This window comes from Flavobacterium sp. (assembly GCF_043760115.1).
GTDB lineage: Bacteria > Bacteroidota > Bacteroidia > Flavobacteriales > Flavobacteriaceae > Flavobacterium.
The window spans coordinates 1-57,671 of sequence record NZ_JAYUPK010000086.1; the positions used below are offsets into that span (position 1 = coordinate 1).

A 57,671-nucleotide genomic window follows, 5' to 3' on the forward strand; every position below is an offset into this window, starting at 1 on the left:
AAAAACCATTACGATATTAAGTTTCATTAAGAATTACAACTCTTAATTTTCTTGATACTTTAATGGTTTAAAAAATTGAAATGGTTACTTTTTTAAAAACTATTACGATATTAAGTTTCATTAAGAATTACAACTCTTAATTTTCTTAATAGTTTAAAAATTATTTTAACTATTTACAACAACGATTTCCCAGTCATAACAAGAGGTTTTTCAATTCCCATAAGTTCAAGAATTGTTGGTGCAATATCGCCAAGAACGCCATTGTGAATAATAATTGGTTCGTTATCAACCAAAATTATTGGAACTGGATTTGTTGTATGAGCAGTATTTGGACTTCCATCAGGATTTATCATTGTTTCACAATTTCCATGATCGGCAATTATAATTGTGGTATAATTATTTGCCAAAGCAGTTTCTACAACTTGTTTTACACATGCATCAACTGCTTCGCAAGCTTTTATTGCGGCTTCCATAATTCCAGTATGACCAACCATATCGCCATTGGCAAAATTTAAACATACAAAATCAACTTCTGCTTTTTGTAATTCTGGAATTAAAGCATCTGTAAGATCAAACGCACTCATTTCTGGTTGTAAATCGTAAGTTGCAATTTTGGGAGAATTTCTTAAAATTCTAGTTTCACCTGTAAACGGAATTTCTCTTCCGCCAGAAAAGAAGAATGTTACATGTGGATATTTTTCTGTTTCAGCTATTCTTATTTGTTTTTTATGGTGTTTTTCTAATACTTCGCCAAGTGTTTCTGTAAGATTGTCTTTATCATAAATTACGTGAACATTTTTATAAGTATCATCATAATTGGTCATTGTAACGTAATACAAATTAAGTTTGTGCATATTAAATTCGTGAAAATCTTTTTGAGATAATGCCTCTGTTAATTCTCTTCCTCTATCGGTTCTAAAATTAAAAAACACTACAACATCATCTTCTTCAATTGTTGCAATTGGTAGCTTATTTTCATCAACCATCAATACAGGATTTATAAATTCGTCAGTTACAATAGTATCATAACTCAACTGAATTTCTTCTGCTATATTTGAACAATGTTTACCATTTCCGTTTACCAATAAATCGTAAGCAAGTTTTACTCTTTCCCAACGTTTGTCTCTGTCCATTGCATAATATCGTCCAATAACAGAAGCTAATTTTGCTTTAGATTTTGATAAATGATTCTGTAATTCTTGAAGGTAATTTATTCCAGATTTTGGATCAACATCGCGTCCATCAGTAAATGCATGAACATATACTTTTTCTAATCCATATTCTGATGCGGCATCAAGTAAAGAATATAAATGCGAAGTATGAGAATGAACACCACCATTGGACAAAAGTCCTAAAAAATGTACCTTTTTATTATTTGCTTTAGCATATTGAAAAGCATTTATTAAAGGTTGTTCGGTTTTTAAAGTGTCAAATTGTACGGCTAGATTTATTCTTGCTAAATCTTGATACACAATTCTTCCTGCTCCAAGATTCATGTGTCCAACTTCACTGTTTCCCATTTGACCTTCTGGTAAACCTACGTTTAAACCATCAGTGCGAAGTTGAGCGTTAGAATATTTAGTATATAAACTGTTAATAAATGGAATGTTGGCATTGTCTATTGCAGAAACTTTTGGATCTGGCGATTTTCCCCAACCATCAAGAATCATTAAAATTACTTTCTTTTTCATCTTAAAATTTATTTAAAACAAATATACTTTATTTAAAAGTGAAATATATTTTAATGTGTGATTTATGTATAAAAAAAATCCGATTAGTTACAATCGGACAGTTTTAAAATTTCAATTATTTTTTACTTTTTAATGAATTATAATCTATAAAATAGCGAACGCTTATAGAAAAAATATGATCTAAGTTATCGTGATTTAATGAATTTTTAAAATTTGTAGAAATATCTCTTTCAAATTCTCTTTCAAAAATTGCTGAATTATTTCTATATAAAACAGAAATTTGACTTCCTGGAGCAAACCACCAAGAATAAGACAAATCCATATTCCAAGTATTAAAATTAGAATTTCTATTAGTAGTATAAGAAGTGTTATTAATTACAGAACCATCATCTTGCAAGGTTAAAAATTGATTATTTATGGCGTAACTCCAATAGTGACGAATTGTAAAATTAAAATTCATATTATTATTAACCGTATACTTTCCTGTAAATTGGTTAGTGTATGTAATTCTGTTTCGTCTTGCAAAAATAATTTCGTCAGTATTTGTTGTAGTTATATAACCTACATTATTATTTTGTCTGTTAAATCTAAAATCATAGTTTATTGCAACTTTATCAGATATTCTATATCTTGGACCAACATAAAATCCATAATTTACTCTGTTTTTTTCATTTATAAAGCCGAAAGAAGGATTAATATCAATTGCAAATCGTCTTGCATAATTAGAAGAAAAATATATAAATGAATTTATACTTTTAGGAATAGTAAAAAATTTTGTTTCTCCATCTGTTCTTGGTTCATAAAAATCGTAAGTGTCAACAGGTCTACTATTAATTCCAAAATTAAAAAAATCAAATTTCTTAGTAGAAAAGTTGCATTGTGCGTTTAAATTTGCTCCTTGAATTCTTCCTGTTAAATTATCAAATTCAGAATAAGTATTTATAAATACTCCAAAAGAGTTAAAATTTTTAGTTGGATTTAAAATTCTATAACTTGCATTGGCATAGAAACTATGATAGTGCGTTTGAAACAAAATACCTAAATCGTTTTTATCAAAATTCCTAGAAAAATATTCTCCACCAACTCCATATCTAATTTTTCCACTTCTTTCAGAAAAATTTAATGTTGCATTGTAACCAGTTTTATTTTTATCAATACCTAAATCATTAACAACGCTATATTTATAATCTCCAGAAAGATTAAATGTATTTTTTTTAGTGTTCAAGTCAAATAAAGCTGCGGTAACATTTCCGTCTCTATATTCTCCATTTCTAGTAACATTTGTATTAATAAATGATACAGAAGAGTTTTTTCTAAAACGTTGGTCTAGCACGAATACATTATAATTGGCCAATGGTTCAATTAATTCTTTTCTAGCTTCACCTGTAATTGTATTTTGAATTTGTGCATAGGTATTGTCAGTAATTGCATTTAAAACACCAACACCCAATCCGTTTTTAGTTCTTCCAGAAATTTTTAAGGCATTTAATAAGTTAACTTTAGATGGATTTTCTATATAAGTTTCATCGTCAGTTATCGCTGCAAATGTAGATGGACTTCCGCCAATTCTTCTAGAATAAAATAGATCGCCTTTACTAAAAAGTTCTGTTCCTTCTGTAAAAAATGGTCTGTTTTCATTAAATTGTTGTTCAAATGGACCAAGATTAAGTTCTACATTATCAAATGCAGTTTGACCAAAATCTGGAACTAGAATAGCATCAAGTGTAAAGGCATCATTTATACCATATTTAATATCCAATCCACCTTTTAGTTCGCCTTTGGTTTTTACACCTTCCTTAGCATTTAAATAAAATGACGAATACGGAATTAAAAACAATCTTGTTGGAGTTTCTATGTTTTCAATTCCTTCTAGAACACCAGCTTGTATAGCTTCGTTACTAATTTTATTATCAATTAAACTCCAAGAATATTTTTGTCTGTCTCGTTGAAACTCTCTATAAAAATTTAAACCCCAAGTTTGCGTTTTTTCAGATGAAAATCGTAATGCTGCATAAGGAATTTTCATTTCTACAGTCCAACCTTTATCTGTTATTTTAACATTACTGTCCCAAATTGCATTATAAGAAAAATCTTCACCAGTTGCTTCTGTATATAAAATATCTATTTGAACTCCAGCAGAACTTACAAAAAATCTAAATTCTTGTTGTCCATCATTATATCCATTTAATTGAACTCCAAAATGTTCTGCTGTAACAAAATTATCTCTTTGTGTAAGTTCTTTTCGTTGCTTTGTTGGATCTTCGTCATACATAGTTGCAGCAACATAAATTGCCGAATTATCATATACAACTTTTACTTCTGTTTGTCTTTCTTTACTTGCTGGTTTACCATTATCTGGTTCTAGCATAAAGAAATCAGTGGCAATATTGGTTATTTTCCAAATTTCTTCGTCAAATTTTCCATCAATTATAATTTTCTCTTTTGTGAATTGTGTTGTTAAGGTTTTCTTTTGAGAAAATGATAAACTAATCACAAATAGAAAACTGAAAAATAGTAAAAAGCGTAACTTATTCATAAGGTTTTTGATTGATTGAGCAAAGATATTTATTTTATCATATAAAAGTAATCATTTGTATTAGTTTTCTTAATTATGATAAGTTTATCATAAAATTAATTGATTTTAAGTAAGAAAAATAATATATTATTTCTTAAAAGATGTACAATAACGTTAAAATTTACATTTAAACGATAAATTTATCAAAAATTTACATTTTAAATAAATTATCTTCCCTACATTTGTCATCCCAAATTTACCATTAATTAACCTATTTTATATGAAATATAATAAATTAGTCTATGTTTTATTGTTTGCATTAATGTCTTTTGCCCCAAATCTAAAAGATTCTAATCCAAAGAATTTTGTTTTTGAAAGCACTACAAAAAGTGTTGAAATTGTATATAATTCTTTGGATGCAAACAATTTTGTTTTGCCCAAGTTAGAAAGTTTTTCTCAAGCTCTTGAAGGATTTTATCGTTTAAAAGATTCTGGAAAAATTAATAGTGATTTAATGACAATTGTAGATTTTAGTTTAAGTTCTAACTCTAAACGATTGTGGGTTATAGATTTAGAAGAAAATAAAATTTTGTATCATTCTCTTGTTGCCCACGGAAAAAATTCTGGTGAAGAATATGCTACTAGTTTTTCTAACGAAGAAGAATCGTATAAAAGTTCTTTAGGATTTTTTGCTACTGCAGAAGTTTATAACGGTTCGCACGGAACTTCATTAAAACTTGATGGTTTAGAAAGTGGAATTAATGATAAGGCACGAAAAAGAGCAATAGTAATTCACGGTGCAAATTATGTTTCTACAGATTTTATAAAAAACCACAGTAGGTTAGGTAGAAGTCAAGGTTGTCCTGCATTGCCAGTAGAATTAAGTGCTAAAATTATAAACAAAATTAAAAATAAATCGTGTTTATTTATTTATCATCCTTCTAAAAATTATACTAGTAAATCTAAGTTAATTTCTTAGCATTGCATATAATTGATGATCTGAACAATAAATATCTTCTCTAAATTGAAGTTTTCCATTGGTCATCCAAGCTGTCCAATACAATTGATGAATTAAAATTTCTTCATTAATAGGTATAACAATTGTTTTTAATTCTGGTCTTGCAAATACTTTTTTGGCAATTACTAATTCTGGATTCTTTGCTAGCAATTTTGCGTTTTTTTGCGCTAATTTTAATTCTTTATCTTTTTTTAATTTGATATAATAATTAATATCAGTTGTGTCTTTTATGGTTTGTAAATCCCATTTTTCTTCGTCATTTATTAAATAGGAAGCCATTTCTAAAGGTTTCTCTAATCTAACACAACCAGAACTTAACGATCTAAACGTAAAATTAAAATAATCTCTGTGATTGGTATCGTGTAAATAAACAGAATGTTTGTTAGGAAAATTTATTTTCATTGATCCTAATGAATTGTTTCTACTAGGTTTTTGTACGTATTTGTATTTTTTTGCATCTGCTATTTTCCAAGAATACGGATTAATTTCTTGGTTTTTATAATTCATAATCACCAAACCTTTTTTTCTAAAAGCACCTTTGTTTTTAATAGCATCTGGAAAAATATCTTCTTTTAATATTGTTGGAGGAACAGTCCAATTTGGGTTTAAATTAATATTAGAAATTTTAGATTCTAAAATTGGAGTTCTTCTAGATTCTTTACCAACTACAATTCTTTGAGCTTGCATTGTATCAGTATCTTTTACAGCAACAATAGAATAATCTGGAATATTTATTAATAAATAATTTTTTCCAAAATCGTGTTTAAACCAACGCCAACGTTCTAAATTGGCAATTACTTGTTCAATTCTATGGTTTTTTGTGTAATTTAAAGCTTCAATTGTTGCTTTTCCTATAATTGCATCTGGATTTAATCCATGTCTTGCTTGAAAAACTTTCATTGCTTGCTGGGTTTCAGCATCGTAAATTCCAGTTAATGTATCTTGATGTTTTAAATCGTTCCAATACATTAATCGTCTTTTAATGGTGTACACAATTTTGTATTTTTTATTGGGTAAAATTTTATCTTTTCCAAGAACAATATAGTCAATAGAATCTTTTGGATAAAGCACAAGTTGTTGCAATGCCAGTTTCAATTTTTTATAAATTATATGATTTGGCTTCGTTTTTTCTATTGTAATTTTTAAATTATCATGTTCAATTGCGTCAAATAATAATGAATTTACATCTACAATGTTTTCTTTTAAATCCCAATCATTGTATACATCACTTGCTTTTAACTTTCCTTTTCCGACATGATTAGTGTAAAGTTGAAGGTTTTTTGTTAGCAATAAATCATAATTTACCAAGCTAGAATCGGCAAGTTTAGAATAATCATTTTCGTAAGATTGTAATATAGAATATTGATAATCTTTACTTTCTAAACCTTCTTTGTCTGCATTTAGTAATTCTTCTAAAACATATTTTCTTTTAGTTTCAGACGTCCAAACGGTTTCATTATTAAAATGTTTGTAAAATAATTTTAAATCTTCATTATTGAAATTATTAATTAATGTAGAATCAATTTTAATAATAGCAGAAGGAAACAGTTCAAAACCGTCAATAAAAGAGGCACTTGCAGAAGATTCATCGTTAGATTTTCTTGAGCAACTTGTTATTGAAATAAGTATTAAAATAAAGTAAAGTTTATTCATAGGCGTTTAACCAATTTCTTTTTTCATTAAATAATGCAAACCAACTTCTGGTATTGTAAATGAATTTCCAACTATTCTGTAACCTAATTTTTTATAAAATTCAACTGCATTTTCTCTTGCATTAAACCAAATAAAATTTACTTTTTTATTTAAAATAAATGCTTCAGAATGTTTTACAAGTAAAGCTCCAAAACCTTGTTTTTGAAATTCTTGTACTACTGCCATTCCTCTAATTTGATATTGAATAACAACATTAAAATTACTATTATTATTTAGAAATAAAGAAATAATAGCAACTATTTTTTCATTAATTATTACCCCAAAATGAGTTGTAGTTTGCAAATCATCGCCAACAAAAGTACAACTTTCTACAGGTTTTCCTTGTCTTAAAACTGCGTGTCTAACAGAAATTACGTCGTTAAAACCTATTTCTTTAATTGTTTCCATATTATTTTCTGATACAAAGAAAGTGATAACAATTTAATAATAAAACAATTAGGTCATTATGTTTTTGTAAAATATTATCTACGTAAAATTTTTTAAAAAAAGTTTGCAAATTTTGAAAGTAATGTTATCTTTGCACTCACCAATAATTAATGATTATTTTATAATTATTAGATTATGCGAAAGTAGCTCAGCTGGTAGAGCTCCAGCCTTCCAAGCTGGTTGTCGCGAGTTCGAGCCTCGTCTTTCGCTCTTAAAACCTCAAATGAAAATTTGAGGTTTTTTATTTTAAATAACTGTATTTAAATCAGTTCCACTTTCAATTTCTATTGGAATTTCTTTTTGCTTAAATAATCTTGCCGTTAAAGTTCCTTTTAAAATTATTTTTTCACCTTTTACTTCTAGCCAACTTCCTTCACGTAATCCTAAAACTGGTTCATTATTAAAGGCATGAAATTCTTTAATTCTAGTTTCACGAGTTTCTCCCATATGTTTGCTTTGCAAATCGGCATCCAAATAATGTGGATTTAAATTAAACGGAATTGCTGCCAAAGTTTTAAAACTTTCAGGATAAATAATTGGCATATCATTAGTGTTTTGCATAGAAATTCCTGTAATATTACTTCCAGCACTACAACCTAAATATGGAGTTCCATTTTCTATAACTTGTTGTAAAACGTGCATCACTTTATTTTTATACAATTGATGTACCAACAAAAATGTATTTCCGCCACCAGTAAAAATTGCTTCTGCATTTTTTAAAGCTTCAATTGGATTTTCAAACTCGTGCAAACCAATCACTTTTTTATTAATTTTTGCAAAAGCAAGATTAACTTTAAATGTATAATCAGTATGCGAAATTCCGCCTGGACTTGCATAAGGAATAAATAAAATTGTTTTACAACCTTTAAAATGAAGTTGCAATTGGGGTAATAAATAATCTAAATATTCGCCACCAAAAATTGTTGAAGTGCTTGCTATGAATAGGTTTTTCATAAATATAAATTTTATGTTACAAACTTACAAATTAATAATTAACACAAATTTACAATTACATTGGCTAATTTTTTGGAATACAATAAAATACTTTTACGCAAGCAATTATTTACAACCCAATTACTTTGAACAATTTTAGAATAATTTTATTTTTCTTGTTACTAACTAATTTTTTGAATGCTCAAGAAACTAAAACCGCAGTATTAAATGGTAAAATTGTTGCAAATTATTCAGATTTGGAAGGCATTTATATTGTAAATTTAAAAACAGATAATTCTACAGCTAGCTTAAAAAACGGTTTTTTCTCAATTAATGCAAGCGTTGGCGATACGTTACTTTTTTCGGCAGTACAATTTAAAGGAATTAAAATTGCATTAAGCAAAGACGATTTTGAAAAAACATTATTTCTAGTAAAAATGGAATCTTTAATTCGTGAACTTGATGAAGTTAGAATCAATGAATACAAAAATATAAATGCAATTTCTCTCGGAATAATTTCTAAAAATGTTAAAAGATATACTCCAGCAGAAAGAAAACTAAGAGCAGCAGGCGATTTTAAAGCAATTGATTTAATAAAAATTGTTGGTGGTGGATTAGATGTTGACGCAATTATAAATAAAATTTCGGGCAGAACTGCACTGCTTAAAAAAGAACTAATTATAGAAAGAAAAGAGCTATTTCTGGATAAGTTAGACAATTTATTTGAAGATAATTATTATACAGAAACATTAAAAATTCCATCAGAATATGTAAAAGGATTCAAGTATTATATTGTTGAAGACGAAAAATTTGTTGCAACTATAAAAGATAAAAATAAAACTATGGCAACTTTTATTTTAGTTGATTTGGCAGTAAAATATAATGAAATAATTAGTAAAAAATAACTTATGAAATTACTTTTACTATTGCTTTTTCCGTGTTTTTTATTTTCTCAATTTGTTCCAAGACAAATTTTTAGAGGAAAAATAGTTTCAGATACTTTGGCGGTAGAACGAGTTACAATTACCAATATTAGTTCTAATATTGTTGCAATTACTGACGATTTTGGTAAGTTTTCTATTTATGCAAAAGCCAAAGATACTTTAGTTATTTCTAGTGTTGCTTTTGATACTGTAAGATTAATTGTAGAAGAAAGCGATTTTGGATTTGAAGTTTTAAAAATAAAATTAGATGTTTCAGTAAATGTTTTAGATGAAGTAATAATTAAACCAATAAAATTAACTGGAGATTTAGCATCTGATAGTAAAAAAATAAAAACCATAGATGTGCCACTTTTAAAAGGAGAAAAATTAGAACCAAGAGATTATGAAATTTCATCTACTACAAAACCTGTAAATAGTGTAAACGGAAACGTTGATAAATCATTAGATGGAATAAATTTTGTAACCATTGGCAAAATATTATTTAATGCTATTTTTAAACCAAAACCTAAAAAAGATAAATCGTATAATAAAAGAACATTTTTAATCTTTGCAGATGTTGTAAAGGAAAAGTTTACCTATCATTTTTTTTCACAAACGTTGAAATTAAAAAATGAAGAAATACCTTTGTTTTTAAATTTTGCAGATACAAATGAAGTTTCTGAAAATAAATTATTAAAATATGAAAACGAAGTGTTGTTAATTGAGTATTTAATAAAAAAGAGTGAAGAATTTCGTAAAATATAAATCAGATATAATAGAATTAGTACATTTGAAAAATGAAGAAAACACTTAACATTACTTTAATTTTTATTTTGTTTATTGCTTTAACCTCTAGTAGTTTCCATAAATTTTATGTTTCTATTTATCAAATAAATTATGTTCCTAAAAAGAAAATGTTAGAAATAACTTCTAGAATTTTTATTGATGATTTAAATACAGCATTAGAAAAAAAATTTAATAAACAAACATTTATAGGAACAGACAAAGAAACTCCAGAAGATGTTGTATTGATGAAAAAATATTTATCTGAAAAATTTAAAATAAAGGTAAATGGTGTTTCTAAACCAATAAATTATTTGAGTAAAGAAGTAGAAACAACAATATTAGTATGCTATTTTAATTCTAAAGAAATTTCTAAAATTGATAATCTTAGTATTGAAAATAATGCATTGTTAGAAATAAATGACGAACAACAAAATGTAATTCAAGCCAATATTAAAGGTGAAAAGCAAAGTTTACTTTTAACATCTGAAAATTATAAAGGAATGTTAAAATAAAATCAAACCTATTTCTTTGATAAAATAAACTATACTTTTATAGCTTAAACAATTTATAGGTTATGAAGTTATCTTTTTCTTTTTTAAAGTTCGGTTATTTATTATTTTCTGTTGGAATTTTTGCTCAAGAAACTCCCAAAGTTATTCAGTCAAGCGAAAAAAACTCTGATAAATTTAAACAAATGTACGATTTGTTGGCAACACCAAATATGTATAGAACTGCATCTGGCGCACCTGGACCAGAATATTATCAGCAACAAGCCGACTATAAAATAGACATTGAGCTGGACGATAAAAACACAAAACTTTACGGAAACGAAACGGTAACTTATACTAATAACGCCAAAGAATCATTAGATTATATTTGGATGCAATTAGATCAAAATCAGCAATCTAGAAAATCACTTTCGCCATTAATAGAAAGTAATAAAACCGATCCGGCAAGCGGAGTACAAGGTTTTTCTAGAAAATATCTTGAAGAAGATTTTGATGGAGGATTTAATTTAGAATATGTAAAAGATGCATTGGGAAAGGCCATTCCGTATACGGTAAATCAAACAATGATGCGAATTGAGTTGCCAAAACCACTTAAAAAAGGAGAAAAATTTATTTTCTCAATAAAATGGTGGTACAACATCAATAATTATCTGCTTGATGGTGGTCGTTCTGGATACGAACATTTTGACAAAGATGGAAATAATCTTTATGTTTTGGCTCAATTTTATCCAAGAATGGCAGTTTATAATGATGTTGAAGGTTGGCAGAATATGCAGTTTTGGGGTTCAGGAGAATTTGCTTTACCCTTTGGAAATTATGAAGTAAACATTACCGTTCCTGCAGATCATATTTTAGAAGCAACAGGAACTTTGTTAAACAGAAGCGAAGTTTTCACGCCTGCACAATTGGCACGTTATGCGCTTGCAGAAAAAACATTTGACAAACCAGTAATAATTGTAACTCAAGCCGAAGCCGAAGCAGCAGAAAAAATGTTTTCTGACAAGAAAAAAACTTGGAAATTTAAAGCAGAAAATGTTAGAGATTTTGGAATTTCAACTTCTAGAAAATTCATTTATGATGCAATGGCAGTAAAAGTTGGAAGTAAAACGGCAATGGCAATTTCGTTATATCCAAAAGAAGGAAATCCGTTGTGGGAAGAATATTCTACAAGAATTGTTGCCCACACATTAAAAAGTTATTCTCAATATACATTTGATTATCCTTATCCAAAAGCAATTTCTATAAATGCTAAAGATCAAGGAATGGAATATCCAATGATTTGCTGGAATTATGGAAGACCAGACGAAACAGGAAAGTATACAGATCAAACTAAATACGGAATGCTTGGCGTAATTTGTCACGAAGTTGGACACAATTTCTTTCCTATGATAATAAATTCTGACGAACGTCAATGGACTTGGATGGACGAAGGATTAAATTCTTTTTTAGAATATTTAGCAGAACAATCATTTGATCCTAATTTTCCAACACGTCGTGGTCCAGCTAAAAATATTATTCCTTACATGAGTGGCGATCAAAAAGGATTAGAACCTATTATGTCTAATTCTGAAAGTATTCGTCAGTTTGGAAACAATGCATACGGTAAACCTGCAACAGCATTAAATATTCTTCGTGAAACTGTAATGGGACACGAATTATTTGATTATGCTTTTAAAACCTATGCCAATCGTTGGAAATTTAAACATCCAACACCAGAAGACTTTTTTAGAACTATGGAAGATGCATCTGCGGTAGATTTAGACTGGTTTTGGAGAGGTTGGTTTTACTCTACAGACTATAATGATATTGGAATTAAAGAGGTAAAAAAATATTTCGTTAGCAACGAACCATCTAAAGAAGTTACCGAATTTTTAAAAACTAGACGAAGAAGAGATTCTGGAAACGCGCCAATGGTTTACATGATTGCCGATGGAAGTGAAGATTTTAAATCAGAGTTGAACAAACCATTTAAAATATCAGATTATAAAGCGCTTGACGATTATATAAATGAAAAATTTACAGCAGAAGAAAGAGCAAAATTAAAAGAACCTAAATATTTTTATCAAGTAACTTTTGATAAACCTGGAGGATTAGTAATGCCAATTCTTGTAGATTTAACATTTGAAGATGGAACTAAAGAATCGCATAAATTTCCAGCTCAAATATGGAGAATGAACGATAAAGAAGTAAGCAGAACATTTGCAACAGATAAAGTAGTAACTAAAATTGAATTGGATTCTAAACAAGAAACTGCCGATATTGATGTTACAAATAATACTTGGCCAAAAGCGGAAGTAAAATCTAAATTTGAATAAAAAATAAATTATTTAAACATACTTATCTTTGTTGCAAAGAAATTAATAAAAAAATAAAAGTAAAATGTTTGGAATTGGTGGCGGTGAATTAGTATTCATAATTATTGTTGCATTAATGCTTTTTGGAACAGATAAAATTCCTGAAGCTGCAAGAACATTTGCCAAAGTTATGGCTCAAATTAAAAATGCATCAAACGATATTAAAGGCGAAATTCAAAAAAGTGCCTTCGATAATGGAATTGATACTTCATTTAAACAAATTACTAGTAATTTTACTAATGAAGTAGAAAGTATTAAAAGTAGTGTTTTACAAAATTCTGAAGACGTTACAAAAAATCCTATTGAAGAAATAAAACAAGATTTTGAAGATTTAACAGGACCAATTAAAAGACAAAAATAATGCTTGAAAAAATTATTGATTTAGATAAACAATTATTTATATTTCTTAATAATTTGGGTTCACCAACATTTGATGGATTTTGGTTAATTATAACAAAACAAATAAATTGGACACCATTATTTTTGTTGGTTTTCTTTTTATTGTACAAAAAAATTGGTTGGAAAAATTTAACTATTTATATATTTTTAATTGCATTGCTAATTTTAATTTGTGATCAAAGCGCTAATTTTTTTAAAAACACAATACAACGATTACGACCTTGTAATGATTTACAAATTAAAAATTTAATACGAGTTGTAATTCAAAGTGATTCTTTTAGTTTTTTCTCTGGACATGCAACAAGTTCAATGGCTACAACAGTATTTGTATTTTTAACTTTTAGAAAATATTACAAATATGCTTTTATATTATTTTCATTTCCGTTGATATTTGCTTACAGCAGAATTTACTTAGGATTACATTTTCCAATAGATATTATTATAGGTTATCTTTATGGAGGAACTTTTGGATTTTTATTTTATAAGTTTTATGGATATTTAATTGATCGGTTTTCACTAAATCAAACAAGTATTTAAGTTCTACAAAACCCTAGAAACCGATAACCCATCTCGAATTGGTAATAAAACTGTTTCTACTCTTTTATCTTCATTTACAATTTTATTGTATTCTAAGAGAATTTTTGTACTAGTATCTTTTGGGTTTAATTCTTCAAGAACTTTGCCACTCCAAAGCACATTATCAGATAAAATAATACCACCTTTATTCATTATTGGCACAATTAAATTAAAATAATTAATGTAATTTTCTTTATCAGCATCAATAAAAACTAAGTCGTATTTTTTATTTAATGTCGGAATAATTTCTAAAGCGCCACCAAGATGAGCCGTAATTTGGTTTTTCCAAGGTGATAAATCAAAATATTTTTGTTGAATTGAAACCAATTCTTCTTTAACATCAATAGTATCTAACGTTCCATCTTTTTGCAAACCTTCTGCCAAGCATAAAGCTGCGTAACCAGTGTAAGTTCCAATTTCTAAAATACTTTTCGGATTTATAATTTTAGATAACATGCTTAAAACTCTTCCTTGAAAATGACCACTTAACATTCTAGGTTGCAGAATTTTTTGATGCGTTTCTTTAAACAATTGAACCAACAATTCTGGTTCTTCTTGCGAATGATTTTCTACGTAAAGTTCTAATTCTTGAGATATGAAGTGCATTTTATTATTTGCTATTTACTGGATTGTGTTTAGAATTAAATATTCTGATAATATCAATTCTATTATTTTTAGTCTGATATAAAATTTTATAATTTTCAACAAATATTCTTCTGCAATCATTTCTGTATTCATCGATTTGATATTGTTCTGCAAAAATTATTTTCTTAGGAGAATTGACTATTTGTGTTAATCTATTTATGGAAATATTATTTTTAATATTTTTTAAATCTTGAATTGCACTTGAAGACCATACAATTTTATAATTAGACATTATACCAACTTTGAATTTCTTTCTCTAAATCTTCTTGAGAAATAAAATTACCGTTTTTAATATCTTCTATTCCTTTGTCAATTAGATTATTATATTGCTCTAGATTTAATGCATTGCCATGCAAATCATAAGATATAATTGCATTTGTTTCCAATAATTTAGCAATCTGAATCAATATCTTTTCATCAGAATTCTCAATTTGTTGATGTATCTTATTTTTTAATTCAGAAATTCCCATAATTCAGTTTTATTTATTGTAATTTAAAATTTTCTAGATCTTGATAATTATTCCAAAAGCGTAGTAAATATAATACATCAGAATCTATATAGTAAAACAGTCAAACTTGTTTTATAATTACAAATTTATAAACATCTTTATAATCACTTTTAACAAATGTTACATTATTATGAGACAATAAGTTTATAGTTTCGTCTACTTTAAAAATAAAATTTTCTACGACTTTTTCATTCCATTCACGCTCTAAATATTCAATATTTTGCCAATAATCTTTCTTTGCAAGAAGTGTCCATTCTATTTTCATTTTTGAAAATAATTAGGATATCTTTTTTTAGTTTCTTCCATTACTAAATCATGTGAAATAGTTTCTTTATTTTCAACTTGAAACAATGCTTTATCAATTGCTTTTTTTTGACTCACAGTTAATATTTCTTTCGCTTCAGTATTTTCAGTATTTTTAAATTTAGTTAAAGAATCAATAATTTTTTTATCATTTATTGAAACTAACCATTCTATTAATTCTAATTTTTGAATTTGAATATCCATAATAATAAATATTAGTAAACAAAATTACAAAATTACAAATAACCAAATCAACAAATTAAACTAAATTTGCACAATGATTGAGAAAAAAGACATCAGAGCCATTTCTAAAACGCAACTTCGAGAATTTTTTGTTTCCAATGGCGACAAATCCTTTCGTGGAAATCAAGTTTACGAATGGTTGTGGAGTAAAGGCGCACATTCTTTTGAAGATATGACCAATGTATCCAAAGAAACACGCACAATGCTAGAAGCCAATTTTGTAATCAATCACATCAATGTCGACACAATGCAACGAAGCGAAGATGGAACAGTAAAAAACGCAGTTCGTTTGCACGATGGTTTGGTAGTAGAAAGTGTTTTAATTCCAACAAATACAAGAACTACAGCTTGCGTTTCAAGCCAAGTTGGTTGCAGTTTAGATTGTAATTTTTGCGCAACAGCACGGCTAAAAAGAATGCGAAATCTAGAGCCAGGCGAAATCTACGACCAAGTTCTAGCCATAGACAACGAAAGTAAATTGTATCACAATCGTCCACTTTCAAACATTGTTTTTATGGGAATGGGCGAACCGTTAATGAACTACAATAACGTAATCAAAGCCATCGATATGATTACATCCAACGAAGGATTGGGAATGTCACCAAAAAGAATTATGGTGTCCACATCTGGAATACCAAAAATGATTAAAAAAATGGCAGACGACGATGTAAAATTCAAATTAGCAGTATCACTTCACTCAGCAATAGACGAAGTTCGAGCCAAAATCATGCCTTTTTCGTCCAATTTTCCACTTAAAGATTTGCGCGAATCGTTAGAATATTGGTACAGCAAAACCAAAAGCAAGGTTTCCTACGAATATGTTGTCTGGAAAGGCATCAATGACAATAAAGAAGCCGTCGCAGCATTGGTAAAATTCTGTAAATACGTTCCGTGCAAAGTCAATTTAATAGAATACAATCCAATTGACGACGGCGAATTTCAACAAGCATCACCAGAAGCAGTAAATCTATACATTTCCGAATTGCAAAAAGTTGGAATCGTAGTCAAAGTAAGAAGAAGTCGAGGCAAAGACATTGATGCAGCTTGCGGTCAACTTGCCAATAAAGAAGCATAAAATTCTTCATAAGTAGCAAATGGCTTGGGCATTTTCAATAAACCATTTTCCTGCTGTCATTCCAATCTTTCTTGTCTTGAACTTGTTTCAAGATCTTGAAACAAGTTCAAGACAAGAAAGGATTTCCATTCCCATCAGGGCTAAAAAACATACCATTTCAACTAAAGTTAAGTTTATAATAACAACATCATTTCTATCTACAAAATCCCTATTTTTGTAGCAACAATGAACATCACTGCACAAATAAAACAGCCAATTAACAAAGAAATGGAACTTTTCGAGAAAAAGTTCTACGAATCGATGACTTCCAAAGTGGCTTTGCTAAATCGAATAACCTATTATATTGTAAACAGAAAAGGAAAACAAATGCGACCAATGTTTGTTTTTCTAACTGCCAAAATGATTTCCAACGGTATAGTTAATGAAAGAACCTATCGTGGCGCAAGTGTTATTGAACTTATTCACACCGCAACTTTGGTTCACGACGACGTTGTAGATGACAGTAATCGTAGAAGAGGTTTCTTCTCAATAAATGCACTTTGGAAAAATAAAATTGCAGTTCTTGTTGGCGATTTTCTACTTTCGAAAGGATTGTTACTTTCTATAGACAATGGCGATTTTGATTTACTAAGAATAATTTCAGTTGCCGTTCGCGAAATGAGCGAAGGCGAATTACTTCAAATAGAAAAAGCAAGACGATTAGACATAGATGAAGAAATCTACTACGAAATCATCCGACAAAAAACAGCTACACTTATTGCTGCATGCTGCGCACTTGGTGCAAAATCAGTTTCAGAAGATGAAATTTTAGTAGAAAAAATGCGAAAATTTGGTGAACTCATCGGAATGGCATTTCAAATTAAAGACGATTTATTTGATTATACAGACGAAGCCATTGGTAAACCAACAGGAATTGACATCAAAGAACAAAAAATGACGCTACCTTTAATATATGCTTTAAACAATTGTTCAAGCAAAGAAAAAAGTTGGTGCATCAATTCTATTAAAAATCACAACAAAGACAAAAAACGAGTAAAAGAAGTAATCCAATTTGTAAAAGACAAAAACGGATTAACTTACGCAGAAAGTAAAATGGTTCAATTTCAGCAAGAAGCACTTGAATTGCTTAAAGATTTTCAATATTCAGAATATAAGGACAGTCTTATCTTAATGGTTAATTATGTTATTGAACGTAAGAAGTAAAGTTTTCAATATCAAAAATCAATATCAAAAATCAATATCAAAAATTAATATCAAAAATTAATAATAAAAATTAATAATAAAAATTAATTTCAACGCAAATTCATAATAACAGTTATCCCAAAGTTTGTCATTCCGTAGGAATCTCACAATAGAATTGCAAAATTAACTTCAGCGCAATCTTGTCATTCTGACGAAGGAAGAATCTCACCAACATAAATAAAGTAGTTTGATGAGATTCTTCCTGCGTCAGAATGACAAAAAAAGGCAAAAAATTGAACCGTAAATAATTTATAATCAATAAATTATAAAATATTATAATTATTTTTACAAAATCATGCAACCTTTTTACAACTACAATCGTCTATGCTAATAGAAGACTGTAACGAACGTAATAAACTGAACACTGAACACTGAGCACTGAACACTAAAAATGAAAGTAATAAACTTACATCAAGAAGAAAAAGAATTAATCGAGTTAGCTGTCGCCAACAACAGACATGCGCAACAAAAGATTTATTCTAAGTTTTCGCCAAAAATGTTAAGTGTTTGCAGACAATACATTAAAGATTTGCACAATGCAGAAGACATAATGATTACTGCTTTCATGAAAGTCTTTACCAATTTAAATAAGTTTGAACACAAAGGAAGCTTTGAAGGTTGGATAAGAAGAATAATCATAAACGAATGTATTTCCTATATCAGAGTTCAGAAAAAAGTTAAGTTTATTGAAGACGAAAATTATTTCGAAGACAGTTTTAACAATATTGAAAGTCAGTTTTCTGTAGATGATATTCAATCTTTAATTGACAATTTGCCAGATGGTTATAAAATGGTTTTTAATTTATATTGTGTAGAAGGATTTAAGCATCAAGAAATTGCGACAATGTTGGGTATTAATGAAGGAACATCAAAATCGCAATTATCGCACGCTAGAAAAATGTTGAAAGAACAGATTAACAAGTTAAAAAATTACAGTAATGGAACAGAATAATATAGAAAATCAAATAAGAGAAAAATTAAATTCTCGCGAAATTAAACCAACCGAAATGGCTTGGGATAGACTGGACGCAATGCTTACGGTTGCCGAAGAAAAAAAATCTAAAAAAGGATTTAGTTGGTTATTTATTGCTGCTTGTTTTTTAGGAATGTTAACTCTTGGAACAATTATTTATCAATTAAATTCAAATGAAATTGCAATTGATAATGAAGTTGTAAATCAGAACAATAACAATAACAATAACAATAGCAATAACAAAATTCAAAATTCAAAAGTAATTCAAGAAGATGAAAATCAAGAAATTGAACATCCAATAGAAAAAATTCAACAAATAATTCAATCCAACAACAATACAAAACTTGCAACTCGCAACTCGCTACCCGAAATAAATAATTCAATCATCAATCAAAAAACAACAGAGAAAATAGTAAAAGAAATTTCATTACAAACAGATCAAGTTATTGTTCAAGTTGAAAATCCTATTACGGAAAACAAAGAAATTGCAACAACCAACAAACAAATAGATGTTTCTGCAGAAACACTTTTAGCATCAGTCGACAAAGCTAGAAAATCTGTAAAACAAACTAAAGTTTCGGTAAATGCAAGCAGTTTATTATCGCAAGTTGATGGCGAAATAAACAAAGATTACAGAGAAACAAATTTTCAAAAACTAAAACGAAATTTTGAAACTGTAAAAGTTGCTGTTGCTAACAGAAATAATCAATAAATCATTAATCAGAATCTGAAATCAATTCAGATTAAAAAACTAGAAATTATGAGAAATTTAATCGTTTACTTAACACTAATCTTGTGCCTTTTTGTTAGCAAAATTGTAGCTCAAGAAAACACCTTCGAAGCCAGAGCAAATGCAATTGCAGTAAAAATTGAAACTATAACTCAAAACGAAAAAGAGAGTTTGAAAAAAGAAATTGAAGACCTTAATTCTCAAGTAGAAAAAGGAACAATTTCTCAAGCGCAAGCAGATGTAAAAAAACAACAGTTGGCAGAAGTTAGAGCAAAAAATATTGAAACAAGAGTTGCCTCATTACAAGATGAATTAAAAAATTTAGTTCAAGAAAAAGTAGATGGAAAACTTAGTGAAAGTTATAAAAAAGGTGGTTTTGGAGTAATTTTTAATAAATCATCTGGAAAAAACAGTGAAAAATATCAAAAATACAGAGATTCACTTGATAATGTTTCTGAAAAAAGAACCACATCGCAATTTATTTTTGCAGCAGGATTTAACAATTTAGCAACAGATGGAAAGGCAGAAAATTCAGATTTTAGATATCTTGGATCACACTTTTACGAATGGGGAACAACTTTAAATACAAGAATTTTAAACAATAGTAATTTGTTACATTTAAAATACGGAATGTCATTAATGTACAACAATCTTCGTCCTACAGAAGATAGAATATTTGTAAAATCTGGTAATCAAACTTTATTACAAACGAGTTCAATTGATTTACAAGATTCAAGATTTAGAAACGTATATTTAGTTGCGCCATTGCATTTAGAATTCGATTTTTCTAAAACTAAAATAAAAGAAGATGGAACCAAATTATTTAAATCGCACCAAAGTTTAAGACTAGGTTTTGGTGGTTATGCTGGATTAAGAATTAAATCTAAGCAATTTCAAAAATTTGAAGATGATGGTCAAGATTATAAAGTAAAACAAAAAGGTGATTTTAATGTAAACAATTTTATTTACGGAATTAGTGGATATATTGGTTATAAAGAAATGAGTTTATATGCAAAATACGATTTAAATCCAATGTTTGAAAACAATGTTGTAAAACAAAATAACATTTCATTAGGTGTACGTTTCGATTTTAATTAACAAAATTTATTTTAGGATTAGTTACATATCAACTGCAAGGTTTTTTAAAAATCGTGCAGTTTTTTTTATTTAAACGTGTAACTTTAAACCCTCAAACTTTTAAACCCAATAAACTTTTAAACCTTTTTTTTAAATTGATTACTAAAGACACTATAGATAAAGTTTACGAAACAGCAAGAGTTGAAGAAGTCATTGGCGATTTTGTTCAACTAAAACGTGCTGGAAGTAATTTTAAAGGTTTGAGTCCGTTTTCAGACGAGCGTTCGCCATCGTTTATGGTTTCGCCAGCCAAAGGAATTTGGAAAGATTTTTCATCAGGAAAAGGAGGAAATGCCATAGCTTTTGTAATGGAACACGAACATTTTTCCTATCCAGAAGCCATCAGATATTTGGCAAAAAAATACAATATTGAAATTGTTGAAACCGAACTTTCTAACGAAGAAAAAGAAAGTGCCAACGAAAAAGAAAGTTTGTATTTAGTTTCAGAATTTGCATCCAACTATTTTCAAGATGTACTTTTAAATTCTGAAGAAGGAAAAGCAATTGGTTATTCATATTTCAAAGAACGCGGATTTACAAATGATACTATTAAGAAATTCAATTTAGGATATTCGCCAAATATTTGGGACGCATTTACCAAAGAAGCACTTGGAAAAGGTTATAAACTAGAATTTTTAGAAAAAACTGGACTAACAATTGTTGGCGAAGACAAACAGTTTGATAGATTTAAAGGTCGCGTAATGTTTCCAATTCAATCCATGTCAGGTAGAGTTTTGGGTTTTGGTGGTCGAATTTTAACTAATGATAAAAAAGCAGCCAAGTATTTAAACTCGCCAGAAAGCGATTTGTATCATAAAAGCAAAGTCTTGTACGGAATTTTTCATGCTAAACAAGCTATTGCAAAACTAGACAATTGTTTTTTGGTTGAAGGTTACACTGATGTTATTCAAATGCATCAAGCCGGAATTGACAACGTAGTTTCTTCCTCTGGTACAGCTTTAACATCTGATCAAATTAGATTAATAAACAGATTAACTAAAAATATTACAGTACTTTTTGATGGTGATGCTGCAGGTTTGCGAGCTTCAATTCGTGGAATTGATTTAATTCTTGAAGAAGGAATGAACGTAAAAGTATGTACTTTTCCAGATGGAGAAGATCCAGACAGTTTTGCTAAAAAAACACCTTTGCAAGATTTAATAGTGTATCTAGAAGAAAATGCCATGGATTTTATTCAGTTTAAAGCATCTATTTTAATGAAAGATGCCAAGAATGATCCTATAAAAAAAGCTGATTTAATTAGAGATATGGTAGCAAGTATTTCTAAAATTCCAGACAGAATTAAACGCGAAGTTTACATTAAAGAAGTATCAAGAATTATGGATATTTCTGAAGATGTTTTGTTTAATACTTTGGCGCAAATTGTAAAAAAAGACGTTCAAGAAATTGGTAAAAAATTAAAGCAAGAGCAAACTGCATTTGAAGTTCATAAAAATGAAAATATTGTTATAAGTGCAACTGTTGATATTCAGTTTGAACTAGAACATAAAATTATAGAAATTCTACTTTTGTACGGAAATGTAGAAGACGAATTTGAAGACATTTTGCTAAAAGCAAATGAAAACGGCGAAATGGTTGAGGTAAAAGAACTTAATAATTACAAAGTTTTTAATAGAATTTTCTTGAGCTTGCAAGAAGATGAAATTCAACTGGCAAACCCACTTTTTCAAGAAATTTACACTAATTTGATTTCATATTTTAATGAAAATGAAACCTTTGAATTAGAAAAATATTTATCGCAACTTTCACCAGATTTGTCTCAAGAAGTTACATCTATATTAATGAATGACGAGCGCGACGTGTTGCATAATTGGGAAGCAAAACACATTTACGTAAAACAAAAAGACAAAACCATTGCACAATATGTTTCAGAAACCATACTAACATTAAGATGGTTTTTAGTAAATAAAATTATAGATGAATTAAAAACTTCTGTAAAAAATGAAGTTTCTCTAGAAGAGGAAGTTCAAGATAATAATGAAACTTTATCTATGGTTATTGATTATTTAGGACTTACTAATATGTTTTCTAAAAAATTAGGAAGAGTAATATCCAGACACAATTAAATAAAAATAGAAATTCCAAATTCCAATAGATTATCAATTGAAATTTGGAATTTTAAAATTTGGTAGTTATTTAAACAATATCCAAAGTTTTAGCTTTGTTAACTAAATCAACTAAATTAGTTACATTCAATTTTTGAAGCAATCTTAATTTATAAGTAGAAATAGTTTTTTCGTTCAAACCTAAAATTTTAGAGACTTCGTTGTTTTTCTTTCCGTCACACAAATAACGCAAAACCTCGATTTCTCTATTAGAAAGTTTTCTGTATAATCTTTCGCTCTTATTTTGTTTAGCAATTAAAGCTAAATTTTTCTTTATACTTTCACTCATCATAATCAAACCTTGATGAACTCTAATAATAGTTGTCCCAAGAGTTTCTAATTTGGCAGATTTGTGAACATATCCAGAAACACCACTTTTAATAGCATTTGGAGCATAAATTTGTTCGTTTAAATTTGTAAAAACTAAAACTTTAGTTTCAGGAAAATTTTTAATAATAGCTTTTAGTTCATAGATACTTTTAAGTCCATCTAGTTCTAAATCAATGACTAATACATTAATTTCTTTATTTCTTAGTGCGTCTGGAACCATAAAAAAGCTTCCAACGTTAGAAACAACATTAATTTCTGGATGATCTTTAAAATATGCTTTTACGCCAAAATGAACAACTGGGAAATTATCGGCTAGGCAAACATTTATCATAATTGTAATTTATTAATGGTCAATTTATTTGTTTTAATAATTTGTCAGTATAATTTAATTATTTAGCAAGATGTAAAGGTATTAAAAAATTGCTAAACAATTGTTAAAATTATGAATCTTTATCTCAAATTCACAGGTATATTACAAATTGGTATAGGATTCATCTTATGAAAATTGCTTTTGTTTAACTTATTATAAATTTCAAAAACTACCTTTTCTCTTCCTACAAAATTTTCTGCAACACTATTTTTTTCATTTTCTATCATTGCCCATTCTAGTTCGTCGTAGCTTGCTCCCAGCTGATCTTCGTCGGTTCTGCTATCTCCAAATAATCCATCTGTAGGAAAAGCAACTAGAATAGAATCAGGAATCTTTAAATAATTTCCTAGCGCATAAACATCACTTTTCATTAAATCTGCAATCGGACTCAAATCTACACCGCCATCGCCATACTTTGTGTAAAATCCTACACCAAAATCTTCAACTTTATTTCCAGTACCTACAACTAATTTATTATTTATTCCAGCAAAGTAGAATAAAGTGGTCATGCGCAATCTTGCTCTAGTGTTTGCCATTGATAAATTGTGCTTGATTTTATCATCACCTTGAGGCATTTCAGCTTTAAAAGTATCGTAAGTTGATGTTAAATTTACCTCAACATTAGTAACATTTTTAAAACGAGACTTCAACTGTTCAATGTGCTCTTTTCCTCTATTTACTTGGCTTTCCGCTTGGTGTATAGGCATTTCTATACATAAAACAGGCAATCCAGTTTGGGCACAAAGTGTTGAGGTAACTGCCGAGTCAACTCCACCAGAAATTCCAATTACAAATCCGTTAACTTTAGCATTTTCAGCATAAATTTTTAACCAATCAACAATTAAATCGTTAACTTTTTCTACATTAATTGTACTCTTCTTTTTCATTTTATTCGCGCAAATTATAAATTGGAAATGTATATTTGCAAAAATAATAATTTTAAATTAAATACGTTTTAATTTTAGAAGCAATTTCCAGCTTTACATTACAATCTTTTTTAATTTTATGTTGTTTTTCTAAATAAAAAAAGAACTTCTTTGGTCGTTTTTTTTTATCAAGAAAAAACTAACTCAAAATTAAAAAAGGATTTACATTTCAATCTAGGCTAATTTCTGAATAAATTTTCTTAATTATTTACATTTTAAACTTTTTTTCTTACATAATTCCAATGAAAAAATATCTTTTTATAATTATAAGTTTTGTAGTAATCTCGTGCGATAAAAAAAGCAAAGTAGAAAATGCTATAGAAGACATTCCAATGACAATGAAAGTTGTTCGGTTTGATCAAGCATTTTTTGAATCAAAACCTTCAAATTTGCAAGTTTTAAAAGCACAATATCCATTTTTCTTTGATCCAGGAACGCCAGATGAATATTGGATAGAAAAGATGCAAAACCCAGATTGGCGTGCTTTGTACGATGCAAGTCAAACTAAATTCAAAGATTTTAGTGCTCAAAAACAAGAAATAGAAGCGCTTTTTAAACACATAAAATATTATTTTCCGCAAGTAACAACTCCAACAGTTTATACTTTAATATCCGAAGTAAACCCAGATACAAAAGCCATTTACGCCAACGATAAATTGTTAATTGCAATAGAATTATATTTAGGAAAAGACACTAAATTCTATCAACCATTTCCAGAGTATTTAAAAGCCAATTTCGAACCAAGACAAATGATGCCAGACATTGTTCAATCATTTGCCTACGGAATTTTAAAACTACCAACAGACGAAACATTATTATCACTAATGATTTATTCTGGAAAAGAATTGTATTTAAAAGATATTTTACTTCCAGATTATACCGAAGCAGAAAGAATTGGTTACACAAACGAACAACTTAAATTTTGTCAAGAAAACGAACAATACGTTTGGACACGTTTTATTGAAGATAAATTACTCTTTAGTTCAGAGTCTAAATTGGCAAATCGTTTTATAAATCCAGCACCATTTTCTAAATTCTATCTGGAAATAGACAACCAAACTCCAGGAAGAATTGGTCAATTTACAGGTTGGCAAATTGTGCGTTCTTTTGTAGAAAACAATCCAGAAGTTGCTTTGCAAGATGTTTTAAAACTAGACGCAAAACAATTATTTGAAAGATCTAAATACAAACCCAAAAAATAATGAGTACAATAACATCAGAAATAAAATTTCTAGTAGAACTAGACGAAAATAGAGTTCCAGAAAAATTAACTTGGACAGCACAAGATGGTGGCGTTCAACTTGAAGAAGCTAAAGCAATGTTACTCTCTGTTTGGGATGGAAAAGCGCAAGAAACACTTCGCATAGATTTATGGACAAAAGAAATGCCTGTAGACGAAATGAAATTATTTTTTCATCAAACTTTGGTTGCAATGGCAGACACTTTTCAACGAGCAACACAAGATGAAACTATGGCAGACACAATGAGAGATTTCTGTGATTATTTTGCCGAGAAGTTGGAGTTAACTAAATAAAAAAAGGTTCGCAATTTGCGAACTTTTACGCTTAGAATGTATAACTTAATTTAAAGATTTTTTTTCTAATAATTTCATTAATTTTTTATAGCTACCAATTATTAACATATTAGAATTTTTAGAAAAATTAACATCGCTTCTACTTTCAAAAAGCTTAGTACTACCACTTATTGTTTGAGAATAAATAATTTCAGATAAATTAATATCATAAACTTCAAGAACTACTTCTGATTGATTTGTTTTTTCTGTTTTAAAATTGCTTGATGAAATATCAACGCCTCCAAATTCTTCTTTAATAATAATAGCTTTTATATTTATCAGATAATCATAACCTTTACAGCCAATATTAATTTTTTTTAAAACTTCTTTACTTGAATTAATTTCAATTTTTTTAGGCAAAATTATAGAATTAACATCACCAATTTTGTAAAATCTTAATCCTAAAATTCTACCAAAGTCTTTATTTACTTTATCTTTCAATTGTTTATAAACAGAATTTGGACAATCAATTTCGTTTAATAGCCATTTTCCTTTAGTAAAATCTAGTCCTATGGTTTGACTTTTATTTTTTACAATATAACTAGCAGTTGAGCATCCAGTTAAAATTAAAGAAAACAATAAAAAAAATATTTTAATTTTATTCATATTAAAACTCATTCAAATCTTTATAAACATCAACATTAATTTCTTCAATATATTTAAGAAGTTCTTCTTTTCCAGTTCCTTCTGTTGCAGAGGTTATAAAATAAGGTGGCATTTCTTCCCAATTATTAGCAAGTAATTCTTTTTTATAAGCGGCAACGTGCATTGCTATTTTACTTTTACCAAGTTTATCTGCTTTAGTAAAAACTATGCAAAAAGGTATTTCGCTTTCGCCAAGATATTCTATAAATTCTAAGTCAATTTTTTGAGCTTCAAGACGAATATCAATTAGCACAAAGGCACTAACTAGTTGTTGTCTAGTTTCAAAATAATCTGTTATAAATTCTTGAAAAACTTCTTTGGTTTTTTTAGAAACTCTAGCATATCCATAACCTGGTAAATCTACTAAAAACCAATTAGAATTAATTTTAAAATGATTTATAAGTTGAGTTTTTCCTGGTTTTCCAGATGTTTTTGCCAAGTTTTTATGATTGGTAATCATATTTATTAATGACGATTTCCCAACATTAGATCGACCAATAAAAGCATATTCTGGCAAACGTTCCGTTGGACATTTTGTTACATCTGAATTGCTTATTATAAATTCGGCGGTATTAATTTTCATTGTAAACTCATTGCGAGGCACGAAGCAATCTCGTGATAGTAATTATTTTTTTTTAATAGTTTTAAACTGCTACAAATGCACTTTCTCTAACCAACTTGCCATTATAGTATTAAATTCATCAGGATGTTCCATCATTGCAGCATGACCGCATTTGTCAATCCAATATAAAGAAGAGTTTGGCAATAATTTATCAAATTCTACAGCAACTTCTGGCGGTGTAACTTTATCGTTTTTACCCCAAATAATTGCAGTAGGTACATGCATTTTTGGTAAATCTTTAGCCATATTATGACGAATGGCACTTTTGGCAATCGTTAATGTTTTTATCAATTTTATTCTGTCATTTGCCATTGCATAAACTTCATCTACAATTTCTTTTGTAGCAACTTTTGGATCATAAAATACATCTTCAGCTTTCTTTTGAATGTAGTCATAATCGCCTCTTCTTGGGTAACTATCTCCCATTGCGCTTTCATAAAGTCCTGAACTTCCAGTAATTATAAGTCCAAGCATTTTCTCTGGATACATTTTCGTATGATACAAAGCAATGTGTCCGCCAAGTGAATTTCCCAATAAAATTACTCTGTCAAAACCTTTATAGGTAATAAAATCTTTAACGTATCTAGCAAATGCTTTTACATTGGTTTTTAATAAACTTTGTGTATAAATTGGCAATTCAGGTATTACAATTTTATATCCTTTAGAAGGAAAAAAATTGGCAACTCCATCAAAGTTGCTCAATCCACCCATTAATCCATGAAGAATTACTATTGGCGTTCCTTCACCAGCTTCTATATAACTATATTTTCCTTCTTTTTTTACGGTAAGATTCATTTTCTTGTCCAAATTTCAATTGTTACAAATATAGTTTTTTATATAGCAAATCCTATTGATTAATGGTTATTTTCAAGTTTTTTCTTTCTATTTTGAGTAAGTTTAAAATCACTATAACAGTAATTATCAACATTTAAAATCAAAAATTTAAATAAAATTTAAATTTCTAATTTATATAATTTTATTGAAAAATTCGCAATAATATATTTACAAAACGATATTTATTTCAATAGAATCAACAATTCGTAATCTTTTGTTAAACAATATGTTTATTTAAATTATCAAAACAATATTTCGAATACTGTTAAAGTGGTAAAACTTATCAACAAAGTGGTAGTATGTGGTAAATTGTGGTAAAATATTTTATATTTTTGCTCAAGTCATTTAAAAATTATTTGTTGAATACAATAATTGGAACATACGAGTGTAAAGTTGATGCCAAAGGAAGGTTGCTTTTGCCTGCGCCATTTAAAAAGCAACTTGCAGCTTCTCTTAAAGACGGTTTTGTCTTGAAGCGTTCTGTTTTTCAACCTTGTTTAGAATTGTATCCAATGAGTGAATGGAATTTAATGATGCTTAAAATCAATAAGTTAAACAAGTTCGTAAAAAAGAATAATGATTTCATTCGTCGTTTTACCGCTGGAGTTAAAGTGGTTGAAATTGATGCTTTAGGCAGATTATTAGTTCCTAAAGATTTAACAAATTTTGCTCAAATTTCCAAAGATATTGTCTTGTCGTCGGCAGTAAATATTATCGAAATTTGGGATAAAGACTTGTATGAAAAAGCAATTGACGATTCAGTAATAGACTTTGCCGATTTGGCCGAAGACGTAATGGGAAATGTAAATGACGACGAAAATGGACTATCATAATCCTGTTCTTTTAAAAGAAACCGTTGATGGTTTAAATATAAATCCTAGCGGAATTTATGTTGATGTAACTTTTGGCGGTGGCGGACATTCTAAAGAAATTTTGAGTCGGTTAAATGCTGACGGAAAATTATTTGGATTTGATCAAGATGAAGATGCGTGGGAAAATGCTTTGCCAGATGAACGATTTATTTTAATACAAGAAAATTTTAGATACATAAAACGTTTTTTAAGATTTCATAACATAAAAAGTGTTGACGGAATTCTGGCAGATTTAGGAGTTTCCTCTCATCAATTTGATGTTCCAGAAAGAGGTTTTTCTACTCGATTTGATGCCGATTTAGATATGAGAATGAGTAAGAAAAACGAATTGAATGCACATAAAATTATCAATCAATACGATGAAGCCAATTTAAAAAGAGTTTTTCTTGATTATGGCGAATTAAAAAATGCCTCCGCAATTGCAAGAGTAATTATTGAAGCAAGAGAATTAGCACCAATTGATAAAACAGACGAATTAAAACAAGTTTTAGAACGGTTTTTACCAGAACGAGTTAGGAATAAAGTTTTGGCTCAAATGTATCAAGCTATTCGAATTGAAGTAAATAAAGAAATGGATGTTTTAAAAGAATTTCTAGAACAATCATTAGAATTATTGAAGCCAGAAGGACGATTAAGTGTAATATCATACCATTCACTAGAAGATAGATTGGTAAAAAGATTTATAAAAAACGGAATGTTTGAAGGTGAACCAGAACGCGATTTCTTCGGAAATTTTTCTGTTCCATTCAAAACTATTGGTAAATTAATTATTCCATCCGATGCAGAAATTAAAATAAACAATAGAGCAAGAAGTGCCAAATTACGAATAGCAGAGAAGAAATAGTTTTTAGTGATCAGTGATCAGAGATAAGTAATTAGGAATCAGTTTAATATTGAAAGATTTTAAAAATAGATTTCAAAAGAAAAAAAGCTTAGCGACTTAGTGCCTTAGCGGCAAATAGAAAAACATGAAAGGCGGAATATACAACATACTAAAAGCAAGATTTCTTGTAAATGAAGACGCTACTAAAAACTGGCGTTTCATTTTATTTATAGTTGTTTTAGCCATAATTATGATTGCAAATACACATCGATTTGAACAAAAAATATTTGAAATAGCCGATTTAACTAATGAAGTAAAAGAATTACGATCAGAATTTGTGGACAGAAGATCAGAATTAATGAAATTAAAAATGGAATCAACTATTTCTAAAAAAATGGAAAAACGTAATATTTTTCCAGCATCGGTTCCACCACAAAAAATAAAAGTTAAAAAACCCGAAGAAAAAAGTTTCTTTAAAAAATTATGGCAGTAGAAGATAAAAATATCTCTTACCGAATTTACTTAGTTGCGTTTGCTATTTTTTTAATGGCAATTGCAGTTACTGTCAAATTAACTAATATTCAATGGGTAGAAGGCGATTATTATAGAAAATTAGCCAAAGAAAGAACCGTTAAAAATTTTGTAATTCCTGCCAATAAAGGAAATATTTATTCGTCTGATGGAAGTTTACTTGCAACATCAATACCTAATTATACAATTCGTTTTGATGCTGTAACGCCAAAAGCTGACGATTTTGAAAAAAATATTACTCCATTATCAGACGCTTTGTCAAGATTATTAAACAAGCCAAGTTCTTATTTTCAAGATTTATTACGCAAAGCAAGAGACAATAAAAACAGATATACGCTTATTGCGGAAGATTTAAGTTACACAGAATATGCTGCAATTAAATCGTTTCCATTATTTGAAAAAGGAGCAAATAAAGGAGGAATAATTGTAGAACAAAAAACAGTTCGTGAACATCCAATTGGAATAATTGCCGAAAGAACAATTGGTTACGATAGAATTGACGAAGATGGTTTGCAAAAAAGAGTAGGTATTGAAGGCGCATTTGGAAAATATCTTAACGGAAAAGATGGTAAAGTTTTAAAACAAAAAATTGCCAAAGGTCAATGGAAACCAATTAGAGATATTAACGAAGTTGATCCACAAGATGGTTACGATGTTATTTCAACTTTAGATGTTTACATTCAAGACATTGCGCATCACGCATTGTTAAAACAGTTAGAAGAATATGGCGCAGAACACGGTTGTGTTGTGGTTATGGAAACTAAAACTGGACACGTAAAAGCGATTTCAAATCTTGGTAGAGACGAAAAATCGGGTAATTATTACGAAACTATTAATTATGCTGTAGCAGAATCTCACGAACCTGGATCAACATTTAAACTCTTTGATATGATGGCTTTGCTAGACGATAATAAAATTGATACTACCAAAGTTTATGACAGTAATGGCGGAACAATTATATATAGAGGAAGAAAAGTTAGAGATTCTCACGAAGGTGGATATGGTAAAATAACTGTTGGTCGCGGATTTGAAGTTTCTTCTAATACTATAATGGTGCAAGCAGTTTACGACAATTATAAAAATAATCCAAAACAATTTACAGATAGAATTGATAACTTAGGTTTAAATAAACCTTTAGGATTACCATTTCAAGGCGAAGGAATTCCTAAAATTCCGCATCCATCAGATAAATCTTGGAGTGCAATTTCATTACAATGGATGGCTTTTGGATATGGAGTTGCTGTTACGCCTTTGCAAACATTGACATTATATAATGCTGTAGCAAATAATGGCGAAATGGTAAAGCCACAATTTGTATCTGAAATTAAAGAATGGAATAAAACCATAAAAAAGTTTGATAAGCAAGTTATCAATCCTAAAATATGTTCAGATGCAACAATTAAAAAATTAAAAGCACTTTTAGAAAATGTCGTAAAACGCGGAACTGGTTCTAAACTCTATTCGAAAGATTTTTCTATGGCAGGAAAAACAGGAACTGCGCAAGCAAATTACGGAACCAATGGCGGAAATGACAAACATTATATCTCCTCATTCGTAGGTTTTTTTCCAGCAGATAATCCTAAATATTCATGCATTGTTGTAGTTCACAAACCCAATACATCTTTGAATAATTATTATGGTGCAGATGTAGCTGGTCCAGTTTTTAAAAGAATTGCTCAAAAGATTTTTACCGATGCACCATCTACAAATGAAATTAAAAATCTAGATAAAAAAATAGAAAAGCAAGACTCTAAATATAATGAATATTATGCCAAAGCTGATAATGTTAAAGATACAATTCCCAATGTAAAAGGAATGTCTGGAATGGATGCTGTGGCGCTTTTAGGAAATTTAGGCATTAAAGTTAAGATTAAAGGAATTGGAAAAGTAAAAAATCAGTCCATTCCTGCAGGCGGAAAAATTATTAAAAACACAACTATAATTCTTGAATTATCTTGACCTAAACTCACCGAAGGAAAGGCGAAAAATGAAAAAAAATGAGTTTATTTTTAAAAGACATATTATATAAAGTAGCAATTGAATCTGTAAAAGGTTCAACAGACATTACTGTAAAAAATATTCATTTCGATTCAAGAAACATTCAAGAAAATGATGTTTTTGTTGCCATTAGAGGTACAATTTCTAATGGTCATGATTTTATAGAAAAAGCAATTTCACTTGGTACAACAGCAATAGTTTGCGATGTTTTGCCAGAAAATATTCAAACTGGAATTTCCTATATTCAAGTTAAAGACACCAATTCGGCTTTGGCTTTTATGGCAAATAATTTTTATGCAAATCCTTCATCAAAGCTTAAATTAATTGGAATAACTGGTACAAATGGTAAAACTACAGTGGCATCATTGTTATATCAATTGTTTAAAAAAGCAGGTTTTAAAGTTGGATTGCTTTCTACTGTGAAAATTATGGTTGATACAGTTGAACATAAAGCAACGCATACAACTCCAGATTCGCTAACCATAAATTATTTCTTAAACGAAATGATAATTAGCGGTTGCGACTATTGTTTTATGGAAGTGAGTTCACACGGAATTCATCAAAAACGTACCGAAGGATTACATTTTACTGGTGGCGTTTTTACAAATTTATCGCACGATCATCTAGATTATCATCCAACATTTGCAGAATATCGTGATGTAAAAAAATTGTTTTTTGACGAATTACCAAAATCAGCATTTGCATTAACCAACATTGATGATAAAAATGGCTTGGTAATGCTTCAAAATACTCAAGCACGAAAATTGACTTATGCATTAAAATCGTATTCCGATTATAAAGCACAAATTTTAGAAAATCAACTATCAGGATTGTTGTTGAAAATTAATGACAATGAAGTTTGGGTTAGATTAATAGGAACTTTTAATGCTTACAATTTATTAGCAATTTTTGGAACTGCTGTCGAATTAGGATTAGAAAAACTAGAAGTTTTAAGATTGTTATCTGAATTAGAAAGTGTTTCTGGCAGATTTCAATTCATAGTTTCTAACGAAAAAATTACTGCAATAGTTGATTATGCCCACACACCAGATGCATTAGAAAATGTGTTAAAAACCATAAACGATATCAGAACTAAAAACGAACAGTTAATAACAATTGTAGGTTGTGGTGGCGATAGAGACAAGACAAAAAGACCAATAATGGCAAATATTGCCTCAACATTAAGCGATAAAATAATTATTACTTCGGATAATCCTAGAACTGAAAATCCTAAATCTATTATTGAAGAAATGGAAGCTGGTGTTGAACCTCAAAATTATAAAAAATCACTGTCAATTGAAGATAGAAAACAAGCAATAAAAACAGCATGTCAATTGGCAAATGCTAATGATATAATCCTAATTGCAGGAAAAGGACATGAAACATATCAAGAAATTCAAGGTGTAAAATATGATTTTGATGATATGAAAATGGTTAAAGAAATTTTAGAACAATTAAACAAGTAAAAAAGATTCAACGGCATTTTTGTCATTCTGACGAAGGAAGAATCTCATTACATACACAAATAAACAATATAGATAGAGTAGTAAAGATTTTTGATTTTTGAAATAGTAATAATTCCAAAATCCTAAATCTTTTAATCCTAAATCCTAAATCAAAAAATATGTTATACTACTTATTTGAATATTTAGACAAAACATTAGACGTTCCAGGAACTGGAGTGTTTCAATACATAACGTTTCGATCTGCATTAGCATTGATTTTATCTTTGATGATTTCAACTATTTATGGAAAAAAAATAATCAATTTTTTAAAAAATCAACAAGTTGGAGAAACAGTTCGTGAACTTGGTTTAGCTGGACAAACTCAAAAAGCAGGAACACCAACTATGGGTGGATTAATTATAATTGTGGCAACATTAATTCCGGTTTTACTTTTAACCAAACTTAATAATATTTACATAATTCTATTAATTGTTACCACACTTTGGATGGGAATTATAGGGTTTGTAGATGATTATATTAAAATTTTCAAAAAAGACAAACAAGGATTAAAAGGAATTTTTAAAGTTATTGGTCAAGTTGGATTGGGATTAATAGTGGGATCGGTGCTTTATTTCAGTCCAAATGTTACTATAAGAGAAAAATCTAAAACGCCATTACGATTTAATCAAACAGAAAATACAATTAATACTAGAAATCAAAAAGAAATAAAATCAACTGTTACAACTATACCTTTCACAAAAAATAATGAGTTGGAATATGCTAAAATTTTAGAACCATTTACAGATGATTATCAAAAATGGGCTTGGTTAATTTTTATTCCAATAGTAATTTTCATTATTACAGCAGTTTCTAATGGAGCAAATCTTACCGATGGAATTGATGGTTTAGCAGCAGGAACATCAGCAATATCTGTACTAGCAATAGGAATATTCACTTTTATATCGGGTAATATTATTTTGTCCAATTATTTAAACGTAATGTACATTCCCAATTCTGGAGAAATGACCGTTTTTATTGCAGCATTTGTTGGAGCATTAATTGGATTTCTTTGGTATAATTCCTATCCAGCATCAGTATTTATGGGTGATACAGGAAGTTTAACTATTGGTGGAATTATTGCAGTTTTAGCAATTTCTGTAAGAAAAGAAATGTTGATTGTACTATTCTGCGGAATTTTCTTTGCAGAAAGTGCTTCGGTAATTATTCAAGTTGCCTATTTCAAATATACAAAAAAACGTTTTGGCGAAGGAAAACGAATTTTCTTAATGTCGCCATTGCATCATCATTACCAGAAAAAAGGATACCACGAAAGCAAGATTGTAACTCGCTTTTGGATTGTTGCAATTCTTCTTTCTATAGTTTCAATAGTAACATTAAAACTTAGATAATTAAATTCTTAATGAAAATTAGATTTCTTATTAGTTTAAAAAAAGAAAGATGAAAAGATTAGTAATTCTTGGTGGTGGAGAAAGTGGAGTAGGTACAGCAATTCTAGGAAAGAAAAAAGGATATGACGTTTTTGTATCTGATTTTGGAAAAATAAAAGAAAATTACAAACAAGTTCTTACAGATAATGATATAAATTGGGAAGACGAAAAGCATACAGAAGAATTAATTCTGAATGCCGATGTTGTAATGAAAAGTCCAGGAATTCCAGATAAATCGCCAGTTGTAAAAAAACTTTTGGAAAAAGGAATTCTGGTAATTTCTGAAATTGAATTTGCAGCACAATATACAACCGCAACAACAATAGGAATTACAGGAAGCAATGGCAAGACAACCACAACAATGCTTTGCTATCATTTATTAAAAGAAGGTGGATTAAATGTTGGCTTGGGCGGAAACATTGGAAAAAGTTTTGCGTGGCAAGTTGCCGAAGAAAATTATGAGTATTACGTCTTAGAATTAAGCAGTTTTCAGCTGGACGGAATTATAAATTACAAGCCACACATTGCCATAATTACTAACATAAGTCCAGACCATTTAGACAGATACGATTATAAATATGAAAATTATATCGCAGCTAAATTTAGAATAACAATGAATCAAACCAATGCCGATTATCTTATTTATGATAACGATGATGAAGCAATTTCAAATTGGTTTTTAAACAATAAAACTAACGCACAATTACTACCTTTTTCATTATTAAAAAAATTGGAAAAAGGAGCATTTTTAAACAACCTAACTATGGAAATTAACATCAACGAAGAAGAGTTTTTAATGGAAACAACTCAAATAGCACTTGAGGGAAAACATAATATGAAAAACGCAATGGCAGCAACTTCTGTGGCAAATATTTTGCGCATCAGAAAGCAAACAATTCGTGAGAGTTTATCCAATTTTCAAGGTGTAGAACATCGTTTAGAGAAAGTGTTAAAAATTCAGAATGTACAATACATAAACGATTCTAAAGCAACCAATGTAAATGCTACTTTTTTTGCATTAGATAGCGTTACAACACCAACCGTTTGGATAGTTGGTGGTGTAGATAAAGGAAATGATTACACCGAATTATTTTCGCTAGTTCACGAAAAAGTTAAAGCAATTATTTGTCTTGGTGTTGATAATAAAAAAATTATCGATTGCTTCGGAAACGTAGTAGATATGATGGTAGAAGTAGACAATATGCATGATGCAGTTAATACAGCTAGACACATTGCCGAAAAAGGTGATACCGTTTTATTATCGCCTGCATGCGCCAGTTTCGACTTGTTCGAAAATTACGAAGACAGAGGAAATCAATTTAAAAGAGAAGTTAGAAACTTGTAAAAATAATAGTTATGAGTTATGAGATACCCACAACTCAAAACTCACAACTCACAACTCAAAACAAAAATATGCTACAAATAATAAACAGTTTAAAAGGAGATAAAGTCATTTGGGCATTCATTGCGCTCTTGGCTCTGTTTTCGTTTATGCCTGTTTTTAGTGCAAGTAGTAATTTGGCTTACATGCGTCACGGATCAGGAAATGCACTTACTTATTTAGTAAAACACGCAGTTCATATCTTCATCGGTTTTTTTATTATTTATCAAATTCATAAAATTCCATATCATAAATTTCGTGCGCTCTCAATGTTATTTCTTCCTGTAGTTTGGATTTTATTAATCTATACATTATTAAAAGGAACAACGATAGATGGCGCAAATGCAAGTCGTTGGATAAAAATTCCTTTTATAGGGATTACATTTCAAACATCAACTTTTGCAGCCATTGTACTTTATGTTTATGTTGCCAAATACTTATCTAAAAAAAGAGAAGTAGAACACAATTTTAAACAATCTGTAATTGAGTTGTGGTTGCCAGTTTTTATAACATTAATGTTAATTCTTCCAGCCAATTTTTCAACAGCAGCATTAATATTTTCAATGATAATTATGCTAACGTTTATTGGAAAGTATCCTTTAAAATACATCGGAATTATTATCGGAATGGGATTAATTTCCTTCACATTTTTTATTTTAGTTGTGAAAGCTTTTCCAGATGCTTTTCCTAATCGCGTTAAAACTTGGGAAAAACGTATTGATAGTTTCTTTAAAAAAGGAGATAGTGTAAAAGATGCAGACGATTATTATCAAATAGAAAGAGCCAAAACGGCCATTGCAACTGGAGGAGTTTACGGACTTGGACCAGGAAAAAGTGTTCAGAAAAATTTTCTTCCACAATCATCATCCGATTTTATTTTTGCCATAATTGTAGAAGAATATGGGTTACTTGGAGCTTTAGGCATTTTAGCAATTTATCTGTTGTTGTTGTTTAGGTTTATTGTCGCAGCACATAAATCCACAACTATTTTTGGTAAGTTAATTGTCGTCGGACTTGGATTTCCAATAATTTTTCAAGCATTAATAAATATGGGAGTTGCAGTTGAATTACTTCCAGTTACTGGTCAAACTTTACCATTAATAAGTTCTGGTGGAAGTTCCATTTGGATGACTTGTATTGCTATCGGAATGATATTAAGCGTAACAAAAAAAGAAGAAGAAATTGCCGAGGAAATTGCCGAAAAAGAAAAGCGTGATGATGCTCTACAAAAATTAATTGACAAGCAATTACAAGAAGACGAAGCATCAGAAAATGAAATTGAAGATGAAAATAAAGTAAAGATAAATCAAATGAAAGCATCGATAAAAAATAAAATTATCGAAGATGATTATTCAATAGAAGAAAATCCAATGCTTGCCATAAACGGAATGCGAAAAAAATAAATTAAATTAAATAACTCCAGCGGAGTTATATGTTTATAAAACAGAGTAAAAAAAGAAAAAACTCCAGCGGAGTTATATGTTTATAGATATATGTATATAAAAGAAATTTATAAAAATGTTTATTGAAAACGTTTATAATGAAAAAAAACAAATTCATATTAAGTGGTGGTGGTACAGGAGGACATATTTATCCTGCAATTGCTATTGCCAATGAATTAAAATTACGTTTCCCAAATTGTGAAATTCTATTTGTAGGCGCACAAGACAAAATGGAAATGCAAAAAGTACCACAAGCAGGTTACAAAATACAAGGTCTTTGGATTTCTGGTTTACAAAGAAAATTTACGTTTTCAAATGCTATGTTTCCAATAAAATTAATGAGTAGTTTATGGAAATCTAGAAAAATAATTAAAAATTTTAAGCCAGATGTTGTTATAGGAACTGGCGGTTTTGCAAGCGGACCATTATTACAAGTTGCCAATAGTTTTGGAATTCCAACAGTTATTCAAGAGCAAAATTCCTATCCTGGAATTACAAATAAATTATTGAGTAAAAAGGCAAATGCAATTTGCGTAGCGTATGAAAATTTGGATCGATTTTTTCCAAAAAGCAAAATGACATTTACAGGAAATCCGGTTCGTCAAGATGTTTTGGATATACATTCTAAAAGAAGTGAAGCAATTTCGTATTTCAATTTAGATGATAATAAAAAAACACTTTTAGTTCTTGGAGGAAGTTTAGGATCAAGAAGAATTAACCAATTAATTGAAAAAGAATTAGATTTTTTAATTGCTAATGATGTTCAAGTTTTTTGGCAATGTGGAAAGTTTTATTATGAAGAATATAAGCATTTTTCAGAGAAAGAAAATGTACAGGTTGTATCGTTTATTGATAGAATGGATTTGATTTATGCAGCAGCCGATTTTGTAATTTCTCGTGCTGGAGCATCATCGGTTTCTGAATTGTGTTTGGTAGGAAAACCAACAATTTTTATTCCATCACCAAATGTTGCCGAAGATCATCAAACCAAAAATGCCAATGCAATTGTAGATAAAAACGGAGCATTGTTAATTAAAGAAAGTGAGTTGGACGAAAAATTTGAAACTATTTTTAATCAGTTAATTCATGATGATAATTTGCAGAATAAATTAAGTGAAAACATAAAAAAATTAGCCAAACCAAACGCAACAAAAGATATTGTTGAAGAAATAATAAAACTAATACAATAACAATGTCAAAAATCAACTTCAAAATTCAATAAAATAAATTGAAAGTTGAAATTATAATTTAAAAATTGATTTTTGCTATTGCCATTGTAATTGAAATTGAAAAATGAATCTAAACCAAATACATAACGTCTATTTTATAGGAATTGGAGGCATCGGAATGAGTGCTTTGGCTCGTTATTTCCAAAACATTGGTAAAATTGTTTCTGGTTACGATAAAACGCCAACAACTTTAACTGATGAACTTATTGCTGGCGGAATGAACATTCATTTTGAAGACAACATAAATGCAATTCCAACCGATTTTTATGTAGAAAATACTCTGGTAATTGTTACTCCAGCAGTTCCAGTTTCTCATTCAGAATGGAATTATTTTGTTGAACGAGAATTTACAATTAAAAAACGTGCCGAAGTCTTAGGAATTATTACCAAAGATACTTTTTGTTTTGCAGTTGCAGGAACACATGGAAAAACTACAACATCTAGTATTCTTGGACATATTTTGTATGAAAGTGGCGAAGATGTTACGGCTTTTCTTGGCGGAATTGTAGAAAATTATAATTCTAATTTAATTGGAAGCGGAAAAACAATAACAGTTGTAGAAGCTGACGAATTTGACAGATCGTTTTTGCATTTACATCCCAATATTGCTTGCGTAACATCAATGGATGCAGATCATTTAGATATTTATGGTGACGCATCTGCAATTGAAGATTCGTTTAGAGAATTTGCCAATAAAGTTTCAGATAAAACTAAACTATTTGTTCCAAAAGGTGTTCAATTAGATGCTTTAACAATCGCAATTGATGAAGTGGCAACTTTTAAAGCATTTAATGTTCGAATAGAAAATAGTAGTTATGTTTTTGATATTAAAACACCATCGGAAATTATAAAAGATATAAAGTTTAATCTGCCAGGAAGACATAATTTAATGAATGCTTTAATGGCATTTGCTATGGCAAAAACTTTCGGAATTCAAAATCATTTAATTGTCAGTGCATTAGAAAGTTTTAAAGGAATTCAACGCAGATTTTCTTATCAAATAAAATCAGATAAATTGGTTTATATTGATGATTATGCGCATCATCCAACAGAAATAAATGCAGTACATAATGCAGTTCGAGAATTGTATCCTAATCAAAAAGTTTTAGCCATTTTTCAACCTCATTTATTTAGCAGAACTAAAGATTTTGCCGATGATTTTGCCAAAAGCTTATCACAGTTTGATGAAGTTTTATTATTAGATATTTATCCAGCAAGAGAATTACCAATGGAAGGAATAACTTCAAGTTGGTTGCTTTCTAAAATAGATAATCAAGATAAAAAGTTAGTGTCTAAAAATGATTTAATTCCGACTATTTTAAAATCTGATGCAACAGTAATTGTTACAATTGGAGCAGGAGATATTGGAGAATTAGTTCCATCAATTAAAAAAGCGTTGTTATGAAATCGCCAAAAATAAAAAATTTGCGTAAGCAAATATCAAAAAATAAAAAAGCGATTCCATATTTGACCAATAATAAAAAACAGCAACAAATATGAAAATTTTTAACTGGACATCTATTCGATTGGTACTAATGTTTGCATTGGTAATTTTTTTGTATGCCTTTACATCAAATAGAAATTCTCATAGAAAATTAACAAAATCGGAAGTAATTTTTGTAGGAGATAACAACAATTTCCTTAAACAAGAAACGGTTAATAAATTGTTAATAGAAAATAATCAACATGTAAAAAGTATAGCAAAAGAGGAAGTAAATTTGAACCAATTGGAAAAATCTGTCAACCAACAAGAAATGGTTCAAAAATGTGAAGTGTTTCTCAGTATTGATGGCGTTCTAAAAGCTCAGGTTGTTCAAAAAACGCCAATAGCAAGATGTTTTAACGCGTCAGACTCTTTTTATATTGATTATGAAGGTCATACAATGCCGTTATCAAATAATTTTACCGCTAGAGTTCCAATTGTTTTGGGGGAAATTAACAAAAAAAATAGAGCCAAATTATCAGAAGTTTTTAAGATAATTTACAACGATGAGTTTTTAAAAGAAAACATCATTGGCATACAAATTTTGCCTAGTGAAGACTTGATAATGACAAATAGAAATTTTAATTATAGAATAGAATTTGGAAAAATCATAAATACTGAGAAGAAATTTAAAAATTATAAAGCGTTTTTTCAAAAAGCAATTTTAGATAGTACGCTTGCAAAGTATAAAAATATAAATCTGAAATTTACGCAACAAGTAGTTTGCACTAAATAAAAAGATAACAATGGAAAGAGAAAATATTGCAGTAGGATTAGACATTGGAACCACGAAAATCGTTGCAATGATTGGGAAGAAAAACGAATACGGAAAGCTTGAAATTCTTGGCGTTGGTAAAGCTAAAAGTTTAGGCGTTGCTCGTGGCGTTGTAAATAATATTACTCAAACCATTCAGTCTATTCAACAAGCTGTAATTGAGGCAGAAGAAAATTCAGGTTACAAAATTAACGATTGTGTGGTTGGAATAGCTGGTCAACACATTCGTAGCATTCAACATACAGATTATATCAGTAGAAGCAATCCAGAAGAAGTTATTTCTGGAAAAGACATTCAAATATTAATCGATCAAGTTAATAAATTAGCAATGCTTCCTGGAGAAGAAATTATTCACGTATTGCCACAAGAATTTAAAATTGATGGTCAATCGGAAATAAAAGAACCAATTGGAATGTTTGGTGCACGACTAGAAGCAAGTTTTCACGTTGTAGTTGGTCAAGCATCATCCATAAGAAATGTGGGAAGATGTATTCAAAGTTCTGGTATTGAATTATCCGGATTAACATTAGAACCTTTGGCTTCTGCAGATGCAGTTTTAAGTCAAGAAGAAAAAGAAGCTGGAGTTGCATTAATTGATATTGGTGGAGGAACAACAGATTTGGCCATATTTAAAGACGGAATTATTCGACACACTGCAGTAATTCCTTTTGGTGGAAATGTAATTACAGATGATATTAAAGAAGGTTGTTCAATTATAGAAAAACAAGCCGATTTATTAAAAGTAAAATTCGGTTCAGCTTGGCCAGGAGAAAATAAAGACAACGAAATTGTTTCTATTCCAGGATTAAGAGGAAGAGAACCAAAAGAAATTTCATTAAAGAATTTGTCTAAAATTATTCACGCTAGAGTAGTTGAAATTATAGAACAAGTTTTTACAGAAATAAAATTATACGGACACGAAGATCCAAGAAAAAAATTAATTGCAGGTATTGTATTAACTGGTGGTGGTGCACAATTAAAGCACATTAAACAATTAGTAGAATATATTACAGGAATGGATACTAGAATTGGTTATCCAAATGAACATCTTGCAGGAAATTCTAGCGAAGAAATTTCAAGTCCATTATATGCAACCGCGGTTGGATTAGTAATGAATAGCATTGCTAATAATACACAAAGTGCCTACAAACTAGAAATGACACAAGCAGGAACAATGCCAAAATATGTCGCTCCAGTAGTAGAACAAAAACAAGAAATTACAGAAGAAAAAACAATAGAAAATAGTATTGAAGAAGAAGAAACGACAGAAAAGAAAATTAGAAAATCATTCTTTGATAAGTATGTAGATAAGATAAAAGATTTTCTAGATAACGCTGAGTAATTAGTGTTCAGTTTACAGTGTTCAGTATTCAGTTTACAGTGTTCAGTAAATCGAGTAAATTTTAAAATCTGATTAAAATCGAATCCAGCGGATTCAAACGTTTATAGAAGATTAAAACGTTAATAATATTAAACAAAAACAAACACACGAATCCAGCGGATTAAAACGTTTATAGAAGATTTAAACGTTAATAATATTAAACAAAAAAACAAACGAATCCAGCGGATTCAAACGTTTATAAAAACAAACGTTTATAACATTAAACGTTTATAAGATAAAACTAAAACAAACAAACGAATCCAGCGGATTCAAACGTTTATAGAAGATTCAAACGTTTATAGAAGATTTAAACGTTTATAGAAGATTAAAACGTTTATAGAAGATTTAAACGTTTATAATATTAAACAAAACAAACAAATGAATCCAGCGGATTCAAACGTTTATAAAATTATAAAAACAAACAAAGTGTAGTAAACGAATCCAGCGGATTCAAACCTTTAAAATTATGATAAGCAACTCAGAATTTGGAAGTATCTCATTTGATTTACCCAAGAACCAATCAAATGTAATTAAAGTAATAGGTGTTGGTGGTGGCGGAAGCAATGCTATTAATCACATGTTCAAGCAAGGTATAAAAGGTGTAGATTTCATCGTTTGTAATACTGATTCTCAGGCATTACAAAACAGTCCTGTGCCAAACAAAATTCAATTAGGCGTAAGCTTAACAGAAGGACTTGGTGCTGGAGCAAATCCAGAAGTTGGACAACAATCTGCAATAGAAAGCATTGCCGATATAGAAAAAATGTTAGACAGCAATACCAAAATGATTTTCATAACTGCAGGAATGGGTGGTGGAACAGGAACTGGTGCAGCGCCAGTAATTGCACAACTAGCCAAAGAACGTGATATTTTAACAGTCGGAATTGTAACTATCCCATTTCAATTTGAAGGAAAAGTTAGAATAGAACAAGCATTAGCAGGTGTTGAGAGATTACGTAAACAAGTAGATTCTTTAATTGTTATCAATAATAATAAGTTAAGAGAAGTATACGGAAATTTAGGTTTCAAAGCAGGATTTTCTAAAGCTGACGAAGTTTTAGCAACTGCATCTCGCGGAATTGCCGAAGTAATTACACATCATTACACACAAAACATCGATTTAAAAGATGCCAAAACTGTATTAGCAAATAGCGGAACAGCAATTATGGGTTCTGCATTTGCAAGTGGAGAAAACAGAGCCAAAGAAGCAATTGTTTCTGCTTTAGATTCACCATTATTAAATGATAACAAAATCGCTGGAGCCAAAAACGTATTGTTGCTTATCGTTTCTGGAACCAACGAAATTACTATTGACGAAATAGGAGAAATTAACGATCACATTCAAGCAGAAGCAGGACACAATGCCAATATTATTATGGGAGTTGGAGAAGACGAAGCTCATGGTGATGCTATTGCAGTAACAATTATTGCAACAGGTTTTAATGTAGAACAGCAAAATGAAATTGTAAATACCGAACCTAAAAAAATTATTCATACACTTCATGATGAGCAAAAATTGGTTCGCGATTTAACTCAAAAAGCAGTAGATGTTTTTCAATCAAAATCTGAAGTTTCAGAAAATAATAATTCAGAAAAAATAGTTTTTGAATTGATAGAAGAAGAAGTTTTAACGCCAATTATTGCTACAGTAAATGAAAACGAATTAATTGCAATGAACCAATTTATTCGTAATCTAGACGTAACTTTCGAAATAGTTTCACCAATAAAAGACATCGATTTTCAATTTACAACACCAGTTATTAACGAAATTAAAGTTGTAGAACCACAAGTTGTAAAAGAAGAAATTCAAAATTCACTTTTCACTTTCGATTTGCCAATAGCATCAGAAGTTAAAACAGAAGAAAACAAAATATTTTTCGATTTAACAGAAGAAACTCGCGATATTCAAGTTAATGAGCATGTAGAATTTGTTCCAGTAACAGAGTTAAACGAAAACGGAGTAATCAAGTATTCATTAGAAGAATATATGGAAATCGAAAACGATTTGTTGCATTCTAAACCAACAGCAATAGTTGAAGAACCAATTGCCGAAGAAATGAATATTACAATGAAAATAGAAGAGCCGAAATCGCCAACCTACGCCACACATCTAGAAGATATTTCGCCAGTAGAAATGACAATAGAAGACACTTTAAAACTTCGTGCCGACGAAAGAAGACGCAAGTTAAAAGAGTTTAATTACAAGTTTCACAACAATCCTTCTCGTGTAGACGAACTAGAAAAAGAGCCAGCATACAAGCGTTTAGGAATTGATTTAACTAGCAGCCAAACGGCTAACAATAATTCAAGAATGTCTCTTGGAACAGACAGTAACGACGATGTTCAGTTGCGTTCCAACAATTCATTTCTACACGATAATGTAGATTAATTCAAAAATAATTATAAAAATTTAACCCGAAAGTTCAGTAGAATCTTCGGGTTATTTGTTTTTACTGAACTTGTAAATACTGAACTTGTTTCAGTATCTCTAACTTAGTTTAACATCTCAAATAATTAATAAAAATTGACTAAATTTGCAAAGCTTTAGAAGCAAATGGCTTGGGCATTTTAGCAATCCATTTTCCTGCTTTCCATTGCAATCTTTTTCAATTGTTTTGGGTTTTACCCAAGACAATTGAAAAAGGATTTCCATTTCAATCAGGGCTAAAGAGTTGTCTTTTTTTCTAAAATCTGTCAAGTTTTGAAAATTTAAAACAATTATAAATTATACACAATTTTTTCATCCTGAGCGCTTCCGATAGCTTTCGGAAGAAATATCATAATACATGAAAAATTAAATAAAATATAAAATTTTACTCAGTTTTGTCATCCTGAGCGCAGTCGAAGGAACATATTAAAAGAGAATACTAAAAAAATAAAAGAGAAAATCTAACATCTAACATCAAATATCAATATGAGTTTATCAACACAAATAATGGACGAAATGAAAACCGCAATGCGAGCTAAAGACACAGTAGCACTAGAAGCATTGCGAGCCATTAAATCAGAAATTTTATTAGCACAAACAGCAACAGGAAGCAAAGAAGAAATAACCGAAGCAGACGAAATTAAAATTTTACAAAAACTAGTAAAAATGCGAAAAGACAGCGCAACAATTTTTACAACACAAAACCGTTTAGACCTTGCCGAACCAGAATTAGCCCAAATTGCAGTAATAGAAAAATTCCTTCCAGCACAATTAAGTGAAGTAGAAGTAGAAGCAGTAATTGCCAAAATCATTGCAGAAACTGGCGCATCAGGAATTGCATCAATGGGAAAAGTAATGGGATTAGCATCAGCACAAATTGGAGCACAAACCGAAGGAAAAACAATTTCTACAATCGTTAAGAAACTTTTAGTATAATTTTAAATTAAGAATTACAAAATACGAGGTACGAGGAAAAACTTTGTACTTCCAACTTCGTATTTTGTAAATTAAAAACTGGCTTCGTAGTTCAACTGGATAGAATATCAGATTTCGGCTCTGACGGTTGTAGGTTCGAATCCTACCGAGGTCACAACTAGTATTTCTTAAAGAAATTTTATTTTTTTATTTAAAAAGTTCAATATTTCAAAATTAACATTAATTTTGGAGTATAATTTTTTAAACTACTACGATGAAAATAAATTACTTAAAGAAAAATATACTTCTTTTATTTTGTTCTCTTACATTAATCTCCTTAAATGGTTTTGCTCAAATATATTCCAACGGAGAATTTTCTACAGGATCAGTTTCTAAAAGTGGCGTAAACGCACCAGCAGGTTATACTTGGAGCGAAATGCAAAATACAACAGGAAATACAACACAATCCAACGCAACTGCTGGTTTTCCAGCATACTTTTACTCTAGCGGAACAACAAGTTATCGACTAGCAGATAATTTTATTGTTCCAACAGGACAAACTTGGGAAATTACAAGTTTCGATTTCTTTGGATATGTTGCAGATTATATTGGAGCCACAATTCCGATAGATCAATTAAAAATTCAAATTTTTAATGTAAATCCATCTTCATCAGGCGCGACTCCAATTGCAGGAAATATGACAATCAATGCTCTTGATGTTGCCAACAGTAGTAATGCTTTTGTTTATAGAATTGGTAATTCTTTATATCCATCTCCAGGACAAGTTACCAATTCAACCAGAAGAATGTGGAAATTTAAAGCTTCAATAAATGCAAGTTTGCCTTCTGGAACGTATTGGGTAGAATTTCAGGCGCACGCAACAACAGATATACAAGTGTTTTTTCCACCAGTTACAACCGTTGGAAGTAGAGGAGTTGTTGGCGCCAATGCTAAAATTAATGTTGTAGCATCTACTTTTCCAAGCGATGTTTTAGGTTGGTCTGCCAATTTAATAGATAGCGGAACTCCAACTACAGCTCCAGATTTTGCTCAAGAAATTCCATTTTTAATAAATGGAACTACTCTTGGCGTTAATCAAAACGAATTAGAATCTAAAATTATTTTATATCCTAATCCTGTAAAAAATACATTATACCTATCGTTTTCAGATGCTGTAGAAATAAATAACATCCAAGTTTATGACATTTATGGAAGACTAATAAAAGAGTTTATAAGTGATTCACAATTGGATGTTTCCAATTTAAAATCTGGAAATTATATTTTAAAAATTCAAACATATAACGGTGATGTTTCAAAACTTTTCTCTAAAGAGTAAAAATCAAAAATTCTTATAAACAAAAAAACACGTTTTTAAAACGTGTTTTTTTTTGTATAAAAATTCTATTTTTTACAATCCAAAAGCAGATTTAACTTGATCTACAAAATCTAGTTTTTCCCAAGTAAATAATTCAACTGAAACCGTTTTAGTTAATCCACCTGGAGCATTAAAAGTTTTTGTAACAGTTTCTGGTTTTCTTCCCATATGTCCATAAGCAGCAGTTTCACTATAAATAGGATTTCTTAACTTTAAACGTTGCTCAATAAAATACGGACGCATATCAAAAATGGCTTCTACTTTTTTACTAATTTCTCCATCAGTTAAATTTATTTTTGAAGTTCCATAAGTAACAACATTTATAGAAGTAGGTTTTGCAACACCAATTGCATAAGAAACTTGTACTAAAATTTCATCACAAATTCCAGCAGCTACCAAGTTTTTGGCAATATGACGCGTTGCATAAGCAGCACTTCTATCAACTTTACTTGGATCTTTTCCAGAAAATGCACCACCACCATGAGCACCTTTTCCACCATAAGTATCTACAATTATTTTTCTACCAGTTAAACCAGTATCTCCATGTGGTCCGCCAATAACAAATTTTCCAGTTGGATTAATGTGATATGTAATTTGGTCATTAAATAAATGAGCATATTTAGGATATTTAGCTTTAACTCTAGGAATTAAAATTCCAACTAAATCAGTTTTAATTTTAGCCAACATTTCTGCCTCTGGAGCAAAATCATCATGTTGAGTAGAAATTACAATGGCTTCAATTCGTTGTGGTTTATTATCGTCACTATATTCTAAAGTTACTTGAGATTTTGCATCTGGACGTAAATATTTAATTTCATTATTTTCTCTACGTAAATTTGCCAACTCAATCAACAAAGCATGAGACAAATCTAACGCCAAAGGCATATAATTTTCAGTTTCATTAGTAGCATAACCAAACATCATTCCTTGATCTCCAGCACCTTGTTCTTCTTTGCTTGCTCTGTCTACACCTTGATTAATATCAGCAGATTGTTCGTGAATTGCAGAAAGAACGCCACAAGAATCGGCTTCAAACATATACTCACTTTTAGTATAACCAATTTTTCTAATAACTTCTCTTGCAATTTGTTGCACGTCTAAGTAAGTATTCGATTTTACTTCACCAGCCAAAATTACTTGACCAGTTGTTACTAAAGTCTCACAAGCAACTTTACTTTCAGCATCAAATGCCAAGAAATTATCAATCAATGCATCACTAATTTGATCTGCAACTTTATCAGGATGTCCTTCGCTAACAGACTCTGAAGTAAATAAATAAGCCATAATTATAGTTTTTAATCTGAATTAATTTCAGATTCTGTTAATAATATTTTTTTCAAAAAAAAGAGTATGCAACAAACTAAAGTAGACTTTCTGCTTTAGCATTTTTTTATTCTGAACTTGATTCAGAATCTCTTCTTTAAATCATAGTTCAAAATAGAGGTTGCAATCAGTTCAAATTTTTCCTCTAATTAAGATTGCAAATTTATAAAAGTTTTTTGGTTTAAAATTATTTTCATTAAAAAATATTTTTTACAATTAAAGTTGAGACAAAAATGGTGAAAAGTATCTAAAAAGCGTTTAATATTTCTAGTAATAGATAATAATTTAGAAGTTCAAGCTAAACATTACTAAAGATTCAATTATTTTAAAACAAGGAAATTTACAAAAAGGAATGTATATTTATAGTTTAATAAGTAATAATTCAGAAATAACTTCCAAAAAATTGATTATAAATTAAAAAAACCTCATTTTTTTTTATTTTTATCTGCATTTTAATAAAAACCTCAAATTTTTTTATTTAGTTTTGTTTAACTATCTTTAATATATAAATCATGAAAAAACTTTTACTTTCACTTTTATTAATTTTTGTGTTTACAAAAAATTATTCTCAAAATCAATTTGCTTTTGGTTTTGAAGGAACTACAGCCGCAATGTATGCAGCAGGTTGGGTTCAAACTAATCAAAGTACACCTGTTGGAACTGCTACTTATTCAATTCCAATTGCTCCAGTAACGGCATTTTCTACTGGCGCACATTCTGGTGCTGCATTATCTTATGCCTTAATAAACTTTAATAGTACAGGAGATAATGGCGAAATTAGTAATTGGTTACATACTCCAGAAATAAATTTAGAAAATGGAGATATAATTTCATTTTACACTAGAACAGTCACACCTAATCCTAATCCAACACCACAAAACACTTTTCCAGATAGATTAGAACTTAGATTAAGTACTAATGGTGGGTTTACGACTCTTCCATCTGGTGGACATACTGATCTTGGCGATTTCACAACATTATGTTTGTCTGTTAATCCAAATTTATTACTAACTGGTGCTGGTTCATATCCTGGAGTTTGGACTCAGTATAATTATACAGTAACTGGATTAGCAGTTCCAACAGCATGTTTATTGGCATTTAGATATTGGGTTGAAGACGGTGGATTTTTAGGATTAAATTCTAATATTATCGCAATTGACACTTTTTCAGTTGATCGTCCTTTAGCAAATACTCAAGATTTCTTTTCTAGTAACTTCTCAATCTACCCAAACCCAGCTAAATCTGTAATTAATTTAAACTCTAAAAATGGAGCTACAATTGATAACGTACAAATTACTGATTTAAATGGAAGAATAGTTAAAGAAGTTTCACCTTCAAATGTTTCAGAAACTCAAATTAACGTATCTGATTTAAATGCTGGAGTATATTTTGTAAAAGCACAAACAGAAAACGGAGTTGGTACAACTAAAATAATTAAACAATAATATAAATTTTCCACAATTTCTTAAAAGCTCATTTTTTTAAAATGGGCTTTTTTTATGCAAAAAAATATTTTACAATTTATATTGCACAATAAAAATCTATTTCTTTACTTTGCACAGTTCATAAACTTATTGATTTGTTATCACGAAAGCTGGAGAGATTAGACTCGATGAAAGCTTAGCAACCTAATTTGTTCGCAAAAAAAGGTGCTACATTCTATCTTTATGCTGAACTAGTTTCAGCATCTGTTAAATCAGAACAATAAGGAACAGATAACCACGAGAATTCTCTCACACTTTCCAAAATAACATATTAATTAATTCTGAACTCGTTTCAGTATCATGAGCAAATGGTTTGCGCATTTTAGCAATCCATATTCCTGCTTTACGCTATATTTTTTATTTTTTAAAAATAAAAAAATAAAAAGATACCGCTGCAATCAGGGCTAGTTAAGAATCCATTTTAGTAAAATTAAGTTTTTAAAAGAACATTTTCTTAATGGTTTAAAAACAAAATATGCTTTGCGCCTTTGCTCCAGATAGCTATCGGGATTGCAAGAAAAATAAAAAAATTAAGTTTCCACAAGAACATTTTCTTAATGAACCTTAATCTCTTAATGGTTTTAAAAAAAGACTTCTTTAAAAACGAAGTTTAAGATTAGTGAACTAATAATGATTCATAATTTGTGAAAATTCGTGCAATTCGTGTAAAAAAAAGACTTTTTCAAAAACTAAGTTTAAAATTAGTGAAATAATAATAATTCATAATTTGTGCAAATTCGTGCAATTCGTGTAAAAAAAATTTAGCGCCTTAGTGGCAATTAAATTATGTCAAAAATAAAACAAGCAATAAAAGAAAGAATCTTAGTTCTAGATGGAGCAATGGGAACAATGCTACAACGCAACAACTTCTCAGAAGAAGATTTTCGTGGAGAACGATTCAAAGATTTCCAACATCCATTAAAAGGAAACAACGATTTACTTTCAATCACGCAACCAGAAGCCGTAAAAGAAGTCCACAGACAATACTTTCAAGCTGGTGCTGACATTGTAGAAACCAATACCTTTTCTGGAACAACAATAGGAATGGCAGATTATTATCTAGAAGATTTAGTTTACGAACTTAACTATGAATCTGCCAAAATAGCACGCCAAGTTGCAGATGAATTTACAGACAAACCACGTTTCGTAGCAGGTTCAATCGGACCAACAAACAGAACTGCGTCAATGTCTCCAGATGTAAACGATCCAGGTTATCGTGCCGTAACTTTCGACGATTTAAGAATCGCCTACAAACAACAAGTAGAAGCACTTATCGATGGCGGAAGCGATGTATTATTAGTAGAAACTATTTTCGATACTTTAAATGCCAAAGCGGCACTTTTTGCAATTGAAGAAGTAAAAGAAGAACGAAATCTAGACATTCCAGTTATGGTTTCAGGAACAATTACAGATGCATCAGGAAGAACACTTTCTGGGCAAACAGTAGAAGCATTTTTAATTTCAATTCAGCATATCGATTTGTTAAGTATTGGTTTCAATTGTGCACTTGGAGCAGATCAGTTAAAACCATATTTAAAAAGATTGGCGCACAATACACAATTGAATATTTCAGCACATCCAAACGCAGGTTTGCCAAATGCCTTTGGTCAATACGACCAAACACCAGCCGAAATGCAAGCATTAATAAAAGAATATTTACAAGATAATTTAATAAACATAATTGGAGGTTGTTGCGGCACAACACCAGAACACATAAAAGCAATTGCTGCTGTAGCAGCACAATTTCAGCCAAGAAAAATCAACGATAATCAATTAGTGTAATAGTTTATAACACTTTTAATTCGTATTATTAGTGTAAATAGTGGCTAAAAACAGAAATTAAATCCTAAATGAACTTAACGTTCTTAATGGTTTAAAATAAAAAAAAACTTAGAGACTTAGCGCCTTTGTTGCTTAAAATAAAAGATACTGAAACGAAGTTCACTGAACACTTCTAGTAATTAAATAATTTGTGAAGTAAATAAATTCAGCATAAATATGTCAAGAACTAACAAAATAAACTTACAACTTTCAGGTCTAGAACCGCTTTTCGTAAACGAATATTCAAATTTTGTGAATGTAGGTGAACGGACAAACGTAACTGGCTCAAGAAAATTTCTCCGATTAATAAAAGAAGAAAATTACAACGAAGCACTTTCGGTTGCAAGAGAACAAGTAGAAGGTGGCGCACAAATTATTGATGTAAATATGGACGAAGGAATGTTAGATGGCGTTTATGCTATGACTAAATTCCTAAATCTAATTGCAGCAGAACCAGACATTGCCAGAGTGCCAGTAATGATAGATTCTTCCAAATGGGAAATTATCGAAGCTGGATTAAAAGTTGTGCAAGGAAAAGCAGTTGTAAATTCCATATCGCTAAAAGAAGGCGAAGCAACTTTTATACATCAAGCCAAGTTAATTAAACGATATGGCGCAGCAGTAATTGTTATGGCATTTGACGAAAACGGTCAAGCTGATAATTACGAAAGACGAATAGAAATTTGTAAAAGAAGTTATGATGTTTTAGTAAATATTGTAAAATTTCCTGCGCAAGACATCATTTTTGATCCCAATATTTTTCCGGTTGCAACCGGAATGGACGAACATAAATTAAACGCATTAGATTTTTTTAGAGCCACAAAATGGATTCGCGAAAATCTTCCTTATGCCAATATTTCTGGTGGTGTAAGTAACGTTTCGTTTTCGTTTCGTGGCAATGATACTGTTCGCGAAGCTATGCATTCGGCATTTCTATATCACGCTATTCAAAACGGAATGACAATGGGAATTGTAAATCCAGAAATGCTTGAGATTTACGACCAAATTGATAAAACACTTTTAGAACACGTAGAAGATGTTTTACTAAATAGGAGAGATGATGCAACCGAACGACTTTTGGATTTAGCCGAAACCTTTAAAGGTGATTACAAAGTAAATGAAAAAGCAATTGCCGAATGGCGAAATGGTTCAGTTCAAGAACGATTAACACATTCATTAGTAAAAGGAATTGACGAATTTATAGAAATTGATGTTGAAGAAGCGAGAGCAAATTCGGCGAAAGCAATCGAAGTTATTGAAATCAATTTAATGGCAGGAATGAATGTTGTTGGCGATTTATTTGGAAGCGGAAAAATGTTTTTGCCACAAGTTGTAAAATCGGCTAGAGTAATGAAAAAAGCTGTTGCTTATTTATTACCATTTATTGAAGCGCAAAAAGACGGAAAATCTTCAAGTGCTGGAAAAGTATTAATGGCAACTGTAAAAGGCGATGTTCACGATATTGGTAAAAATATTGTAGCTGTAGTTTTAGGTTGTAACAACTTTGAAATCATTGATTTGGGAGTTATGGTTCCGCCAGAAAAAATTATCCAAGCTGCAATTGAACATAATGTTGACATAATTGGATTGAGTGGATTAATCACGCCATCATTGGACGAAATGGTTTATATAGCCAAGGAAATGGATAAATTAAACATCAAAATTCCAATTATGATTGGTGGTGCACCAACATCTCGTGCGCACACTGCTGTAAAAATTGCACCAGAATATAAGCAAACTGTTGTTCACGTAAACGATGCATCACGAGCGGTAACGGTTGCAAGTAATTTGTTGCAAGCTGAAACTAAAGAAGGTTATGTAAAAGCCATTCGCGATGAATATGATAAGTTGCGCGATGGTTATTTAAATAGAAGTAGAGACAAAAATTTTCATACCATTGAAAGTGCGCGTAAAAATAAATTACAACTCGATTGGAATAATTTTACACCAGTAAAACCCAATTTTATTGGCGTTAAAAAAATTGAAGTTGAATTGTCAGAATTAGTAGATTATATCGATTGGACACCATTTTTTAATTCGTGGCAATTGTTTGGAAAATATCCTGCGATTTTAACAGATGAAATAGTTGGTGAGCAAGCAACCAATTTATTTTTAGATGCAAAAAATATGCTACAAAAATTGGTTTCAGAAAAATGGATTCATGCGAAAGGAATTCTTGGAATTTTTCCAGCAAATACTATCAATGATGATGATATTGAATTAAAAATTTCAAATTTTAAATCCCAAATTCCAAACGAGGAAAATCTTCCATCTTCCGTCTTCCAACTTCTAACTTTACGCCAACAATCTCAAAAAACCGCTGGCGCGCCAAACATAGCATTGTCTGATTTTGTAGCGCCAAAAGATAGCGGAAAGCAAGATTATATTGGATGTTTTTGTGTTACAACTGGTTTTGGTGTGGATGAAAAAGCAGCCGAATTTGAAAAACAATTAGACGATTACAATTCGATAATGATAAAAGCATTGGCAGATAGATTTGCAGAAGCATTTGCTGAATATTTACATTTAAAAGTTCGTAAGGAAATTTGGGGTTATGCATCGGATGAAAATTTATCAAATCAAGATTTAATTTCTGAAGAGTATAAAGGAATTCGTCCTGCACCAGGTTATCCTGCTTGTCCTGATCATTTAGAGAAACCAACTATTTTTAAATTGTTGAATGTGGAACAAGAAATAGGCGTAACGCTTACCGAAAGTATGGCAATGTGGCCAGCATCTTCAGTTTCTGGATATTATTTTGCCAATCCAGAAAGTAAGTATTTCGGACTCGGAAAAATAAAAGAAGATCAAGTAATAGATTACGCCAAACGTAGAGGAATTTCTACTGAAATGGCTACGAAATGGCTTTCGCCGAATATAGCAGATTAGTCAAAACTGTATATTGTATATTGTAAAAAAGTATTTATAGAATTTAGAATTTATAATTTATATCAATACAATATACAATAATACAATTTACAGTAATACAGTATACAATAATACAGTAGTACAGTATACAATAATACATTAATACAGTATACAATAATACAACAATACAATATACAATTTTAAAAATGAAAGTAACCCAACACATAGAAAACGCCAACGGAAAACCATTATTTTCGTTTGAAATATTACCACCATTAAAAGGACAAAATATTCAATCAATATTTGATAGTATTGATCCGTTGATGGATTTTAATCCGCCATTTATTGATGTAACTTATCATAGAGAAGAATACCAATACAAAGAATTACCAAGTGGTTTATTGGAGAAAAAAATTGTAAAAAAACGTCCTGGAACTGTTGGAATTTGTGCTGCAATTCAAAATAAATATCCTGTAGATGCTGTTCCACATATTTTGTGTGGTGGTTTTAGCAAAGAAGATACTGAGAATTTATTAATAGATTTAGATTTTCTTGGCATTGATAATGTTGTTGCAATGCGAGGTGATGCACTGAAAACAGAGACTTATTTTAAACCAGAAAAAGAAGGAAATGAATATGCAAGTGATCTAGTATTGCAAGTTAATAATTTAAATAACGGAATTTACCTTGATGAAGATTTACAAAATTCGGCTTGTACTAATTTTTGTATTGGTGTAACTGGTTATCCTGAAAAGCATATGGAAGCACCAAGTTTGGATAGCGATATTCATTTTACGAAACTTAAAATTAAAAACGGTGCCGATTATATTGTAACTCAAATGTTTTTTGACAATAAAAAGTTTTTTGAATATGTTGCTAAATGTAGAGCAGCAGGAATTACAGTTCCAATAATTCCTGGACTTAAACCTCTTGCAACGAAGAAACAATTGAATTTAATTCCGCATAGATTTTCGTTAGAATTACCTGATGATTTAATTATGGCTGTTGTAAAAGCAAAAGATAATGATGCTGTAAAAGATATTGGAATTGAATGGTGTATTCAACAAAGTAAAGAATTAGTCGCGGCAGGAATTCCTGTTTTGCATTATTATTCTATGGGAAAAGCTGAGAATATTAAAGCTATTGCTAAGGAAGTTTTTTAATTTAATTTCACAAAAGACAATAATTATTAGACCTGATACTAAAATTGTTTGAGCTCTTTATTTCATTTTTCATGAAATAAAAGCGAGTTTTAGTAGCAGGAATAAGGTAACTTGAAAACGCCCAAATCATTCGCTTCAAATAAAAAAATGGCTAAAAAATTAATTTTAGCCATTTTCTGAGTATAGATAGTTTGATTATTCTTTTTTCTTTCCGTCAATTATTGCACCTGTTCCTGCGCCAACTCCAGCTCCAGCAAGTCCTCCAATAATTGCTCCTTCGCCTTTTTTCTTACTTATTGCTGCTCCAGTTATTGCGCCAACTCCAGCTCCAATTACTGCTCCTTTTGCTGCGCCACTCCAACCTTTTCTTTTGGTTGTTGTAGTTGTAGTCGTTGTATTTGGAGTTTCAACAATTTTATTTACAACAACAACTTCTTTTTGTTTTTGGGCTTCAACTTTTGCCATTTCTACATTCATTGAATCTATAACTTTTTGTTTTTCTAAAACTATTTTCATAGAATCGATAGTTGCTTGTTTGTCATTTTCTACAATTCCTGCTTTATCTGTGTTTTTACAAGAGGTAAATAATATTCCGAAAACTAATGCTGCTGTTAAAAGTGTATTTTTCATAAAACTCATAATTTAAATTTATTAAACAAATAACGTATTTAAAAAACGGTTAGTTATTATAGAATTGCTGATTAAAGTTATATAATTTTGGTTTTTCTAGAATTTTATTTTTTCTCCAACATGTAATCCATTGTTTTTTGCTAAAATTCCACACATTTGAAATAGCATTCTTGCGCCAACGTTTCCATCCCAATCGTCGTTTTCACCAGGTGCAACTTCTACTAAATCGAAACCAATAATTTCTTTTCCGCTTGATGCTAATTTATTAAACAAATAAGTGGCTTGCTCAAATGAGAATCCACCTGGAACTGGCGTACCAGTATTTGGGCAATACCAAGGATACATTCCGTCAATGTCGAAACTTATAGTCACTTTTTGGGGTAACTCTGAAATTATTTTATCACATTGTTGTTTCCATGTTATTCCTTCAAAAATTGCACTTTTTAAATCGGAATCGGAGTGAACAATTACTCTACCTTTTTCATTATTGACATTGTTTACTTCCTGCTCGCAAAAATCTCTAATTCCTACTTGAACAATTTTAGTAATATTTGGAATTTGTAACGCGTTGTACATTATTGATGCATGCGAATAAGTGAAACCTTCATAGGCAATTCGCAAATCCATGTGTGCATCAAGATGAAGAATTCCAAAATTTTCGTGCTTGGTTGCTAACGCTTCATAATATCCTAAAGGTGTTGAATGATCGCCACCAAGTAGTACTACTTTC

The 57,671-nt window shown here is 29.8% G+C and carries 52 protein-coding genes and 2 tRNA genes (1 of these 54 running past the window's edge); 36 read left to right on the top strand and 18 right to left on the bottom strand.

Translation table 11 applies throughout. The features are described from left to right. Positions 1-173: 173 nt before the first annotated feature. Both gpmI and ACH2BC_RS07285 read right to left on the bottom strand, forming a co-directional pair. Positions 174-1,691, bottom strand: coding sequence for a 2,3-bisphosphoglycerate-independent phosphoglycerate mutase (gene gpmI, locus ACH2BC_RS07280; RefSeq protein WP_395053332.1), 1,518 nt, complete (start codon positions 1,689-1,691; stop codon positions 174-176). A 115-nt stretch (positions 1,692-1,806) separates the two neighbouring features. Continuing rightward, positions 1,807-4,227, bottom strand: a complete 2,421-nt coding sequence (locus tag ACH2BC_RS07285; RefSeq protein WP_395053333.1) for a DUF5916 domain-containing protein — start codon at positions 4,225-4,227, stop codon at positions 1,807-1,809. 259 nt (positions 4,228-4,486) lie between these two features. On the opposite strand from ACH2BC_RS07285, the gene ACH2BC_RS07290 reads away from it, so the two are divergent. Next, positions 4,487-5,185 (top strand): murein L,D-transpeptidase catalytic domain family protein, encoded by a 699-nt coding sequence (locus ACH2BC_RS07290; RefSeq protein ID WP_395053334.1) that lies wholly within the window; start codon positions 4,487-4,489, stop codon positions 5,183-5,185. Here the strand turns inward: ACH2BC_RS07290 and ACH2BC_RS07295 are convergent. Both ACH2BC_RS07295 and ACH2BC_RS07300 read right to left on the bottom strand, forming a co-directional pair. Next, a complete protein-coding gene (locus tag ACH2BC_RS07295; RefSeq protein ID WP_395053335.1) occupies positions 5,174-6,877 on the bottom strand; it encodes a murein L,D-transpeptidase in 1,704 nt (567 codons plus the stop codon). The genes ACH2BC_RS07290 and ACH2BC_RS07295 overlap by 12 nt on opposite strands. 6 nt (positions 6,878-6,883) lie before the next feature. Next, entirely contained in the window at positions 6,884-7,324 is a 441-nt protein-coding gene (locus ACH2BC_RS07300; RefSeq protein ID WP_395053336.1) for a GNAT family N-acetyltransferase, read from the bottom strand. A 176-nt stretch (positions 7,325-7,500) separates the two neighbouring features. Here ACH2BC_RS07300 and ACH2BC_RS07305 point away from each other — a divergent pair. Beyond that, a tRNA-Gly gene (locus ACH2BC_RS07305) sits at positions 7,501-7,573 on the top strand. A 36-nt stretch (positions 7,574-7,609) separates the two neighbouring features. Here the strand turns inward: ACH2BC_RS07305 and pepE are convergent. Further along, complete coding sequence (pepE, locus tag ACH2BC_RS07310) at positions 7,610-8,317, bottom strand: dipeptidase PepE (protein ID WP_395053337.1); 708 nt, start codon at positions 8,315-8,317, stop codon at positions 7,610-7,612. 173 nt (positions 8,318-8,490) lie between these two features. Between pepE and ACH2BC_RS07315 the strand changes: the two genes are divergently transcribed. From ACH2BC_RS07315 to ACH2BC_RS07340, 6 genes are all read left to right on the top strand, one after another. Next, entirely contained in the window at positions 8,491-9,201 is a 711-nt protein-coding gene (locus tag ACH2BC_RS07315; RefSeq protein WP_395053338.1) for a hypothetical protein, read from the top strand. A gap of 3 nt (positions 9,202-9,204) precedes the next feature. Beyond that, positions 9,205-9,984 (top strand): hypothetical protein, encoded by a 780-nt coding sequence (locus ACH2BC_RS07320; RefSeq protein WP_395053339.1) that lies wholly within the window; start codon positions 9,205-9,207, stop codon positions 9,982-9,984. 32 nt (positions 9,985-10,016) lie between these two features. Then, positions 10,017-10,517: a DUF6702 family protein gene (locus ACH2BC_RS07325; RefSeq protein ID WP_395053340.1), complete on the top strand. Its 501-nt coding sequence runs from the start codon at positions 10,017-10,019 to the stop codon at positions 10,515-10,517. 62 nt (positions 10,518-10,579) lie between these two features. Next, positions 10,580-12,829, top strand: a complete 2,250-nt coding sequence (locus ACH2BC_RS07330; protein WP_395053341.1) for a M1 family metallopeptidase — start codon at positions 10,580-10,582, stop codon at positions 12,827-12,829. 64 nt (positions 12,830-12,893) lie between these two features. Continuing rightward, positions 12,894-13,229, top strand: coding sequence for a twin-arginine translocase TatA/TatE family subunit (locus tag ACH2BC_RS07335; RefSeq protein WP_395053342.1), 336 nt, complete (start codon positions 12,894-12,896; stop codon positions 13,227-13,229). Continuing rightward, entirely contained in the window at positions 13,229-13,804 is a 576-nt protein-coding gene (locus ACH2BC_RS07340; protein ID WP_395053343.1) for a phosphatase PAP2 family protein, read from the top strand. Before ACH2BC_RS07335 ends, ACH2BC_RS07340 begins: the two co-directional genes overlap by 1 nt. A 3-nt stretch (positions 13,805-13,807) precedes the next feature. Here ACH2BC_RS07340 and ACH2BC_RS07345 read toward each other — a convergent pair whose 3' ends face one another. From ACH2BC_RS07345 to ACH2BC_RS07365, 5 genes are all read right to left on the bottom strand, one after another. Next, positions 13,808-14,449, bottom strand: coding sequence for an O-methyltransferase (locus ACH2BC_RS07345; protein WP_395053344.1), 642 nt, complete (start codon positions 14,447-14,449; stop codon positions 13,808-13,810). A gap of 4 nt (positions 14,450-14,453) precedes the next feature. Further along, complete coding sequence (locus ACH2BC_RS07350) at positions 14,454-14,720, bottom strand: type II toxin-antitoxin system RelE/ParE family toxin (protein ID WP_395053345.1); 267 nt, start codon at positions 14,718-14,720, stop codon at positions 14,454-14,456. Further along, the gene (locus tag ACH2BC_RS07355; protein ID WP_395053346.1) at positions 14,713-14,958 is read right to left on the bottom strand and encodes a hypothetical protein; all 246 of its coding nucleotides are present in this window, start codon (positions 14,956-14,958) and stop codon (positions 14,713-14,715) included. The genes ACH2BC_RS07350 and ACH2BC_RS07355 overlap by 8 nt, the downstream gene beginning before the upstream one ends. Before the next feature lie 100 nt (positions 14,959-15,058). Further along, on the bottom strand, positions 15,059-15,262 hold the full coding sequence (locus ACH2BC_RS07360) for a type II toxin-antitoxin system RelE/ParE family toxin (RefSeq protein WP_395053347.1): 204 nt from the start codon (positions 15,260-15,262) through the stop codon (positions 15,059-15,061). Next, positions 15,259-15,504, bottom strand: coding sequence for a hypothetical protein (locus ACH2BC_RS07365; RefSeq protein WP_395053348.1), 246 nt, complete (start codon positions 15,502-15,504; stop codon positions 15,259-15,261). The genes ACH2BC_RS07360 and ACH2BC_RS07365 overlap by 4 nt, the downstream gene beginning before the upstream one ends. Before the next feature lie 73 nt (positions 15,505-15,577). Between ACH2BC_RS07365 and rlmN the strand changes: the two genes are divergently transcribed. The 6 genes from rlmN (at position 15,578) to dnaG (ending at position 22,787) form a co-directional block, all read left to right on the top strand. Then, positions 15,578-16,618 (top strand): 23S rRNA (adenine(2503)-C(2))-methyltransferase RlmN, encoded by a 1,041-nt coding sequence (gene rlmN, locus ACH2BC_RS07370; protein WP_395053349.1) that lies wholly within the window; start codon positions 15,578-15,580, stop codon positions 16,616-16,618. Positions 16,619-16,843: 225 nt separating this feature from the next. Beyond that, positions 16,844-17,821 carry a polyprenyl synthetase family protein gene (locus ACH2BC_RS07375; RefSeq protein WP_395053350.1) on the top strand — a complete coding sequence of 326 codons (978 nt, stop codon included), beginning with the start codon at positions 16,844-16,846 and terminating at the stop codon, positions 17,819-17,821. 430 nt (positions 17,822-18,251) lie between these two features. Further along, positions 18,252-18,812: an RNA polymerase sigma factor gene (locus ACH2BC_RS07380; protein ID WP_395053351.1), complete on the top strand. Its 561-nt coding sequence runs from the start codon at positions 18,252-18,254 to the stop codon at positions 18,810-18,812. Then, complete coding sequence (locus ACH2BC_RS07385; RefSeq protein ID WP_395053352.1) at positions 18,799-19,545, top strand: hypothetical protein; 747 nt, start codon at positions 18,799-18,801, stop codon at positions 19,543-19,545. The genes ACH2BC_RS07380 and ACH2BC_RS07385 overlap by 14 nt, the downstream gene beginning before the upstream one ends. A gap of 48 nt (positions 19,546-19,593) precedes the next feature. Beyond that, positions 19,594-20,661, top strand: a complete 1,068-nt coding sequence (locus tag ACH2BC_RS07390; RefSeq protein ID WP_395053353.1) for a hypothetical protein — start codon at positions 19,594-19,596, stop codon at positions 20,659-20,661. A 134-nt stretch (positions 20,662-20,795) separates the two neighbouring features. Then, positions 20,796-22,787 carry a DNA primase gene (dnaG, locus tag ACH2BC_RS07395; protein WP_395053354.1) on the top strand — a complete coding sequence of 664 codons (1,992 nt, stop codon included), beginning with the start codon at positions 20,796-20,798 and terminating at the stop codon, positions 22,785-22,787. A 70-nt stretch (positions 22,788-22,857) separates the two neighbouring features. Here dnaG and ACH2BC_RS07400 read toward each other — a convergent pair whose 3' ends face one another. Further along, a complete protein-coding gene (locus ACH2BC_RS07400; RefSeq protein WP_395053355.1) occupies positions 22,858-23,487 on the bottom strand; it encodes a LuxR C-terminal-related transcriptional regulator in 630 nt (209 codons plus the stop codon). Between the two features lie 119 nt (positions 23,488-23,606). Then, positions 23,607-24,413, bottom strand: a complete 807-nt coding sequence (gene nadE, locus ACH2BC_RS07405) for an NAD(+) synthase (protein ID WP_395053356.1) — start codon at positions 24,411-24,413, stop codon at positions 23,607-23,609. Between the two features lie 281 nt (positions 24,414-24,694). Here nadE and gldB point away from each other — a divergent pair, with 281 nt between their 5' ends. Both gldB and gldC read left to right on the top strand, forming a co-directional pair. Further along, positions 24,695-25,654, top strand: coding sequence for a gliding motility lipoprotein GldB (gldB, locus tag ACH2BC_RS07410; RefSeq protein WP_395053357.1), 960 nt, complete (start codon positions 24,695-24,697; stop codon positions 25,652-25,654). Next, the gene (gene gldC, locus ACH2BC_RS07415; RefSeq protein WP_395053358.1) at positions 25,654-25,986 is read left to right on the top strand and encodes a gliding motility protein GldC; all 333 of its coding nucleotides are present in this window, start codon (positions 25,654-25,656) and stop codon (positions 25,984-25,986) included. Before gldB ends, gldC begins: the two co-directional genes overlap by 1 nt. A gap of 45 nt (positions 25,987-26,031) precedes the next feature. Here the strand turns inward: gldC and ACH2BC_RS07420 are convergent, their stop codons facing one another. The 3 genes from ACH2BC_RS07420 to ACH2BC_RS07430 all read right to left on the bottom strand — a co-directional run bounded on the left by ACH2BC_RS07420 (position 26,032) and on the right by ACH2BC_RS07430 (position 28,087). Continuing rightward, entirely contained in the window at positions 26,032-26,631 is a 600-nt protein-coding gene (locus tag ACH2BC_RS07420) for a hypothetical protein (RefSeq protein ID WP_395053359.1), read from the bottom strand. Position 26,632: 1 nt separating this feature from the next. Then, positions 26,633-27,253: a ribosome biogenesis GTP-binding protein YihA/YsxC gene (gene yihA / locus ACH2BC_RS07425; protein ID WP_395053360.1), complete on the bottom strand. Its 621-nt coding sequence runs from the start codon at positions 27,251-27,253 to the stop codon at positions 26,633-26,635. Positions 27,254-27,322: 69 nt separating this feature from the next. Continuing rightward, complete coding sequence (locus ACH2BC_RS07430; RefSeq protein WP_395053361.1) at positions 27,323-28,087, bottom strand: alpha/beta fold hydrolase; 765 nt, start codon at positions 28,085-28,087, stop codon at positions 27,323-27,325. A gap of 398 nt (positions 28,088-28,485) precedes the next feature. Here ACH2BC_RS07430 and mraZ point away from each other — a divergent pair, with 398 nt between their 5' ends. The 16 genes from mraZ to ACH2BC_RS07510 all read left to right on the top strand — a co-directional run bounded on the left by mraZ (position 28,486) and on the right by ACH2BC_RS07510 (position 47,613). Beyond that, positions 28,486-28,959 (top strand): division/cell wall cluster transcriptional repressor MraZ, encoded by a 474-nt coding sequence (gene mraZ / locus ACH2BC_RS07435; protein WP_395053362.1) that lies wholly within the window; start codon positions 28,486-28,488, stop codon positions 28,957-28,959. After that, positions 28,934-29,842: a 16S rRNA (cytosine(1402)-N(4))-methyltransferase RsmH gene (gene rsmH / locus ACH2BC_RS07440; protein WP_395053363.1), complete on the top strand. Its 909-nt coding sequence runs from the start codon at positions 28,934-28,936 to the stop codon at positions 29,840-29,842. Before mraZ ends, rsmH begins: the two co-directional genes overlap by 26 nt. Positions 29,843-29,966: 124 nt before the next feature. After that, complete coding sequence (locus ACH2BC_RS07445) at positions 29,967-30,314, top strand: FtsL-like putative cell division protein (protein ID WP_395053364.1); 348 nt, start codon at positions 29,967-29,969, stop codon at positions 30,312-30,314. After that, positions 30,305-32,311 carry a penicillin-binding protein gene (locus ACH2BC_RS07450; protein ID WP_395053365.1) on the top strand — a complete coding sequence of 669 codons (2,007 nt, stop codon included), beginning with the start codon at positions 30,305-30,307 and terminating at the stop codon, positions 32,309-32,311. Before ACH2BC_RS07445 ends, ACH2BC_RS07450 begins: the two co-directional genes overlap by 10 nt. A gap of 38 nt (positions 32,312-32,349) precedes the next feature. Beyond that, on the top strand, positions 32,350-33,816 hold the full coding sequence (locus tag ACH2BC_RS07455) for a UDP-N-acetylmuramoyl-L-alanyl-D-glutamate--2,6-diaminopimelate ligase (protein ID WP_395053366.1): 1,467 nt from the start codon (positions 32,350-32,352) through the stop codon (positions 33,814-33,816). Positions 33,817-33,974: 158 nt separating this feature from the next. Beyond that, complete coding sequence (mraY, locus tag ACH2BC_RS07460; protein WP_395053367.1) at positions 33,975-35,204, top strand: phospho-N-acetylmuramoyl-pentapeptide-transferase; 1,230 nt, start codon at positions 33,975-33,977, stop codon at positions 35,202-35,204. Positions 35,205-35,253: 49 nt separating this feature from the next. Then, on the top strand, positions 35,254-36,588 hold the full coding sequence (gene murD / locus ACH2BC_RS07465) for a UDP-N-acetylmuramoyl-L-alanine--D-glutamate ligase (protein ID WP_395053368.1): 1,335 nt from the start codon (positions 35,254-35,256) through the stop codon (positions 36,586-36,588). A 68-nt stretch (positions 36,589-36,656) separates the two neighbouring features. Further along, positions 36,657-38,027, top strand: coding sequence for an FtsW/RodA/SpoVE family cell cycle protein (locus ACH2BC_RS07470; RefSeq protein WP_395053423.1), 1,371 nt, complete (start codon positions 36,657-36,659; stop codon positions 38,025-38,027). A 137-nt stretch (positions 38,028-38,164) separates the two neighbouring features. Then, entirely contained in the window at positions 38,165-39,256 is a 1,092-nt protein-coding gene (gene murG / locus ACH2BC_RS07475) for an undecaprenyldiphospho-muramoylpentapeptide beta-N-acetylglucosaminyltransferase (RefSeq protein WP_395053369.1), read from the top strand. Between the two features lie 103 nt (positions 39,257-39,359). Beyond that, positions 39,360-40,700 carry a UDP-N-acetylmuramate--L-alanine ligase gene (gene murC, locus ACH2BC_RS07480; protein ID WP_395053370.1) on the top strand — a complete coding sequence of 447 codons (1,341 nt, stop codon included), beginning with the start codon at positions 39,360-39,362 and terminating at the stop codon, positions 40,698-40,700. 91 nt (positions 40,701-40,791) lie between these two features. Beyond that, positions 40,792-41,514, top strand: a complete 723-nt coding sequence (locus ACH2BC_RS07485; RefSeq protein WP_395053371.1) for a cell division protein FtsQ/DivIB — start codon at positions 40,792-40,794, stop codon at positions 41,512-41,514. Between the two features lie 10 nt (positions 41,515-41,524). Further along, positions 41,525-42,895 carry a cell division protein FtsA gene (gene ftsA, locus ACH2BC_RS07490; RefSeq protein WP_395053372.1) on the top strand — a complete coding sequence of 457 codons (1,371 nt, stop codon included), beginning with the start codon at positions 41,525-41,527 and terminating at the stop codon, positions 42,893-42,895. A gap of 505 nt (positions 42,896-43,400) precedes the next feature. After that, positions 43,401-45,323, top strand: a complete 1,923-nt coding sequence (gene ftsZ, locus ACH2BC_RS07495; RefSeq protein ID WP_395053373.1) for a cell division protein FtsZ — start codon at positions 43,401-43,403, stop codon at positions 45,321-45,323. Positions 45,324-45,848: 525 nt separating this feature from the next. Next, positions 45,849-46,298: a GatB/YqeY domain-containing protein gene (locus tag ACH2BC_RS07500; RefSeq protein ID WP_395053374.1), complete on the top strand. Its 450-nt coding sequence runs from the start codon at positions 45,849-45,851 to the stop codon at positions 46,296-46,298. Positions 46,299-46,378: 80 nt separating this feature from the next. Continuing rightward, positions 46,379-46,452: transfer RNA gene (locus tag ACH2BC_RS07505), tRNA-Arg, on the top strand. A 99-nt stretch (positions 46,453-46,551) separates the two neighbouring features. Next, complete coding sequence (locus tag ACH2BC_RS07510) at positions 46,552-47,613, top strand: T9SS type A sorting domain-containing protein (RefSeq protein WP_395053375.1); 1,062 nt, start codon at positions 46,552-46,554, stop codon at positions 47,611-47,613. 72 nt (positions 47,614-47,685) lie between these two features. Here the strand turns inward: ACH2BC_RS07510 and metK are convergent, their stop codons facing one another. Beyond that, entirely contained in the window at positions 47,686-48,936 is a 1,251-nt protein-coding gene (gene metK, locus ACH2BC_RS07515) for a methionine adenosyltransferase (protein ID WP_395053376.1), read from the bottom strand. 551 nt (positions 48,937-49,487) lie between these two features. On the opposite strand from metK, the gene ACH2BC_RS07520 reads away from it, so the two are divergent. From ACH2BC_RS07520 to ACH2BC_RS07535, 4 genes are all read left to right on the top strand, one after another. Next, on the top strand, positions 49,488-50,420 hold the full coding sequence (locus ACH2BC_RS07520) for a choice-of-anchor J domain-containing protein (RefSeq protein ID WP_395053377.1): 933 nt from the start codon (positions 49,488-49,490) through the stop codon (positions 50,418-50,420). An 825-nt stretch (positions 50,421-51,245) separates the two neighbouring features. Then, complete coding sequence (locus tag ACH2BC_RS07525; protein ID WP_395053378.1) at positions 51,246-52,241, top strand: homocysteine S-methyltransferase family protein; 996 nt, start codon at positions 51,246-51,248, stop codon at positions 52,239-52,241. Positions 52,242-52,457: 216 nt separating this feature from the next. Continuing rightward, positions 52,458-55,169 carry a methionine synthase gene (metH, locus tag ACH2BC_RS07530; protein WP_395053379.1) on the top strand — a complete coding sequence of 904 codons (2,712 nt, stop codon included), beginning with the start codon at positions 52,458-52,460 and terminating at the stop codon, positions 55,167-55,169. A gap of 185 nt (positions 55,170-55,354) precedes the next feature. Further along, positions 55,355-56,311, top strand: coding sequence for a methylenetetrahydrofolate reductase (locus ACH2BC_RS07535; RefSeq protein ID WP_395053380.1), 957 nt, complete (start codon positions 55,355-55,357; stop codon positions 56,309-56,311). Between the two features lie 195 nt (positions 56,312-56,506). Here the strand turns inward: ACH2BC_RS07535 and ACH2BC_RS07540 are convergent, their stop codons facing one another. Together ACH2BC_RS07540 and ACH2BC_RS07545 are read right to left on the bottom strand one after the other, a co-directional pair. Then, complete coding sequence (locus tag ACH2BC_RS07540) at positions 56,507-56,941, bottom strand: glycine zipper family protein (RefSeq protein WP_395053381.1); 435 nt, start codon at positions 56,939-56,941, stop codon at positions 56,507-56,509. 96 nt (positions 56,942-57,037) lie between these two features. Further along, on the bottom strand, positions 57,038-57,671 hold the 3' portion of the coding sequence (locus tag ACH2BC_RS07545; protein ID WP_395053382.1) for an agmatinase family protein. It continues 446 nt past the right edge of the window; the window shows 634 of its 1,080 coding nt (coding positions 447-1,080); its start codon lies off the right edge, out of view — the gene reads right to left on this strand; the stop codon is at positions 57,038-57,040.

What these genes read in the sequence shown, in the direction of transcription:
- gpmI (WP_395053332.1), bottom strand. Translation starts at nt 1,691, where the DNA reads ATGAAAAAGAAAGTAATTTTAATGATTCTTGATGGTTGGGGAAAATCG.
- ACH2BC_RS07285 (WP_395053333.1), bottom strand. Translation starts at nt 4,227, where the DNA reads ATGAATAAGTTACGCTTTTTACTATTTTTCAGTTTTCTATTTGTGATT.
- ACH2BC_RS07290 (WP_395053334.1), top strand. Translation starts at nt 4,487, where the DNA reads ATGAAATATAATAAATTAGTCTATGTTTTATTGTTTGCATTAATGTCT.
- ACH2BC_RS07295 (WP_395053335.1), bottom strand. Translation starts at nt 6,877, where the DNA reads ATGAATAAACTTTACTTTATTTTAATACTTATTTCAATAACAAGTTGC.
- ACH2BC_RS07300 (WP_395053336.1), bottom strand. Translation starts at nt 7,324, where the DNA reads ATGGAAACAATTAAAGAAATAGGTTTTAACGACGTAATTTCTGTTAGA.
- pepE (WP_395053337.1), bottom strand. Translation starts at nt 8,317, where the DNA reads ATGAAAAACCTATTCATAGCAAGCACTTCAACAATTTTTGGTGGCGAA.
- ACH2BC_RS07320 (WP_395053339.1), top strand. Translation starts at nt 9,205, where the DNA reads ATGAAATTACTTTTACTATTGCTTTTTCCGTGTTTTTTATTTTCTCAA.
- ACH2BC_RS07325 (WP_395053340.1), top strand. Translation starts at nt 10,017, where the DNA reads ATGAAGAAAACACTTAACATTACTTTAATTTTTATTTTGTTTATTGCT.
- ACH2BC_RS07330 (WP_395053341.1), top strand. Translation starts at nt 10,580, where the DNA reads ATGAAGTTATCTTTTTCTTTTTTAAAGTTCGGTTATTTATTATTTTCT.
- ACH2BC_RS07335 (WP_395053342.1), top strand. Translation starts at nt 12,894, where the DNA reads ATGTTTGGAATTGGTGGCGGTGAATTAGTATTCATAATTATTGTTGCA.
- ACH2BC_RS07340 (WP_395053343.1), top strand. Translation starts at nt 13,229, where the DNA reads ATGCTTGAAAAAATTATTGATTTAGATAAACAATTATTTATATTTCTT.
- ACH2BC_RS07345 (WP_395053344.1), bottom strand. Translation starts at nt 14,449, where the DNA reads ATGCACTTCATATCTCAAGAATTAGAACTTTACGTAGAAAATCATTCG.
- ACH2BC_RS07350 (WP_395053345.1), bottom strand. Translation starts at nt 14,720, where the DNA reads ATGTCTAATTATAAAATTGTATGGTCTTCAAGTGCAATTCAAGATTTA.
- ACH2BC_RS07355 (WP_395053346.1), bottom strand. Translation starts at nt 14,958, where the DNA reads ATGGGAATTTCTGAATTAAAAAATAAGATACATCAACAAATTGAGAAT.
- ACH2BC_RS07360 (WP_395053347.1), bottom strand. Translation starts at nt 15,262, where the DNA reads ATGAAAATAGAATGGACACTTCTTGCAAAGAAAGATTATTGGCAAAAT.
- ACH2BC_RS07365 (WP_395053348.1), bottom strand. Translation starts at nt 15,504, where the DNA reads ATGGATATTCAAATTCAAAAATTAGAATTAATAGAATGGTTAGTTTCA.
- rlmN (WP_395053349.1), top strand. Translation starts at nt 15,578, where the DNA reads ATGATTGAGAAAAAAGACATCAGAGCCATTTCTAAAACGCAACTTCGA.
- ACH2BC_RS07375 (WP_395053350.1), top strand. Translation starts at nt 16,844, where the DNA reads ATGAACATCACTGCACAAATAAAACAGCCAATTAACAAAGAAATGGAA.
- ACH2BC_RS07380 (WP_395053351.1), top strand. Translation starts at nt 18,252, where the DNA reads ATGAAAGTAATAAACTTACATCAAGAAGAAAAAGAATTAATCGAGTTA.
- ACH2BC_RS07385 (WP_395053352.1), top strand. Translation starts at nt 18,799, where the DNA reads ATGGAACAGAATAATATAGAAAATCAAATAAGAGAAAAATTAAATTCT.
- ACH2BC_RS07390 (WP_395053353.1), top strand. Translation starts at nt 19,594, where the DNA reads ATGAGAAATTTAATCGTTTACTTAACACTAATCTTGTGCCTTTTTGTT.
- ACH2BC_RS07400 (WP_395053355.1), bottom strand. Translation starts at nt 23,487, where the DNA reads ATGATAAATGTTTGCCTAGCCGATAATTTCCCAGTTGTTCATTTTGGC.
- nadE (WP_395053356.1), bottom strand. Translation starts at nt 24,413, where the DNA reads ATGAAAAAGAAGAGTACAATTAATGTAGAAAAAGTTAACGATTTAATT.
- gldB (WP_395053357.1), top strand. Translation starts at nt 24,695, where the DNA reads ATGAAAAAATATCTTTTTATAATTATAAGTTTTGTAGTAATCTCGTGC.
- gldC (WP_395053358.1), top strand. Translation starts at nt 25,654, where the DNA reads ATGAGTACAATAACATCAGAAATAAAATTTCTAGTAGAACTAGACGAA.
- ACH2BC_RS07420 (WP_395053359.1), bottom strand. Translation starts at nt 26,631, where the DNA reads ATGAATAAAATTAAAATATTTTTTTTATTGTTTTCTTTAATTTTAACT.
- yihA (WP_395053360.1), bottom strand. Translation starts at nt 27,253, where the DNA reads ATGAAAATTAATACCGCCGAATTTATAATAAGCAATTCAGATGTAACA.
- ACH2BC_RS07430 (WP_395053361.1), bottom strand. Translation starts at nt 28,087, where the DNA reads ATGAATCTTACCGTAAAAAAAGAAGGAAAATATAGTTATATAGAAGCT.
- rsmH (WP_395053363.1), top strand. Translation starts at nt 28,934, where the DNA reads ATGACGACGAAAATGGACTATCATAATCCTGTTCTTTTAAAAGAAACC.
- ACH2BC_RS07445 (WP_395053364.1), top strand. Translation starts at nt 29,967, where the DNA reads ATGAAAGGCGGAATATACAACATACTAAAAGCAAGATTTCTTGTAAAT.
- ACH2BC_RS07450 (WP_395053365.1), top strand. Translation starts at nt 30,305, where the DNA reads ATGGCAGTAGAAGATAAAAATATCTCTTACCGAATTTACTTAGTTGCG.
- ACH2BC_RS07455 (WP_395053366.1), top strand. Translation starts at nt 32,350, where the DNA reads ATGAGTTTATTTTTAAAAGACATATTATATAAAGTAGCAATTGAATCT.
- mraY (WP_395053367.1), top strand. Translation starts at nt 33,975, where the DNA reads ATGTTATACTACTTATTTGAATATTTAGACAAAACATTAGACGTTCCA.
- murD (WP_395053368.1), top strand. Translation starts at nt 35,254, where the DNA reads ATGAAAAGATTAGTAATTCTTGGTGGTGGAGAAAGTGGAGTAGGTACA.
- ACH2BC_RS07470 (WP_395053423.1), top strand. Translation starts at nt 36,657, where the DNA reads ATGCTACAAATAATAAACAGTTTAAAAGGAGATAAAGTCATTTGGGCA.
- murG (WP_395053369.1), top strand. Translation starts at nt 38,165, where the DNA reads ATGAAAAAAAACAAATTCATATTAAGTGGTGGTGGTACAGGAGGACAT.
- murC (WP_395053370.1), top strand. Translation starts at nt 39,360, where the DNA reads ATGAATCTAAACCAAATACATAACGTCTATTTTATAGGAATTGGAGGC.
- ACH2BC_RS07485 (WP_395053371.1), top strand. Translation starts at nt 40,792, where the DNA reads ATGAAAATTTTTAACTGGACATCTATTCGATTGGTACTAATGTTTGCA.
- ftsA (WP_395053372.1), top strand. Translation starts at nt 41,525, where the DNA reads ATGGAAAGAGAAAATATTGCAGTAGGATTAGACATTGGAACCACGAAA.
- ftsZ (WP_395053373.1), top strand. Translation starts at nt 43,401, where the DNA reads ATGATAAGCAACTCAGAATTTGGAAGTATCTCATTTGATTTACCCAAG.
- ACH2BC_RS07500 (WP_395053374.1), top strand. Translation starts at nt 45,849, where the DNA reads ATGAGTTTATCAACACAAATAATGGACGAAATGAAAACCGCAATGCGA.
- ACH2BC_RS07510 (WP_395053375.1), top strand. Translation starts at nt 46,552, where the DNA reads ATGAAAATAAATTACTTAAAGAAAAATATACTTCTTTTATTTTGTTCT.
- metK (WP_395053376.1), bottom strand. Translation starts at nt 48,936, where the DNA reads ATGGCTTATTTATTTACTTCAGAGTCTGTTAGCGAAGGACATCCTGAT.
- ACH2BC_RS07520 (WP_395053377.1), top strand. Translation starts at nt 49,488, where the DNA reads ATGAAAAAACTTTTACTTTCACTTTTATTAATTTTTGTGTTTACAAAA.
- ACH2BC_RS07525 (WP_395053378.1), top strand. Translation starts at nt 51,246, where the DNA reads ATGTCAAAAATAAAACAAGCAATAAAAGAAAGAATCTTAGTTCTAGAT.
- metH (WP_395053379.1), top strand. Translation starts at nt 52,458, where the DNA reads ATGTCAAGAACTAACAAAATAAACTTACAACTTTCAGGTCTAGAACCG.
- ACH2BC_RS07535 (WP_395053380.1), top strand. Translation starts at nt 55,355, where the DNA reads ATGAAAGTAACCCAACACATAGAAAACGCCAACGGAAAACCATTATTT.
- ACH2BC_RS07540 (WP_395053381.1), bottom strand. Translation starts at nt 56,941, where the DNA reads ATGAAAAATACACTTTTAACAGCAGCATTAGTTTTCGGAATATTATTT.